The organism is Klebsiella sp. GN_Kp190 (assembly GCF_040061795.1).
GTDB lineage: Bacteria > Pseudomonadota > Gammaproteobacteria > Enterobacterales > Enterobacteriaceae > Klebsiella > Klebsiella michiganensis.
Map to the genome: position 1 here is coordinate 57672 of NZ_JBEAFN010000007.1, position 55837 is coordinate 113508.

Here is a 55837-nt window from a genome sequence, read left to right on the forward strand (position 1 = left end):
GACACCCACGCCCCTTGAATGATGACGAGCTGATATGTCGCTATCCCGACTTCTAATCAAAGACTTCCGCAATATTGAAAATGCGGATCTCGCCCTATCCCCCGGCTTTAACTTCCTGGTTGGCGCCAATGGCAGCGGCAAAACCAGCGTACTTGAAGCTATCTACACGCTTGGCCACGGTCGGGCGTTTCGTAGTTTGCAGATTGGCCGCGTGATTCGTCACGAGCAGGAGTCCTTTGTCCTGCACGGTCGCCTGCAGGGCGAAGAGCGAGAAGTATCTATCGGCCTGACAAAAGATAAGCAGGGCGACAGCAAGGTGCGTATCGATGGTACCGACGGGCATAAAGTGGCGGAGCTGGCGCACCTGATGCCGATGCAGCTGATTACGCCCGAGGGGTTTACTTTACTCAACGGCGGCCCCAAATACAGAAGAGCGTTCCTTGACTGGGGATGCTTCCACAACGAAGCCGGATTCTTTACCGCCTGGAGCAACCTGAAGCGCCTGGTGAAGCAGCGCAACGCCGCGCTGCGTCAGGTCAGCCGCTATGCGCAGCTGCGGCCCTGGGATCTGGAGCTGATACCGCTGGCGGAGCAAATCAGCCGCTGGCGGGCCGAATACAGTGCCGCTATCGTCGAAGACATGGCGGATACCTGTCGGCAGTTTTTACCGGAGTTTGCTCTCACCTTCTCTTTCCAGCGCGGCTGGGAGAAAGAAACGGATTATGCCGAGGTGCTGGAGCGAAATTTCGAACGCGACCGCATGCTAACCTATACCGCCCACGGCCCGCACAAAGCGGATTTCCGCATTCGTGCCGACGGCGCGCCGGTAGAGGATACATTGTCACGCGGGCAGCTTAAGCTGCTGATGTGCGCCCTACGACTGGCGCAAGGCGAGTTTCTGACCCGTGAAAGCGGGCGGCGCTGCCTGTACCTGATAGATGATTTTGCCTCGGAACTTGACGACGCGCGGCGCGGGCTGCTGGCCAGCCGCTTAAAAGCCACGCAGTCGCAGGTTTTCGTCAGCGCCATTAGCGCTGAACACGTTATGGACATGTCGGACGAAAATTCGAAGATGTTTACCGTGGAAAAGGGTAAAATAGCGGATTAACCTAAGATAAAATGAGCGAGAAACGTTGATGTCGAATTCTTATGACTCCTCCAGTATCAAAGTCCTGAAAGGGCTGGATGCGGTGCGTAAGCGCCCGGGTATGTATATCGGCGACACGGATGACGGCACCGGTCTGCACCACATGGTATTCGAGGTTGTGGATAACGCTATCGACGAAGCGCTCGCAGGTTACTGTAAAGACATCGTTGTTACTATCCACAGCGACAACTCCGTCTCCGTACAGGATGACGGCCGCGGTATTCCGACCGGTATTCACCCGGAAGAGGGCGTGTCGGCGGCGGAAGTGATCATGACCGTTCTGCACGCGGGCGGTAAATTCGATGATAACTCGTATAAAGTTTCCGGTGGTCTGCATGGCGTAGGCGTTTCCGTTGTTAACGCCCTGTCGCAGAAGCTGGAGCTGGTCATTCAGCGCGATAACAAAATTCACCGTCAGATTTATGCCCACGGCGTGCCGCAGGCGCCGCTGGCGGTTACCGGCGAAACCGAAAAAACCGGCACCATGGTTCGTTTCTGGCCGAGCTACGAAACTTTTACCAACGTGGTCGAATTCGAATACGAGATTCTGGCAAAACGCCTGCGCGAGCTGTCGTTCCTGAACTCCGGAGTGTCGATTCGCCTGCGCGACAAGCGCGACGGTAAAGAAGATCATTTCCACTACGAAGGCGGTATCAAAGCGTTCGTCGAATATCTGAACAAAAACAAAACGCCGATCCACCCGAATATCTTCTATTTCTCCACCGAAAAAGACGGCATCGGCGTTGAAGTTGCGCTGCAGTGGAACGATGGTTTCCAGGAAAACATCTACTGCTTTACCAACAACATTCCGCAGCGCGACGGCGGTACCCACCTTGCAGGCTTCCGTGCGGCAATGACCCGTACCTTGAACGCCTACATGGATAAAGAAGGCTATAGCAAAAAAGCGAAAGTCAGCGCCACCGGCGACGATGCCCGTGAAGGCCTGATTGCCGTGGTCTCCGTGAAGGTGCCGGATCCGAAATTCTCCTCGCAGACCAAAGACAAGCTGGTCTCTTCCGAGGTGAAATCGGCGGTCGAACAGCAGATGAACGAACTGCTGAACGAATACCTGCTGGAAAACCCGTCTGACGCCAAAATCGTGGTCGGTAAAATCATCGACGCGGCGCGCGCGCGCGAAGCCGCACGTCGCGCGCGTGAAATGACTCGCCGTAAAGGCGCGCTGGATCTGGCTGGCCTGCCGGGCAAGCTGGCGGACTGCCAGGAACGCGACCCCGCGCACTCTGAACTGTACTTAGTGGAAGGGGACTCTGCGGGCGGCTCTGCGAAACAGGGGCGAAACCGTAAGAACCAGGCGATTCTGCCGCTGAAAGGTAAAATCCTTAACGTTGAGAAAGCGCGCTTTGACAAAATGCTCGCGTCTCAGGAAGTGGCGACGCTGATTACCGCGCTGGGCTGCGGCATTGGCCGCGATGAGTACAATCCGGACAAACTGCGCTACCACAGCATCATCATCATGACCGATGCGGACGTCGACGGCTCGCACATTCGTACGCTGCTGCTGACCTTCTTCTATCGCCAGATGCCGGAAATCGTTGAGCGCGGACACGTCTACATTGCCCAGCCGCCGCTGTACAAAGTGAAGAAAGGCAAGCAGGAACAGTACATTAAAGACGACGAAGCGATGGATCAGTACCAAATCTCCATCGCACTGGATGGCGCCACTTTGCATACCAACGCCAACGCGCCGGCCTTAGCCGGCGAGCCGCTGGAGAGACTGGTTGCCGAGTATAACGCCACGCAGAAAATGATTACGCGTATGGAACGTCGTTATCCTAAAGCCCTGCTGAAAGAGCTTATCTATCAGCCGACGCTGGCGGAGGCCGACCTGGCGAACGAGCAGACCGTAACGCGCTGGATCAACGCCCTGGTGAGCGAGCTGAACGAGAAAGAGCAGCACGGCAGCCAGTGGAAATTTGATGTCCGCGAGAACGCCGAGCTGCAGCAGTTTGAGCCGATCGTTCGCGTGCGTACCCACGGCGTGGATACCGACTACCCGCTGGATCACGAGTTTGTCACCGGGCCGGAATACCACCGTATCTGCGCGCTGGGCGAAACGCTGCGCGGTCTGATTGAAGACGATGCCTTTATTGAGCGCGGCGAACGTCGTCAGCCGGTGGCCAGCTTCGAACAGGCGCTGGACTGGCTGGTGAAAGAGTCCCGTCGCGGACTCTCTATCCAGCGCTATAAAGGTCTTGGTGAGATGAACCCGGATCAGCTGTGGGAAACTACCATGGATCCGGACAGCCGCCGCATGCTACGCGTGACCGTCAAGGACGCGATTGCCGCTGACCAGCTGTTCACGACCCTGATGGGGGACGCCGTTGAACCGCGTCGCGCCTTTATCGAAGAGAACGCCCTCAAAGCGGCAAACATCGATATTTAATCGTCGTACACCGCCATACTCAGGCCGCGCGTTTAGCGCGGCTTTTTTGTGGGCGCAGGCCTGTCCAGCGACATTATGGACGGTAAACGGCTGGCGAGCGTATCGACGGCAATTCTCACCCTCAGCGGTAGATGCGGCGTCTGTTGCCAGACCGCGTGAACGTCGAAGCGCACATCCGGCGCCTGCTTTAACAGCGGAACGAGTTTTCCCTGATGAATTTCTTTGCTGACCATCCAGCAGGGCAGCCATGCAATGCCGTGTCCGGCCAGCGCAGCATCGCAGATCGCCTGCAAATCATCCATATTGAGCGATGAACGGGGAGTGAAGGTGTGCGAGGCACCTTCGCTATCCATAAGCTGCCAGGAGAGCACTCTGCCTGCCTGCAGATAGTTAATGGCCGCATGATGGAGTAAATCATCAACGCTTTGCGGCGTGCCCTTCTTCAGCAGATAATCCGGCGCGGCGCACAGCACCATGCGGTGTTCTCCCAGCCTTCTGGCGACCAGAACGCTGCTGTCCTGAAGCGTGCCGTTACGCACCGCCATATCAAACCCTTCCTCGACGAGATCCACCACGCGATCGCTGAATGACATCTCCAGCTCAAGGCCTGGATGTTCCTGCGCCAGCGCGATCAGCAGCGGGGCGACGCACTGGCGGCCAAACAGCACCGGCATGGCCACGCGCAGGCGGCCACTGACCTGCTGTTTCCCCGTTTCCAGCAGCGATTCTGCGCCCCGAATTTCCTCCAGCGCGCGCAGGCAGTGTTCATAAAAAAGGGCGCCGTTGTCGGTCAGGCTCTGGCTGCGGGTCGTTCGTTGAAACAGACGTACCCCCAGTCGCTCCTCAAGGCGAGCGATGCTCTTTCCTACCGCCGAACGCGACAAATGCAAACGGATTGCGGCCTGAGCAAAACTCCCAGCCTCAACGGCGGCCACAAAAACCGGAATATCCTTCAGCGTATCGGTCATGGATTGTATCTTTTCTTTCATCAATAATGGGAAAACTTATCGCCACTGGCGACCCTGAGTCAACGGTAGACTGTCGCTCCTGAAGCTTATTTAATGGCAGGAGAGAAAAAATGACTGAGACAATGCAACGCTGGTCCATGGACGCCCTCGGGCGCGACAACCTCAAACTCATCCAGGCGCCTGTTCCGCAGCCAGGGCCGGGTGAAGTCTGCGTACGGGTGAACGCCGTTGCGCTCAACTATCGCGATAAAATGGTCATTGAAGGCACCATGCCGATTGCGCTTTCCTTCCCGTTTACGCCGGCGTCCGATATGGCGGGAGTGGTGGAAAGCACGGGCGAGGGCGTCACGCGTTTCACACCCGGCGCTCGCGTCATCTCGACCTTTTTCCCGGAGTGGATCGACGGTAGGCCAACAGCGGACGCCCGCACTTTGCCCTATAAAACGACCGGCGGTTACTTCCAGGGCATGCTGTCTGAGTACGTGATTGTGAATGAAAACGGGCTGGTGGCCGCCCCGGAAACCCTGGATGACGCAGAGGCCAGCACGTTACCGTGCGCCGGGCTTACCGCATGGTTCGCGCTGGTGGAGCGCGGTCATTTACGCGCCGGGCAATCGGTACTGGTGCAGGGCACGGGCGGTGTGGCGATATTCGCTTTGCAAATTGCCAAAGCGCAGGGGGCAGAGGTTTTTGTCACGTCCGGGAGCGATGAAAAACTGGCGCGGGCCAAACAACTCGGCGCCGATTATGGCATCAACCGGCTTAAAGGCGACTGGGCTGAAGGGATATACGAACTGACGAACGATCGCGGCATCGACCACATCATTGAAACCGTTGGCGGGGAGAACCTGAGGCATTCCCTGCGCGCCGTGGCGGTTCATGGGCGTATTTCGGTCATCGGCGTGCTGGCCGGCAGTGAAATCTCGCTGCCCGCGGGCGAACTGTTGCTGAAATCCCCGGTGATTCAAGGTATTGGCGTGGGGCACCGTCGCGCACTGGAAGATTTTGTCCGCGCCGTTGACGTGACCAGGCTGAAACCGGTGATTGAGCACCGTTACCGCTTTAACCAGCTTGCACAGGCGCTTGAACACCTCGATCGCGGTGCGTTTGGCAAAATCGTGCTCACCCGCGAGTAAGACCCCGTTCCCCGGATCTTGCCTAAAAGGGGGGGTTCTGCTGCGCAATGTAGCTCTATTTTTGTGGGCTTAATCGCGTTAGCATGAGTAAGGACTCATCTTACCCGGGGATTTCATGGCTATTAAACTGATTGCAATCGATATGGACGGCACGCTGCTGCTGCCTGACCATACTATCTCTCCTGCGGTGAAAACCGCGATTGCCGCAGCCCGTGAACGCGGCGTCAACGTGGTGCTGACCACCGGCCGTCCTTACGCTGGCGTGCACAGCTATCTGAAAGAACTGCATATGGAGCAGCCTGGAGATTACTGCATCACCTATAACGGTGCTTTAGTGCAGAAGGCGAGCGACGGCAGTACCGTTGCGCAAACCGCGCTGGGCTACGACGACTACCGCTATCTGGAACAGCTGGCCCGCGATGTCGGCTCCCATTTCCACGCGCTCGATCGTAACACCCTGTATACCGCGAACCGCGATGTGAGCTATTACACGGTACATGAATCCTACGTGGCGACGATCCCGCTGGTCTTCTGCGAAGCCGAAAAGATGGATCCGAATATCCAGCTGCTGAAAGTGATGATGATCGATGAGCCGGCGATTCTGGACAAAGCTATCGCCCGTATTCCGGCTGAGGTGAAAGAGAAGTACACCGTGCTGAAAAGCGCGCCGTACTTCCTTGAAATTCTTGATAAACGCGTCACCAAAGGTACCGGCGTGAAATCGCTGGCCGATGCGCTGGGCATCCAGCCGGAAGAGGTGATGGCGATTGGCGATCAGGAAAACGACATCGCGATGATTGAATACGCTGGCGTCGGCGTGGCGATGGATAACGCGATTCCGGCCGTCAAAGAAGCGGCAAACTTTATCACCAAATCCAACCTGGAAGACGGTGTGGCATATGCTATTGAAAAATATGTCTTAAACTAAAAATCTCTTTCTGAAAAACCCGCGTTAATCGCGGGTTTTTTTATGCCTTGAGTTTACCCCGCCGCAAAATCACCAAACCGAATTGTCGTTTTTGTGATCTAAATTGTAGTACAACATGTTTGTGTTGTACTACATTGTGTCCATGGCGATGACGAGTGACATCACGTTAGTACTACAAAGTTGCGGTTAAAACCGCCTGTCGCGGTAAAGTAGAGAGACATCCAGAGCACAAGGACTTTCCATGACTCTCAATAAAACCGATCGCATCGTCATCACGCTGGGCAAGCAGATTGTCAGCGGCAAATACGTTCCCGGCTCTGCGCTGCCCGCTGAAGCCGACCTGTGTGAGGAGTTTGCCACCTCGCGCAATATCATTCGCGAAGTGTTCCGTTCGTTGATGGCTAAGCGGCTGATTGAAATGAAGCGCTATCGCGGCGCGTTCGTTACCCCGCGCAACCAGTGGAATTATCTCGACACCGACGTTTTACAGTGGGTGCTGGAGAGTGATTACGACCCGCGGCTGATTAGCGCGATGAGCGAGGTACGTAACCTGGTTGAACCCGCGATCGCCCGCTGGGCGGCAGAGCGCGCGACGTCGAGCGACCTGGCGCAAATAGAAGACGCGCTCAACGACATGATCGCCAATAACCAGGACAGGGAAGCGTTTAACGAAGCGGATATTCGCTATCACGAGGCGGTGCTGCAGTCGGTGCATAACCCGGTTCTGCAGCAGCTCAACGTGGCGATCAGCTCGCTACAGCGGGCGGTATTTGAAAGAACGTGGATGGGCGATGAGGCCAACATGCCGAAAACGCTCCAGGAACATAAGGCGCTGTTTGACGCCATCCGGCATCAGGACAGCGAAGCGGCGGAGCAGGCGGCGCTCACCATGATCGCCAGCTCGACACGAAGGTTAAAGGAAATCGCATGACATCTCGCTACATCGCAATTGACTGGGGATCGACCAACCTGCGCGCCTGGCTCTATCAGGGCGAACGGTGCCTGGAGAGCAGGCAATCGGAAGCAGGCGTCACGCGTCTGAACGGACACTCCCCCGCCGCGGTGTTTAGCGAAATAACCCGGGGCTGGCGCGACGGCGTGACCCCGGCGGTGATGGCAGGAATGGTCGGCAGTAACGTCGGCTGGCAGGCGGTACCCTACTTGCCGGTTCCCGTTCATTTCTCCGCCATTGGTGAACAATTAACTGCCGTTAGCGACAACGTCTGGATTATTCCCGGACTCAGCGTCTCTCGCGACGATAACCATAATGTGATGCGCGGCGAAGAGACTCAGCTCCTCGGCGCGCGGGCGATAGCCCCTTCTTCCGTCTACGTGATGCCCGGCACCCACTGCAAATGGGTGCAGGCAGACCGCCAACAAATTAACGACTTTCGCACGGTGATGACCGGCGAACTTCACCACCTGCTGCTGCGCCACTCGCTGGTCGGCGCCGGGTTACCGGAGCAGGTCTCCGCTCCTGACGCGTTTAATGCCGGGCTTGAGCGCGGCCTGCATTCGCCAGACATCCTGCCGCAGCTTTTTGAAGTTCGCGCTTCACACGTGCTGGGTTCGCTGCCGCGCGCGCATGTCGGCGAGTTTCTGTCGGGACTGCTGATTGGTGCGGAAGTCGCCACCCTGAGCCAACGCTTTCGCGACCAGCAGGTCACCATTGTCGCCGGCGAGGCGCTGGCGAACCGCTATCAGCAGGCCCTGAGCGCCATTGGCCGTCAGACCACCGTGGTGTCGGGCGACAACGCATTTCAGACAGGAATAAGGAGCATCATCCATGCAGTGGCAAACTAACTTACCGCTTATCGCTATCCTGCGCGGGATTACGCCGGAAGAGGCGCTGGCGCACGTGGGGGCGGCGATCGACGCCGGCTTCGACGCCGTTGAAATTCCGCTCAACTCACCGCAGTGGGAAAAGAGTATTCCTGCCGTTGTTGAGGCTTATGGTGATAAGGCGCAGATTGGCGCGGGCACCGTGCTTAATGCAGAGCGGGTGGACCAGCTTGCCCGAATGGGCTGCAGGCTTATCGTCACGCCCAATATTCAGCCCGAGGTCATTCGCCGAGCGGTGAGCTACGGCATGACGGTTTGTCCCGGATGCGCGACGGCGACGGAAGCGTTCGCCGCGCTGGACGCCGGGGCTCAGGCGTTGAAAGTCTTCCCATCTTCGGCTTTTGGCCCTGACTACATCAAAGCGCTAAAGGCCGTTTTGCCGCCGGAGGTGCCCGTTTTTGCGGTGGGCGGCGTGACGCCGGAAAATCTGGCGCAGTGGATAAAAGCAGGCTGTACCGGTGCCGGGCTGGGCAGCGATCTCTATCGCGCTGGCCAATCCGTAGAGCGTACCCAACGGCAGGCGGCAGCATTTGTTAAAGCGTATCGAGAGGCAGTGCAATGAAAATAACCAAACTCACCACGTATCGTTTACCCCCGCGCTGGATGTTTCTAAAAATTGAAACCGACGAAGGCGTGGTTGGCTGGGGCGAGCCCGTGATTGAAGGGCGCGCGCGCACCGTAGAGGCGGCGGTGCATGAGCTCGGCGAATATCTCATAGGCCAGGATCCGGCGCGGATTAACGACCTGTGGCAGGTGATGTACCGCGCGGGCTTTTACCGCGGCGGCCCGATTTTAATGAGCGCCATCGCCGGTATCGACCAGGCGCTGTGGGATATTAAAGGCAAAGTGCTGAACGCGCCGGTCTGGCAGCTAATGGGCGGCCTGGTGCGTGACAAAATCAAAGCCTACAGCTGGGTTGGCGGCGACCGTCCGGCAGAGGTGATTGATGGCATCAAGAAGCTGCGCGGTATTGGTTTTGATACCTTCAAATTAAACGGTTGCGAAGAGCTGGGGCTGATCGATAATTCTCGCGCGGTGGATGCGGCGGTGAATACCGTCGCGCAAATTCGCGAAGCGTTCGGCAATGAAATTGAGTTCGGTCTCGATTTTCACGGCCGCGTTAGCGCGCCAATGGCGAAGGTGCTGATTAAAGAGCTGGAGCAATATCGCCCGCTGTTTATTGAAGAGCCGGTTCTTGCCGAGCAGGCGGAATATTATCCGCGGCTGGCGGCGCAAACCTCGATTCCTATCGCGGCGGGCGAACGCATGTTCTCGCGCTTCGAGTTTAAACGCGTGCTGGAAGCCGGTGGGCTGGCCATTCTCCAACCCGATCTGTCGCACGCGGGCGGTATTACCGAGTGCTATAAAATCGCCGGAATGGCCGAAGCCTACGACGTGGCGCTGGCGCCGCACTGCCCGCTGGGGCCTGTTGCGCTTGCCGCCTGCCTGCACGTCGATTTTGTCTCCTATAACGCCGTCTTCCAGGAGCAAAGTATGGGCATTCACTATAACAAGGGCGCGGAATTACTCGACTTTGTGAAAAATAAAGACGACTTCAATATGGAAGGCGGTTTCTTTAAACCATTAATGAAGCCCGGGCTTGGCGTAGAAATCGATGAAGCGCGGGTCATTGAATTAAGTCAGAATGCGCCGGACTGGCGTAATCCGTTGTGGCGGCATGAGGATGGTAGCGTCGCCGAATGGTAAATGCGCGTCATACTTTGCGCTGCTGATGCGTTGGCTGCATTTTCTTATCCCAGTCACATACTAATGTATGCTCCTGGGAATGCGAAAATTTGCCGCCTTTCCCCAGCACAAATTATTTAGCGCATTACGGTTAAGTTATTAATAAAAAATTTAAATAAACCCTCTGTAAATTACCGGGCATGGTGAGCGGCCTCGCTATGCCCAAAATCTGGAGACAGATTGCGATGGATATTTCAGTTACAGCTGCAAAACCCGGGCGTCGTCGTTATTTGACGCTGATTATGATCTTTATTACCGTGGTGATTTGTTATGTTGATCGCGCCAACCTTGCCGTGGCATCGGCGCATATTCAGGAAGAGTTTGGTATTACCAAAGCGGAAATGGGATATGTATTTTCCGCCTTCGCGTGGCTGTATACGCTTTGCCAGATCCCCGGCGGTTGGTTCCTTGACCGCGTGGGATCGCGACTAACCTACTTTATCGCTATTTTTGGCTGGTCAGTGGCGACGCTACTGCAGGGATTTGCCACGGGACTGATGTCGTTGATTGGCCTGCGCGCGATTACCGGGATCTTTGAAGCCCCGGCGTTTCCCACTAATAATCGCATGGTGACCAGCTGGTTTCCGGAGCACGAGCGCGCATCAGCCGTCGGTTTTTACACCTCAGGCCAGTTTGTCGGGCTGGCATTCCTGACCCCGCTATTAATCTGGATTCAGGAAATGCTGAGCTGGCACTGGGTATTTATCGTTACCGGCGCTATCGGGATCGTATGGTCACTGATTTGGATTAAGGTTTATCAGCCGCCGCGTCTGACGAAAAGCATCAGCAAAGCCGAGCTGGATTATATTTGCGACGGCGGTGGTCTGGTGGACGGCGATGCGCCCGTTAAAAAAGAGGCGCGGCAGCCGCTGACCAAAGCCGACTGGAAGCTGGTATTCCATCGCAAACTGATAGGCGTTTACCTTGGGCAGTTTGCCGTGACCTCGACGCTGTGGTTCTTCCTGACCTGGTTCCCTAACTATCTGACCCAGGAAAAGGGGATTACGGCGCTGAAAGCGGGCTTTATGACCACAGTTCCGTTCCTTGCCGCCTTTGTTGGCGTGCTGCTCTCCGGCTGGCTGGCGGACAGGCTGGTGAGAAAAGGTTTCTCATTAGGCGCCGCGCGTAAAACCCCGATTATCTGCGGCCTGCTGATCTCGACCTGCATCATGGGCGCAAACTATACCAACGATCCGGTGTGGATTATGGTCCTGATGGCGCTGGCCTTCTTCGGTAACGGCTTCGCCTCCATTACCTGGTCGCTGGTCTCTTCGCTTGCGCCGATGCGGCTTATCGGGTTGACCGGTGGAATGTTTAATTTCGTCGGCGGGCTGGGCGGTATCACCGTTCCGCTGGTGGTGGGCTATCTGGCCCAGGACTATGGTTTTGCTCCTGCGCTGGTTTATATTTCCGTTATTGCGCTGGTGGGCGCGCTCTCTTACATCCTGCTGGTGGGGGATGTCAAACGAGTAGGCTAATTCTTTCCGATACGATACCCTGATGCGAAAGTCTCGCATCAGGGTATGTTTATGAAACAAGTCACCTTTGCTCCCCGTCATCATCAACTTACCAACACGCGCGCCTGGACGGCGGACAGCCGGTGGCTGGTCTTTGACGTTCGTCCCTCTGGCGCCTCTTTTACCGGCGAAACCATCGAGCGGGCGAATGTCGAGACGGGAGAGGTTGAGATCCTCTACCGTGCCGGACAGGGCGCGTACGTTGGCGTGGTGACCGTTCATCCATCGATAGATAAATATGTCTTTATCCACGGCCCGGAAAACCCTGACGAGCGCTGGCATTACGATTTCCACCATCGTCGCGGCGTGGTCTCCTGGCAGGGCGAAACGCACAACCTCGATGCGATGGATATTTCCGCTCCCTATACTCCCGGCGCGCTGCGCGGCGGCAGCCATGTGCATGTCTTCAGCCCGAGCGGCGAATTTGTCAGCTTTACCTATAACGACCACGTGCTGCATGAACGCGATCCGGCGCTGGATTTGCGCAACGTTGGCGTGGCGGTTCCCTATGGCCCGGTAGTACCGCGTGGGGATCATCCACGAGAATACGGCGGCAGCCACTGGTGCGTGCTGGTCAGCCGCACAACGCCGACCCCCGCGCCGGGCAGCGACGAGATTAATCGCGCCTATGAAGAGGGCTGGGTGGGCAACCGGGCGCTGGCGTTTATTGGCGATACGCTGGCGGTAAATGGCGACAAAGTGCCGGAGCTATTTATTGTCGAGCTGCCGGAGAGCGAACAGGGCTGGAAGCAGTCTGGCGATGCGCCATTGGCAGGAACGGAAACCACGATGCCGGCTCCCCCTGCCGGCGTTATTCAGCGTCGCTTAACGTTTACCCACCAACGCCGTTACCCGGGACTGGTGAATACGCCGCGTCATTGGGTGCGCGCTAATCCGTCGGCAACGGACATCGCTTTTCTGATGCGCGACGAGGCCGGCGTGGTGCAAATGTGGCTTATCTCGGCGCAGGGAGACAAGCTGCGGCAGCTGACCCACAACCGATCCGATATCCAGTCGGCGTTTAACTGGCATCCATCAGGAAAATGGCTGGGCTTTGTGCTGGAAAACCGCATCGCGCTTTGTGATGCGCGGAGCGGGGAAATCGACTTTTTGACCGATGAGCATGCCAATCCGCCTTCGGCCGACGCGGTCGTCTTTTCGCCAGACGGCACACGGCTTGCCTGGATGGAGGAGGTGGACGGTTACCGCCAGCTGTGGGTAACCACAACGGCGCGCTAAATCAGGGGTTCGGCATTGGCGCTGGCGGGATCACTGCGTTGGTCGCCAGCGTCTCTTTCTCGCTCTTTTCCACGCGCGATTTAACCGAGCTATCGGTGCGGAACATATCCCACGGTAGCAGCAGCGTGTCCATAACGGCCGTGAGCGGCATATCCAGCGCCACCAGGGATTTCGTACCCCAGTTGGCATCGCTATCTCCCAGCATTTGCGCGCTGGCGCGCGTTCCCGGATAGGTTCCTTCCTTACCGCCGGTATGTGACATCACGCTGGAGCAACCGCCTAAACTTATCATCCCGCTAAACAGGACCAGCTTTAACAGACCGTTTTTCATCATTTTTCCGTCATCGTTACGGGCGTTGATAGAACCTTCTATGTACAAAATCATGCAGGGCGCAGCCAACAGAGCCGCGACCTGAAGAATGGCGTACATATCGGTTATATCGGGCCATTCCATGGATGCATAGTGCCATTGCGCCGCACTGTGGCAGGCGTCGCACTTTGCCTTTTGTGCTGTCCCTCCAGTCTAAGCAATAGACCGCAAACTGCAAAAAAAATTGCCCATTTCCCCTTGAAAAGGTCATGGATATACCCATTTTAGGAATGTGTCTCCCGGAGAATACGCCGAATGGGTATTCCGGGTAATAACGGCCTGTCCATGATGGAAGGTCAGATAATTCTCGCTGATTTCAGGAGCTATGTATTATGCGTAATTTCGATCTCTCCCCGCTGTATCGTTCTGCTATTGGTTTCGACCGCCTTTTCAATCTGTTAGAAAATAATCAAAGCCAGAGTAATGGCGGCTATCCTCCGTACAACGTTGAGTTAGTAGACGAGAACAACTACCGCATCGCGATTGCCGTTGCCGGTTTTGCCGAGAGCGAACTGGAAATTACCGCGCAGGATAATCTGCTTATCGTAAAAGGCGCCCATGCCGCCGAGCAGAAAGAGCGCACTTACCTGTATCAGGGCATCGCTGAACGCAATTTTGAGCGTAAATTCCAGCTTGCGGAAAATATTCATATTCGCGGCGCCAACCTGGTAAACGGTCTGCTGTATATCGACCTTGAGCGAGTTATTCCTGAAGCGAATAAGCCGCGCCGTATCGAGATCAACTAATTTGTTGGGCCGCGAAGGCGGCCCGGTATTCATTCAAAAAACTGCCCGCCGTCAGGGGGCAAAGGCGAATCCACAGGATTTGCAGATATCCACTCGCTTCTTAGAAGGAGAAAGACTATGCGTAACTACGATTTATCCCCGCTGCTGCGTCAATGGATCGGTTTTGACAAACTGGCCAACGCGCTACAAACCGCCGGTGAAAGCCAGACCTTCCCGCCCTATAACATCGAAAAAAGCGACGACAACCACTATCGCATTACCCTTGCGCTGGCCGGTTTCCGTCAGGAAGATTTGGATATCCAGCTTGAAGGCACGCGCCTGACGGTAAAAGGCGCGCCGCAGCAGCCGGAAAAAGAGACCAAATGGCTGCATCAGGGGCTGGTTAACCAGGCGTTTAGCCTGAGCTTCACGCTCGCCGAAAATATGGAAGTCTCCGGGGCAACCTTTACCAAGGGCCTGCTGCATATCGATTTGACCCGCAACGAGCCGGAACAGATCGCACCGCAGCGCATCGCCATCAGCGAGCGCCCCGCGTTAGATAGCTAATTAAGCTAACCACCTATAAAGCCCCGATGTTCGGGGCTTTTTTGTGCGTGATACGCATTACTTTGTCCTTTCTTGCTGTGTTCAACAAAATGGTCGTTGGCTGATCCCGTGATTATTGTGCGCCAGGCGGCATACAGCCTGGTGAGTACCGGTCATAATCCTCATTGTGAGTAATGTTATACACAGGGAAGAGACGATGAGTGATATAGCATTGACCGTTAGCGTATTGGCGCTGGTGGCGGTCGTCGGATTGTGGATCGGCAATGTAAAAGTGCGCGGTGTCGGCTTCGGTATCGGAGGCGTGCTGTTTGGCGGTATTATCGTCGGCCACTTTGTGGACCAGGCGGGCATTACGCTCAGCAGCCCTATGCTGCACTTTATTCAGGAATTTGGCCTGATTCTCTTCGTGTATACCATCGGTATCCAGGTGGGGCCGGGCTTCTTCGCCTCGCTGCGCGTCTCCGGCCTGCGGCTGAACCTCTTCGCTATTCTGATCGTCATTCTCGGCGGCCTGGTCACCGCGGTCCTGCATAAACTGTTCGATATCCCTCTTCCCGTGGTGCTCGGCATCTTCTCCGGCGCGGTAACCAACACGCCTGCGCTGGGGGCCGGGCAGCAGATCCTGCGCGACCTTGGCGTACCGCTTGATACCGTCGATCAGATGGGGATGAGCTACGCCATGGCCTATCCGTTTGGCATCTGCGGCATTTTGCTGACCATGTGGCTGGTGCGACTGTTTTTCCGCATCAACGTCGAGAAAGAAGCCCAGCAGTTTGACGAGATCAGCGGCAACGGCCACGCGCATCTTCAGACCATCAACGTGCGGGTCGAAAACCCCAACCTGAACAATATGGCGATTCAGGATGTGCCGATGCTTAACAGCGACAAGCTGATCTGCTCGCGCCTCAAGCGTGAGGAGATGCTAATGGTGCCCGCGCCGAATACCCTGATTCAGCTTGGGGACCTGCTGCACCTGGTCGGGCGACCGGAGGATTTACACAATGCCCAGCTGGTGATTGGTAAGGAGGTTTCCACTTCGCTCTCCACGCGCGGTACCGATCTGAAAGTCGAGCGCGTGGTGGTCACTAACGAAAAAGTATTGGGTAAACGCATACGCGATCTGCACTTTAAACAGCGCTATGACGTGGTGATCTCGCGACTCAATCGCGCCGGGGTTGAGCTGGTCGCCAGCAGCCATGCCAGCCTGCAGTTCGGCGATATTCTTAACCTCGTCGGCCGTCCGGAGGCGATTGACGCGGTGGCCGCCGAGCTGGGCAACGCCCAGCAAAAACTGCAGCAGGTGCAGATGCTGCCGGTATTTATCGGTATCGGCCTGGGCGTGCTGCTGGGCTCCATTCCGCTGTTTATTCCGGGGTTCCCGGCGGCGCTGAAGCTGGGCCTGGCAGGGGGGCCGCTGATTATGGCGCTGATCCTCGGGCGTATCGGCAGCATCGGTAAGCTCTACTGGTTTATGCCGCCCAGCGCTAACCTTGCGCTGCGCGAGCTGGGCATTGTGCTGTTTCTCGCGGTGGTTGGCCTGAAATCCGGCGGCGATTTTGTGGCGACGCTGATTGACGGTGATGGCATGAGCTGGATTGTCTACGGCATCTTTATCACCGCTATCCCACTGCTGGCTGTCGGTATTCTGGCGCGGATGCTGGCGAAGATGAACTACCTGACCCTGTGCGGGATGCTGGCCGGTTCAATGACCGACCCGCCCGCGCTGGCCTTTGCCAACAACCTGCATGCCACCAGCGGCGCGGCGGCGCTCTCTTACGCGACCGTTTATCCGCTGGTCATGTTCTTACGTATTATCACGCCGCAGCTACTGGCGGTGCTGTTCTGGGGGATAGGTTAACGGATTCTCCGCCTGGACGCGCCGCAGGTGGTAGTCCACCTGATACTCGCTGGCGTTACGGAACATCACTGAATAGTTAAGAAACTCGCCGCTGTCGCTGTAGGAAAGGGAGGTTATACGCAGCAGCGGCGTCTGCTCCGGCACGTTCATCGACTGCGCCAGCTGCCTGTCCGCCAGCACCGGCGACAGCGTTTCATAGTTGCCGCTAATGGTTATGCCACACTCCTTCTCGATGTAATCGAACTTCGACCCTTCCAGATGCACCAGCGACAGATTGCGAAACAGCTTCACCGGCATATAGCTGTCCTCCAGCATTAGCGGCTTGCCATCGACATAGCGCACCCGGCGCGAGAAGTAGATCCGTTCATCAATTTGTATCCGCAGCAGGCTGGCGATAGCCGGGGGGGCGGGCATCACCTCAAAAACCAATACCCGGCTGACCACCTCTTTACCCTGCTTGCGCAGCACCTCGGCCAGCCCGGTCAGATTGCTGGTTTCATGATGCAGGTCTTTGCGGGCGACGTAGGTGCCGGAGCCGTGCCGACGCACCACCAGTCCCCAGGTGACCAGCAGATCGATGGCTTTGCGGATAGTCATGCGCGCGACGCCGAACTCTTCCGCCAGCTTTTTTTCCCCGGGAAGCGGGCTGCCGACTTCGAAATCGGAGGAGTTGAGGCGCAAACGTAATCTGTCGGCGATGGATTTGTAGATCACCAGTAGACCTCTATTCACTCAGTTGAAAACGATGATGCACGGATTATTAGCTTTAAAAATAGAGTTAATACATATGGATAAATACGCTTCGTTACAGAGGCGTAATCAGCGCAATTCAGAATGTCTAATTTTTACTTAAAAAGTAGACAACATTGGCGCAATTAAAACCATGAAAGCGATCACGAATCGTAACGGCGCCGCATGTTGTTGACCGGGCAAATTTCTATTCTCGTTTCAGGCCAGTACAAATAATTACCCTGAATCATTCACCGCGGTACGTGAAGCATGCCGGGTATGGATAAGGCCACTCACCCTATGAGTTGTTATATGAGGATTTTCAAATGCTCAGTCAAATACAACGCTTTGGCGGCGCCATGTTTACCCCGGTTTTACTCTTTCCTTTCGCCGGGATCGTGGTGGGTATCGCCATTATGCTGCGCAACCCGATGTTCGTCGGGGAAGCGCTCACAGCACCCGATAGTTTATTTGCTCAGATCGTTCACATTGTTGAAGAGGGCGGCTGGACCGTCTTTCGTAATATGCCGCTGATTTTCGCCGTCGGTCTGCCGATCGGCCTGGCGAGACAGGCCCAGGGCCGGGCCTGCCTGGCGGTACTGGTCAGCTTCCTCACCTGGAACTACTTCATCAACGCCATGGGGATGACCTGGGGCCACTTCTTCGGCGTCGATTTTTCCGTTGAACCAACGGCAGGCAGCGGCCTGACGATGATGGCCGGGATTAAAACGCTCGATACCAGCATTATCGGCGCGATCGTTATCTCCGGGCTGGTGACCGCCCTGCATAACCGCTACTTCGATAAACCGCTGCCGGTGTTTCTGGGGATTTTCCAGGGCTCCTCGTTTGTGGTGATTGTCGCCTTCCTGGCGATGATCCCCTGCGCCTGGCTGACCTTGCTGGGCTGGCCAAAAGTGCAGATGGGCATTGAATCGCTGCAGGCCTTCTTACGCTCGGCCGGGGCGCTGGGGGTCTGGGTCTATATTTTCCTCGAGCGCATTCTGATCCCGACCGGTTTACATCACTTTGTCTACGGACCGTTTATTTTCGGCCCGGCGGTAGTGGAAAGCGGTATTCAGGTTTACTGGGCGCAGCATTTACATGAGTTCAGCCAGAGTACCGAGGCGCTGAAAACTCTCTTCCCGGAAGGCGGATTCGCGCTGCACGGTAACTCGAAGGTCTTTGGTTCCGTGGGTATCGCGCTGGCGCTCTACTACACCGCCGCGCCGGAAAATCGCGTGAAAGTCGCCGGTCTGCTGATTCCCGCCACCCTGACCGCCGTACTGGTGGGAATAACCGAGCCGTTAGAGTTCACCTTCCTGTTTATCTCGCCGCTGCTGTTTGCCGTCCATGCGGTGCTGGCGGCCACTATGGCGACGGTGATGTATATCTGCGGCGTGGTAGGCAACTTTGGCGGCGGCCTGCTCGACCAGTTCCTGCCGCAAAACTGGATCCCCATGTTCCACAACCATGCCTCAATGATGTTTATCCAGATAGGCGTTGGCGTGTGCTTCACCGCACTCTACTTCGTCATCTTCCGCACGTTGATTCTGCGCCTGAACCTGAAAACGCCGGGCCGCGAAGAGAGTGAAATTAAGCTCTATAGCAAAGCGGATTACCAGGCCGCGCGCGGCAAAACCAGCGCCGCGGGGGCCGCGGATACCAAACTGGGCCAGGCCGCCGGCTTCCTGCAGGCGCTGGGCGGAGCGGGCAATATCGAAAGCATTAATAACTGCGCCACCCGACTGCGCATCGCGCTGGTCGATATGGCGAAGACGCAAAGCGACGACGTCTTTAAAGCGCTGGGCGCCCACGGCGTAGTCCGCCGCGGCAACGGAATTCAGGTCATCGTCGGCCTGCACGTTCCTCAGGTCCGCGACCAGCTGGAAACCCTCATCAAAGATTCTCTACAGACCGAACAAACCACCATGACGGAGGCAGTATCATGAAAAAATTCTCAGTTGTTATCGCAGGCGGCGGCAGTACCTTCACCCCGGGCATCGTGCTGATGCTGTTAGCGAACCAGGATCGCTTCCCGCTGCGGTCGCTGAAATTTTACGACAACGACGGCGCGCGTCAGGAGACCATCGCCGAGGCGTGCAAAGTGATCCTCAAAGAGCAGGCGCCGGAGATTGAATTCAGCTATACCACCGATCCGCAGGCGGCCTTTACCGACGTTGATTTCGTGATGGCGCATATCCGCGTGGGTAAATACCCGATGCGTGAAAAAGATGAAAAAATTCCGCTGCGCCACGGCGTGCTGGGGCAGGAAACCTGCGGCCCTGGCGGTATCGCCTACGGTATGCGCTCCATCGGCGGCGTCCTGGAGCTGGTGGACTATATGGAAAAATATTCGCCGAACGCCTGGATGCTGAACTACTCCAACCCGGCGGCCATTGTGGCGGAAGCGACCCGTCGCCTGCGTCCGAACGCCAGAATTCTCAACATTTGCGATATGCCGATCGGTATCGAAGGGCGGATGGCGCAAATCGTCGGCCTCAAGGACCGCAAGCAGATGCGCGTGCGCTACTATGGGCTGAACCACTTCGGCTGGTGGACCTCGATTGAAGATCTGCAGGGTAACGATCTGATGCCGAAACTGCGCGAACATGTGGCGAAATTCGGCTATGTTCCGCCATCAAACGATCCCCATACCGAGGCGAGCTGGAACGACACCTTCGCCAAGGCGAAGGACGTGCAGGCGCTGGATCCGGATACGATGCCGAATACTTACCTTAAGTATTATCTGTTCCCGGACTACGTCGTGGCGCACTCCAATCCGGAACGCACCCGCGCCAACGAGGTGATGGATCACCGTGAGAAAAACGTCTTTAGCGCCTGCCGGGCCATTATTGCCGCGGGCCACTCGTCCGCAGGCGATCTGGAAATTGACGAACACGCGTCCTACATCGTCGATCTGGCGGCGGCGATTGCCTTTAATACTCAGGAACGCATGCTGCTGATTGTGCCGAACAACGGGGCGATTCATAACTTTGACGCCGATGCGATGGTGGAAATTCCGTGCCTGGTTGGCCACAACGGACCGGAGCCGTTGACGGTAGGCGATATTCCCCACTTCCAGAAAGGGATGATGAGCCAGCAGGTTGCGGTGGAAAAACTGGTGGTGGATGCCTGGGAACAGCGCTCTTATCACAAGCTGTGGCAGGCCATTGCGCTGTCGAAAACCGTGCCGAGCGCATCCGTTGCGAAAGCGATTCTTGATGACCTGATTGCGGCCAATAAAGCGTACTGGCCGGAACTGCATTAATCCTGCTGACCGGCAGCCACAGGGTGCCGGTTATTCATTTATCGGCCTGATAGCTCGACTTTATACGGTTATCAGGCCTGAGCTTCCTCTGAAACGGGGCGATTATTAATGCCCTCCGCTTTGGCAGTCAGGTAGAATCGGCGGTATTTTACGCAACCGGGAATCCATCAAGGAGTCATGATGAAAATATCCCGCCTTGGTGAAGCGCCGGATTACCGCTTCTCGCTGGCGAATGAACGTACCTTTCTGGCGTGGATCCGCACTTCGCTTGGCTTTTTAGCCGGTGGCGTCGGCCTGGACCAGCTGGCGCCGGATTTCGCTACGCCGCTGATTCGCGAAATTCTGGCGCTGCTGCTGTGCCTGTTTGCCGGCGGTCTGGCGATTTACGGCTATATACGCTGGCTGAGCAACGAAAAGGCGATGCGGCTGAAACAGGATCTTCCCTACACCCGCACGCTGCTGCTGATCAGTATTCTGCTGACCCTCGTCATCGTGGTGGTGATGGCGCTGGTGCTCTATGCCGGATAATCGCCGGGCGCGTCGCGAGAGCGATCCGGGCCTGCAGCCGGAGCGTACGTCGCTGGCCTGGTTTCGCACCCTTTTAGGCTATGGCGCGCTGCTGGCGCTGGCGATTAAGCACCACTGGCATCAGGCGGGGATCGCATTCTGGATTTCGCTGTGCATATTGCCGTTCGCCGCCCTCATCCTCTGGCGCTATACCCGCAGCCGCAATCTGATGAACGTTGAGCAAAGCGATTTTGCTCAGCCGCAGGCGGTTCGTGACAAATTTTTGATCGCATTCGCAGTACTTTCCCTGTCATTGTTGTTTGCTGTAACCCATATACGACAGGTGATTTTGTTTATTAAGGATATGACATGACAGGATGTCAGGCCGATTACGGTGACGATCGGCACTGCGGTAACTGCAAATCGCTGGCGAGCGATCTTCCGGTACAGGAAGTCATTATCGATCGTCAGGCGTGCCAACGCCCCGAGCGTGTCTACCATCAGCTGAGCGCTCAGGGAGCCGTGGCCATCAAGTTTATTCCCCATCTGCAACCTTCCGACGCCCGGCTGTGGGGGGATTTCCTCTGCGCGGTGTTTGCGATTTGGGTTAAAGAAGATGCTAACCGCATCGTCGTGCCGCTGTTTGAGGCCACGCTGCGCGCCTGGCGCGGCGAGTCGGTGCAGTATGCCAACAATCCGCCGGGGCCAGCCTGCGCGGGCTGCGCCTGGCTAAGATTATGCGGTGGGGGCTGCCCGCAGCTGCGTCTGGAGGATGGCTCCAATGCGCTATGCGAGGGTTACCGGCAGTTTTATAGCTGGAGCGCCCCCTATATGCGCGTTCTGCGCGATCTACTCAATCAGCACCGTTCGCCGGTTGAGCTTATGCATCTGCTGCGCTAAAAAATGGCGACGAAAGAAGCTTCGTCGCCATCGCGTTGACCTGACGGGAGGTTTACCGTCCTTTTGCCAGATACTGCGCCATCTCCTCTTCCGGCACCATGCCGCCGCCGGTTGCCCACACAAGGTGGGTCGCATTGCGCATCTGCCCGGCGGTGAAACCGTGCATCTGCTGATACGCCTGGCTGGCGCAGACCCGCTGCGGCCCGGCCATGCCGGCCAGCGCGGACGGCTCCAGGCGAATACCTTCTTCCTCGGCTAACCAACCCAGCATGTCGTACATTGTCTGGTCATCGAGAGAGTAGAACCCATCCAGCAGGCGCTCCATTGCCCTGCCAACGAAACCGGAAGCGCGGCCTACCGCCAGACCGTCCGCGGCGGTCAGATTATCAATTCCCAGATCCTGAACCGAAATCTGGTCATGCAGGCCGGTATAAACCCCCAGCAGCATGCAAGGGGAGTGGGTCGGTTCGGCGAAGAAGCAGTGGACGTTATCGCCAAACGCCAGCTTCAGGCCAAACGCCACGCCGCCGGGGCCGCCGCCAACGCCGCACGGCAGATAAACAAACAGCGGATGACTGGCGTCCACCACGCGCCCTTCGCGGGCAAACTGCGCTTTTAGCCGTTCGCCGGCCACGGAGTAGCCGAGGAACAGGGTGCGCGAGTTCTCATCATCGATAAAGAAGCAGTTCAGGTCGGACTCGGCGGCTTTACGCCCCTGCTCAACCGCCACGCCGTAATCCTCTTCATACTCCACCACCGTCACGCCGTGGCTGCGCAGTTTGGCCTTTTTCCACGCTCTGGCGTCGGCGGACATATGGACCGTCACCTTGAAACCGATGCGCGCGCTCATTATGCCAATCGACATCCCCAGGTTGCCGGTGGAGCCAACGGCGATGCTGTACTGGCTGAAGAACGTCCTGAACTCGGGGGTCAGCAGCTTGCGGTAGTCGTCGGCTGTGTTTAACAATCCCGCGTCGATCGCCAGTTTTTCCGCGTGGGTCAGGACTTCATAAATGCCGCCGCGGGCCTTAATCGAGCCGGAAATCGGCAGGTGGCTGTCTTTCTTCAGCAGCAGATCGCCAGCAATGGGCTGACGAAAGGTTTTTTCCAGCCGGGCCTTCATTGCCGGGATGGCCACCAGCTCGGATTCGATAATACCGCCGGTGGCGGCGGTTTCCGGAAAGGCTTCCGCCAGATAGGGCGCAAAGCGATCGAGGCGGGCGTGGGCGTCCTGAACGTCTTCTGTCGTCAGGCCAACATAGGGTAACCCTTCCGCCAGCGACGTCGTTGACGGGTTAAACCAGGTGGTTTCTTTCAGGGCTATCAGCTCCTCCAGCAGAGGAAACTGGGCGAGTAAAGTGGTCATGTCAGCGTTTTTCATATTACGTCTCTTTGCGCTCAGATGATGAAAGAAAGCAGGAATGTACCGGCCAGTGCAAGCAGCGAAGCGATAAAGGTCGCCGTGGTATAGTATTTGAACGTTTCGTTAAGGCTTGCGCCGCAGTACTGCTTAACCAGCCAGAACAGGGAATCCGTCACGATAGTGCAGCCAATCGCGCCGGAGCCGATGGCGATAGCGATGATTTCCGGGCTCACGCCGGGATAGAGCGGCAGCATCGGCGCGACGATGGCGGTTGCGCCCATCATGGCGACGGTGGCGGAACCGACGGCGGCATGCAGAATCAGCGCCACCAGCCAGGCCAGCAGAATCGGGTGCATATCGAGGTTCGACAGAATCACCGCCAACGTATCGGCCAGGCCGCTGGTCTTCAGAATGGCGTTAAAGGCCCCGCCTGCGCCGATAATCAGCAGGATATTGGCGATAGAACCGAAACAGTTTTCCGTATGCGTCAGCAGGGTGCTCATGCCCATATTCTGGCGGATGCCCAGCACGTAGTAGGCCACAAAGACGGCGATAAACATGGCGGTGATCGGGTTGCCGATAAACTCCAGCAGCATATACAGCGTGCCGCCTTTGGTCATATTCAGTTCGGCGATGGTTTTTACCAGCATCAGGCCGATCGGCAGCAGCACCGTAAACAGCGTGGCGCCCAGCGACGGCAGGGTCTCTTCTTTGCGTACTTCGAGGTTGGCAAACTCAGCCGGCACCGCTTTAAACGGCAGGCGGTTGCCGAGCAGCCGCAGGAACAGCGGGCCGCCGACCAGCGAAGCCAGCAGGCCCACCAGCAGACCGTAAACGATCACCGTTCCGATATCCGCGCCCAGCTTGTTGGCGACGAACAGCGCAGCCGGATGCGGCGGCACCACGCAGTGCACCGCCATCAGCGCCGTACACAGCGGGATGGCCAGCTTCAGCAGCGACGTGTTGGTCTTTTTGGCAATGGAAAATGCCAGCGGAATCAGCAGCACCACGCCCACTTCAACGAACAGGGTGATCCCGCAAATCAGGCCCACCAGCACCATAATGACGTCGGCGGACAGCCAGCGGCAGCGCTGGAGCGTCAGGCCGATACGTTCCGCTGCGCCGGAGACCTCCATCATTTTGCCGAGAATCGTCCCCAGCCCAATCACCGCCGCAAGGAAGCCCAGCGTGCCGCCAATCCCGCTCTCAATGGCGTTAACCATATCCAGCGGGCTCATGCCCATCATGGCGCCGACGAAAAAGCTTGCCAGCAGTAGCGCCAGAAACGGGTGAAACTTCAGTTTGACGATAGTTAATACAATCAACACGATGCTGATCAGCAGCGTGCTCACAACCCAGATCTGAGATTCCATACCCCACCTCGCCTGTGAATAATCTATGGGTATTGAACAGAAAAACGGCACGCGCTGACAAACGATATAAATGGCTCTTCAGGTGAATCAGATTGAATCAAAAAGGTGATTTTGCTCTAAAATTGTCTGTTATGTGTGCTATGCATCACTTTTATTCATCTTTAACGCGCAGCTGGCGCGAAAAATTTCTTACACTCGGCGGGGAATAGTGAAGGAGTAAGAGATGGAGACGCTAAAAGAGTTAGGCACTCGCCTGCTTAACGGCTGGCAGCTATCGAAGCTGTATACCTTTGAAGTCGCCGCCCGGCATGAGTCGTTTGCGCTGGCGGCGGAGGAGCTGTCGCTGACGCCCAGCGCGGTGAGCCACCGTATCAATCAGCTGGAAGAAGAGCTGGGGATCCAGCTGTTTGTGCGCTCGCACCGCAAAGTAGAGCTGACGCATGAAGGTAAGCGGGTGTTCTGGGCGCTGAAGTCCTCGCTGGATAGCCTGAACCAGGAAATTCTGGATATTAAAAACCAGGAGCTGTCGGGGACGTTAACGGTCTATTCGCGCCCGTCCATCGCCCAGTGCTGGCTGGTTCCCGCGCTCGGTGATTTTACCCGCCGCTATCCGTCGATCTCGCTTACCGTGCTGACCGGCAACGATAACGTCAATATGCAGCGCGCGGGCATCGATCTGGCAATCTACTTCGATGATGCGCCTTCCTCGCAGCTGAGCCACCATTTTCTGATGGATGAGGCCATCGTACCGGTCTGCACGGCGGATTACGCGCGCCAGCATCAGCTACAGCAGAACCCCGGCAATCTTCGTCACTGTACGCTGCTGCACGATCGTCAGGCGTGGAGCAACGATTCCGGCACCGATGAGTGGTTCAGCTGGGCGCAGACATTTTGCGTAGATTTGCCGCAATCGTCGGGTATTGGCTTCGATCGTTCGGATTTAGCGGTGATTGCCGCGATGAATCACGTTGGCGTGGCGATGGGGCGTAAGCGGCTGGTGCAAAAGCGCCTGGAGAGCGGCGAGCTGATCGCACCGTTCGGCGAGATGACCCTGAAGTGCCATCAGCACTACTACGTGACGACCCTGCCGGGCCGTCAGTGGCCGAAAATTGACGCCTTTATCCACTGGCTGCAGAGTCAGGCGCAATTATGATGACCGGCTTAGTTTCATCCCGGTGGCGCTGCGCTGACCGGGCTACGGGTTTACCTCCGTTTGCGGGCCGGTAGCCCGGACAGGCGCGTCAGGCGCCGCCTCCGGGAAATATGCCGGGGCTGATAATTCGCCACCGCTTCCCGGCTTGCGCTGCGCTTAGCCGGGCTACGGGTTCATCGGCGTCCGTCATTTTGTAGCCCGGGTAAGACGCCCCGCGTCGCGACCCGGGGAACCCGCAATGAAGCCTTAAACCGGCTGCTGGTGTTGATGAAAGCGCGACGCCAGCGGCAGCCAGCACAGCAGAATCAGCAATCCCATCAGCATCATCAGCAGGCCGAGGCTGCCCTGACCGGTTTGCGGCATCATCGCCGACAGCCACGCCAGCACGCCGGAACCGATATTCTGCAGCCCGCCCACCAGCGCCCCGGCGGTGCCGGCGAGGAACGGGAAGGGCTCCATCGCGCCGCTGGTCGCCAGCGGAAACAGCATCCCCGCGCCAAAAAAGAATAGCGCGGCGGGAACCAGCAGGGTCCAGACGGTCATCACGCCCAGCAGGCCAGGGATCCACATCAGCACCCCCGCCAGCAGGCAGCAAATCACCGACTGCCACATCAGCGTCGGGAAGCGTTTGTTCGGCCGGCCGGCAAACCAGGCGCCAAAGAACGCCGCCGGGATCGGCAGAATAAACAGAATGCTGACCGACATACTGCTCAGACCCAGTACCGCGCCCATCAGCACGCCGGAACAGGCTTCGAACACGGCAATGCCCGCCAGGCCGCCGATCAGCATCAGCAGATAGCAGTTGAATGCGCCGGTACCGAACAGCGTTTTATAGTTGGTGATGAGCCGGGTACGCGGCGCGCCGGTGGGTCGGGTTTCCGGCATCCAGCGCGCCATGCTGAAGGTGACGCCGGCGCAAAGTACCAGCAGAAATACGAAGCAGGCCCGCCAGTTCCATAAGGTATCGAGAATGCCGCCAATCAGCGGCGCGAGCAGCGGGCTAACCAGAATCCCCATATTCAGCAGGCTATTGGCGTGCCTGAGCTGCGCCCCTTCATACAGATCGCGCGGCAGGGTTCGCGCCATCACGCCGCCGACGCCGGTACCCATCCCCTGCATTGCGCTGGCGGCAATCAGCACCGGCAGGCTATGGGTGGTAATGGCAACCAGCGTCGCCAGCATAAAAATGGACATTCCCACCAGTATCACCGGGCGGCGGCCAACGCGATCGGAGAGCGGGCCGTAGAAAAGCTGCGAGACGCCGTAGGTCAGCAGATAAGCGGCCATCACGCTCTGCACCGCGCCTTCGCGAACGTTGAGCGCTATCGCCATATCGGCAATCGCCGGAATATAAATGGTCTGCGCCATCTGGCCTACGGCCACCAGCAGCACCAGCATCAACAACAAATTGAAGTTCTTATGCCGTTTCATGTCGATGAATACTTTGTATAAAGTTGGAGATGAAGAATATGTGACTGGCACACCCGCTAAATGATGGAGGAATCTACCACATAAAAATGACAGAACAACCCTGTAAGGGGGGATTGTCGGGGATGCTCAGGCAGGTTTTGTAAACGAAAGTCGGCAACTAATGTTGCCATGTGTGGATTACGACAGCCGCAGCAGAATCGCCCCGGCGGCAATGCCGCAGGCGGCGGCGATGCGCAATGGAACTACCTTCTCTTTCAACAGGATAAACGCGATAACCGCGCCAAAAAGAATCGAGGTTTCGCGCAGGGCGGCCACCACCGCCAGCGGCGCCTGGGTCATTGCCCACAGCGCCAGGCCATAGGAGCCCATGGTACCGACGCCGCCGACCATGCCTTTCTTCCAGTGCTGGCGTAAATAGCGGCTGGCCTGCGGGCGCCGGGCAATCATCGCCCAGCCCAGCAGACAGAAGCCGTTCATAAAAAAGGTCCACAGGGTATAGCCCAGCGCGGTTTCTGAAAGCCGCACCCCGGTTCCGTCAACCAGCGTGTAGCCCGCAATGAAGCAGGCGTTGATCAGCGCCAGTACGATACCCCGGCTCGAACTGGCGCGCCCGTTAAAGGCTATCGCCAGAATCGCCAGGCAGATGACGCCGATGCCCAGCCACGCCAGCGGGGAGAGAGTGTCGCCAAGAAAGGCGACGCTGATTATCGCCACCAGTAGCGGGGCGGTCCCGCGCATCAGCGGATAGGTCTGGCTCATATCCGAGACCTGATAGGTTTTTGCCACCAGCACCGTATACACCACCTGTAGCGCGCAGGAGACGGCGAGAAACGGCACGCTGGCGAGCGAGGGTTGGGGGGCAAAAGGGAGCAGAACCAGGGCGATGAGCGAGGCAGAGCCGCTAACGCCTACCGCTGCGTACATTTTATCGCCGCTGGCTTTAACGATAGCGTTCCAGCTGGCGTGAAGCAGGGCGGCGAACAGCAAAATACAGAATACGGTAATGGTCATTGCGGCCTGGCGCTGGGGAATAAATCGTCAACGGACTGTAACATGCGCACTCTTCAGCAGCCAGCGGCGGCTAGAGCGAACAGAACAGACGATGGGTGACCCGGGGTTCATCATATATCGGGCGAAATCCCAGATTTTCATAAAATGACCAGGCCGTTGACGGCGCATGGGTGTTGAGAAAATCAAAGCTGCTGCCGGAGTGGGTGATAACCGAGACCAGCAGCTGATGCCCGATCCCCTGCCGACGATGGCGCTCGGCGATATACAAATGGCGGATGCGACCGGCCCGCGGCTGCTGGCTAAAAGGATCGATGTTAAGCCCGCACACGCCGACCAGCTGCCCGTGCGCAAAAGCCCCCAGCAGCTTTTCTCCCGGCGCGTTAAAACGGTTTTCCCCGTTCTGCCAGTTCTCCGCCAGGCGACGCAGCATGTTCAGGTTTTGCGCCAGGCTTTCGGCGCGGAGTGCCGAAAAACCGGGTTCGTCCGGGGTGATAGCGGCGATCAACAACGGTGCCATAATTTTTCTCCGTCAGGTTAGCCTGTAGAGGGGCGGTTTCCCGCCCCTCTCAGGTGCGACTTGAACCTGAATCAGCGGAACTGCTTCAGGACTGCATCAAGTAGTTGCAAAACGGCAACCATGAGTTTCAGGATCAGAACAACGATATCCACTCCGCCCATACGCGTCTCCTCTGGTTCAGGAGCACAACCGGCTGGCGTACCTTTCCGCCGCCTGTTGCCAGCCAGGGTATACCCGTCATATTCAGGCGCCACCTGCCGGTGGCGGACTCAATAATTCGGGGTATTTGTTGACGTAACACAGTGTGCTCTTCTGGGGTTAAGGCGCTGACGGCACCACCCGTTTCAGCCAGGACTTTTTTGCGCCGGTAAAAGTGCGGCCCCAGATTCCCCCTGCGTACCCCCTCAGTATAGAATGAATACTGTATATATGAACAGTATTTTTTGGACAAATTTGTATACGCGATCCATACTCTAAATCAGCAAAAACCATCGTGAAAATTGCGCCTTCTTCCCCGATCGCGTATACTTTTTTCGTTGACGTAATACAGTGTGCTTGCGGCTACCAACCGTAAAAACACCGAACAGAAAACCTCGCCGCGGCGGGGTTTTTTGTTTTTATCCCGCCGCAAATTAATGTGATCTTCCGCGCAGTTTCTCCTGGTTGAAAATAAATCCATTGTGAAATGACAAAAGCTGTGTTTGTATAAATTCATTCCCTTTTTTGAGACAACAGGTCCCTCATGAACGCTACCACGCTGACTTCGACCCTACTACTAACCGCGCCTGCCGCGGTGGTCGTCGTGTCTGTGGTGGTCGTCGTCGGCAACGCGCCGTAGGGTCCGGAACAACACGAATTCCAAACCCCGCCGGCGCAAACCGAGCGGGGTTTTTCGTTTCATGCCCCCCGGTAAGTCGGCCCAGAATAAAAGGACTGGAGCATGGCAAGTTCGGGCACAACATCACAAAAAATGCGCTTCACTGGCGCACAGTTAGTCGTTCATTTACTGGAGCGTCAGGGGATCACCACGCTCAGCGGCATTCCGGGCGGCTCCATCCTTCCCATTTACGATGCGTTAAGCCAAAGCACGCAGATCCGCCATATTCTGGCGCGTCACGAGCAGGGCGCGGGGTTTATTGCCCAGGGCATGGCGCGCACCGAGGGCAAACCGGCGGTGTGTATGGCCTGTAGCGGCCCGGGAGCCACTAACCTGATCACCGCTATCGCCGACGCCCGTCTGGATTCGATTCCGCTGGTGTGCATTACCGGCCAGGTTCCGGCCTCAATGATCGGCACCGACGCTTTCCAGGAAGTCGACACCTACGGTATCTCTATCCCCATCACGAAACATAACTATCTGGTACGCAACATTGCTGAGCTGCCGCAGGTGATAAGCGACGCGTTTCGCATCGCGCAGTCCGGGCGACCAGGGCCGGTGTGGATAGATATTCCTAAGGATGTTCAGGCCGCGACCATTGAGCTTGACGCCCTGCCGGAACCCGGCGCCCGTACGGCGCCTCCGACGTTCGATAGCGCCAGCGTGCGTGAAGCGGCGGCGATGATTAACGCCGCGCAGCGTCCGGTGCTCTATCTGGGCGGTGGGGTGATCAACGCGCCTGAGCCCATTCGGCAACTGGCGGAAAAAGCCAACCTGCCAACCACCCAGACCCTGATGGCGCTGGGGATGCTGCCGAAAGCGCATCCGCTGTCGCTGGGCATGCTGGGGATGCACGGCGCGCGCAGCACCAATTTTATTTTGCAAGAGGCTGATTTATTGGTTGTTTTAGGCGCCCGTTTTGATGACCGGGCGATTGGTAAAACCGAGCAGTTCTGCCCGAACGCGAAAATTATCCACGTTGATATCGACCGCTCTGAGCTGGGTAAAATCAAACAGCCTCACGTGGCGATTCAGGGCGATGTTGGCGAAGTGCTGGCGCAGCTGATCCCGCAGGTCGAGGCGCAGCCGCGCAGCGAATGGCTGCAGCTGGTGGCCGATCTGCAGCGGGAGTTCCCCTGCACCATTCCGCAGGAGCAAGACCCGCTTACCCACTATGGCCTGATTAACGCCGTTGCCGCCTGCGTTGACGATGAGGCAATCGTGACTACCGACGTCGGCCAGCACCAGATGTGGGTCGCACAGGCGTATCCGCTCAACCGTCCGCGCCAGTGGCTGACCTCCGGCGGCCTCGGCACCATGGGCTTTGGTCTGCCTGCCGCGGTAGGCGCGGCGCTGGCTAACCCGCAGCGCAAGGTCATCTGCTTCTCCGGCGACGGCAGCCTGATGATGAACATTCAGGAAATGGCTACCGCGGCGGAAAATCAGCTGGACGTAAAAATCATCCTGATGAATAACGAAGCGCTGGGGCTGGTTCACCAGCAGCAGAGCCTGTTCTATAAGCAGGGCGTGTTCGCCGCGACCTATCCTGGCATGGTCAACTTTATGCAGATCGCCGCCGGTTTTGGTCTGCAAACCTGTGATTTAAATAACGAAGCCGATCCGCAGGCGGCGCTGCAGGCGATTATCGACCGCCCGGGTCCGGCGCTGATCCACGTGCGTATCGATGCCGAAGAAAAAGTGTATCCGATGGTACCGCCGGGTGCGGCCAATACTGAAATGGTGGGGGAATAAGCCATGCAACAAGCGACTCATGAAAACGTTATTCTACAGCTCACCGTGCGCAACCACCCTGGCGTGATGACCCACGTTTGCGGCCTGTTTGCCCGCCGCGCATTTAACGTGGAAGGCATTCTTTGTCTGCCGATCCCGGACAGCAACCAGAGCCGCATCTGGCTACTGGTCAACGACGATCAGCGCCTCGGGCAGATGATTAGCCAGATCGAAAAGCTGGAAGACGTTGAGAAGGTGGTGCGCAATCAGTCCGATCCCTCCATGTTCAGCAAAATCGCGGTGTTCTTCGAATAATCGCTCGCGGCTTGATCCGCGGCGCGCGATAAACAAAATCACTCAAGCCGCATCAGGGCGGCAACTCTGAGAATCCCCCGGGAGCTGACTGAAGTCAGTGACTGGGGGGAACAGAGGCAGCTTGAAGGATGACGTTTATACCGTTAAGGTAAGCGCGTTTTTTATCCTCCCCAGGAATCGCCATGACCACAATCGCCCTTATTGACGATCATCTTATCGTCCGCTCCGGCTTTGCCCAGCTGCTGGGGCTGGAAGCCGATTTTCAGGTCGTCGCCGAATTCGGTTCCGGGCGCGAAGCGCTGGCGGGGCTGCCCGGCCGCGGCGTGCAGGTCTGTATCTGCGATATCTCGATGCCGGATATCTCCGGGCTTGAGCTGTTAAGCCAGCTACCGAAAGGGATGGCGATCGTGATGCTGTCGGTGCACGACAGCCCGGCGCTGGTGGAGCAGGCGCTGAACGCCGGCGCGCGCGGCTTTCTCTCCAAGCGCTGCAGCCCGGATGAGCTGATCGCCGCCGTCCGCACCGTGGCGGCCGGCGGCTGCTACCTGACGCCGGATATCGCCATGAAGCTGGCGGCCGGGCGACGAGACCCGCTCACCAAACGCGAACGCGAGGTGGCGGAAAAGCTGGCGCAGGGGATGGCGGTAAAAGAGATTGCCGCCGAGCTGGGCCTGTCGCCAAAAACCGTGCACGTTCATCGCGCCAATCTGCTGGAAAAGCTGGGCGTCAGCAACGACGTCGAGCTGGCGCGCCGCATGTTCGATAGCTGGCAATGAACGCCTTTCTCTCCCGGCTGCTCTCGGTTATCGGCTGTTGCTTTATCTTTTCCGCCGCGTGGTTTTGCCTGTGGAGCATCAGCCTGCACCTGGTGGAGCGTGCCGATCTTGCGGTGCTGCTTTTCCCCTTTGGCCTGCGTCTTGGCCTGATGCTGCAGTGTCCGCGCGGCTACTGGCCGGTTCTGCTGGGCGCTGAGTGGCTGCTGATCTTCTGGCTGGCGCAGGAAGTGGCGCTGGCGCACCCGATAATATTGATGACCGGAAGCCTGTTGACCCTGCTGCCGGTGGCGCTGATTTCGCGCTATCGTCAGCAGCGCGACTGGCTCACCCTGCTGCGCCAGGGAGGGGCGCTGATCGCCGCTGCGCTGCTTCAGTCGCTGCCGTGGCTGCCGGAAGGCAAGGAGGGGCTGAACGCGCTGCTGCTGACCCTGACCGGCGGCCTGACGCTGGCGCCTACCTGCCTGGTTATCTGGCACTACCTTACCAGTACCGTCTGGCGGCCGCTGGGGCCATCGCTGGTCTCGCAGCCGGTAAACTGGCGCGGGCGGCATCTTATCTGGTACCTGCTGCTGTTCAGCGTCAGCCTCTGGCTCCAGCTGGGGCTGCCCGCCGAGCTCTCGCGATTTACGCCCTTCTGCCTGGCGCTGCCTATTATCGCCCTGGCCTGGCACTACGGCTGGCAGGGCGCGCTGATCGCGACCCTGATGAACGCCATCGCGCTGATTGCCAGCCAGAGCTGGCACGATCATCCGGTGGATTTGCTGCTTTCGCTGCTGGCGCAAAGCCTGACGGGCCTGCTGCTGGGCGCCGGCATTCAGCGGCTGCGCGAGCTGAACCAGTCGCTGCAAAACGAGCTGGTGCGTAACCAGCGGCTGGCGGAACGCCTGCTGGAAACCGAAGAGAGCGTGCGCCGCGAGGTGGCCCGCGAGCTGCACGATGATATCGGCCAGACCATCACCGCCATCCGTACTCAGGCGGGGATCGTCCAGCGTCTGGCGCCCAACAGCGCCAGCGTCAGGCAGAGCGGCCAGCTGATTGAGCAGCTTTCGCTCGGCGTCTATGATTCGGTACGCCGCCTGCTGGGCCGTCTGCGCCCGCGCCAGCTGGACGACCTGACGCTTGAACAGGCGGTGCGTTCGCTGATGCGCGAAATGGAGCTGGAGGACCGCGGTATGGTCAGCCATCTGGCGTGGCGTATTGATGAGTCGCTGCTGAGCGAAAACCAGCGCGTCACCCTGTTCCGCGTCTGCCAGGAAGGGCTGAATAATATCGTCAAACACGCCAGCGCCAGCACCGTCACGCTGCAGGGCTGGCAGCAGGAGCAGCGGCTGATGCTGGTGCTGGAGGACGACGGCTGCGGCCTGCCGCCGGGCTCCGGTCAGCAGGGCTTCGGCCTGACCGGCATGCGCGAGCGCGTCAGCGCGCTGGGCGGCACCTTAACCATCTCCTGCACCCACGGCACCCGCGTTTGCGTCAGCCTGCCGCTGCGCTACGCCTGAGGAGCGACGATGTTTGCCTTTTTGAAATCCCCGCCCGCGGCTCCGCCGATTACCGACAAACCGGCGCTGGACGCGCGCTACCGCTACTGGCGTCGGCATATTCTGCTGACCATCTGGCTGGGCTATGCGCTGTTTTATTTTACGCGTAAAAGCTTTAACGCCGCCGTGCCGGAAATCCTCGCCAGCAACGTGCTGACGCGCAGCGATATCGGCCTGCTGGCAACGCTGTTCTACATCACCTACGGGCTGTCGAAATTTTTCTCCGGTATCGTCAGCGACCGCTCTAACGCCCGCTATTTTATGGGCATTGGTCTGGTCGCTACCGGCGTGGTGAATATTCTGTTTGGCTTTTCCACTTCGCTGTGGGCCTTCGCGCTGCTGTGGGCGCTGAACGCCTTCTTCCAGGGCTGGGGCTCGCCGGTGTGCGCCCGTCTGCTGACGACCTGGTATTCGCGCACCGAACGCGGCGGCTGGTGGGCGCTGTGGAATACGGCGCATAACGTCGGCGGGGCGCTGATCCCGATGGTGGTTGGCGCGGCGGCGCTGCACTACGGCTGGCGAACGGGGATGATGATTGCCGGCATGCTGGCGATCCTCGCCGGGCTGTTTCTCTGCTGGCGGCTGCGCGACCGGCCGCAGGCGGTAGGGCTGCCCGCCGTAGGCGACTGGCGGCACGATGAACTGGAGATTGCCCAGCAGCAGGAAGGGGCTGGCCTGACCCGTAAAGAGATCCTCACCAAATACGTGCTGCTGAATCCCTATATCTGGCTGCTCTCGCTGTGCTACGTGCTGGTGTACGTGGTGCGCGCGGCGATTAACGACTGGGGCAACCTGTATATGTCGGAAACGCTCGGCGTCGATCTGGTCACGGCGAATTCGGCGGTCACCATGTTCGAGGTGGGCGGCTTTATCGGCGCGCTGGTGGCGGGCTGGGGCTCGGATAAACTGTTTAACGGCAACCGCGGGCCGATGAACCTGATTTTCGCCGCCGGTATTTTGCTGTCGGTGGGCGGCCTCTGGCTGATGCCGTTCGCCAGCTACGTGATGCAGGCGGCCTGCTTCTTCACGACCGGCTTTTTCGTTTTTGGCCCACAGATGCTGATCGGCATGGCGGCGGCGGAGTGCTCGCACAAAGAGGCGGCGGGGGCGGCAACCGGCTTTGTTGGCCTGTTTGCCTATCTTGGCGCATCGCTCTCCGGCTGGCCGCTGGCGCAGGTGATGGAAATCTGGCACTGGAGCGGTTTTTTCGTGGTTATCGCCATTGCCGCCGGTATTTCCGCCCTGCTGCTGCTGCCGTTTTTAAACGCCCAGGCGCCGCGAGAAGCGTGACCCACTTCACCTTTCTTCGCCGAAGGGCGTAAAACTAAGAAATTTTCCCGGTTTCGCCTGGACGCTGTCTCAGGCGAGTCTCCCGGCTGATTTTTACAATGCCTGCCATTCGCAGGTACTAAATCAGCTCAGGAGTCACCCAATCATGCTGGCCTTCTTAAACCAGGTGCGTAAGCCAACCCTGGACCTGCCGCTCGAAGCGCGGCGCAAAATGTGGTTCAAACCGTTCATGCAGTCGTATCTGGTGGTTTTCATCGGCTATCTGACCATGTACCTGATCCGCAAAAACTTTAACATCGCGCAGAACGACATGATCTCCACCTACGGGTTGAGCATGACGCAGCTGGGGATGATCGGTCTCGGATTCTCAATCACCTACGGCGTGGGTAAAACGCTGGTTTCTTACTACGCAGACGGTAAGAACACCAAGCAGTTTCTACCGTTTATGCTGATCCTTTCGGCCATCTGTATGCTTGGCTTCAGCGCCAGCATGGGTGCAGGGTCGACCAGCCTGTTCCTGATGATCGCCTTCTACGCTCTGAGCGGCTTTTTCCAGAGCACCGGCGGCTCATGCAGCTATTCGACTATTACCAAGTGGACGCCTCGCCGTAAGCGCGGCACCTTCCTCGGCTTCTGGAATATTTCTCACAACCTCGGCGGCGCCGGCGCGGCGGGCGTAGCGCTGTTTGGCGCCAACTACCTGTTCGACGGCCACGTGATCGGGATGTTTATCTTCCCGTCGATTATCGCGCTGATCGTCGGTTTTATCGGCCTGCGCTTCGGCAGCGACTCCCCGGAATCCTACGGCCTCGGTAACGCCGAAGAGCTGTTTGGCGAAGAGATCAGCGAAGAGGATAAAGAGACGGAAGAAAACGCCATGACCAAATGGCAGATCTTCGTCGAGTACGTACTGAAGAACAAAGTCATCTGGCTGCTGTGCTTCTCCAACATCTTCCTGTACGTGGTGCGCATCGGTATCGACCAGTGGTCCACCGTTTACGCTTTCCAGGAGCTGAAGCTCTCCAAAGAGGTGGCGATTCAGGGCTTTACCCTGTTTGAAGTGGGCGCGCTGGTCGGCACGCTGCTGTGGGGCTGGCTGTCGGATCTGGCAAACGGTCGTCGCGCTCTGGTGGCCTGCATTGCGCTGGCGCTGATTATCGCCACGCTGGGGGTTTATCAGCACGCCAGTAACCAGTACGTTTATCTCGCCTCGCTGTTTGCGCTGGGCTTCCTGGTGTTTGGCCCGCAGCTGCTGATCGGCGTTGCCGCGGTAGGTTTCGTGCCGAAAAAGGCGATTGGCGCTGCCGACGGGATCAAGGGCACCTTCGCCTATCTGATCGGCGACAGCTTCGCCAAGCTGGGCCTCGGGATGATTGCCGACGGTACGCCGATTTTCGGCCTCACCGGCTGGGCGGGCACCTTTGCGGCGCTGGATGCGGCGGCGATTGGCTGCATCTGCCTGATGGCCATCGTCGCGGTATTTGAAGAACGTAAAATCCGCCGTCAGAAAAAGACGCAAACGTTGCAGACTGCCTGAGTCATTGGGTGTGAGTCACGTTGCCCGGCCTTTGCGCCGGGCTTTTTTATGCCTCTTGCCGGGCGGTTTGATGATAGCGAGACGGTGTCGCGATAAGTCACATTCTGGTACCTCCGGCAGTCGACAGCGGGCAATTTCCCATTATGATAGTGGGGCTGCGATTGAATGAGAGGATGCATGATCTGGTTAGGACTGGCCACGCTGATAGTGGTATTTGTTGTGGGATTTCGGGTGCTTACCTCTGATTCACGCCGTGCGATTCGCCGTCTGAGCGAACGGTTAGGCATTACGCCGGTACCGCTGGAATCGATGATCGATCAGCTGGGAAAAACCGCCGGCAACGAGTATCTGCGCTACCTGGAGCGGCCGAATGAAGCGCATTTGCAAAATGCCGCGCAGGTGCTGCTGATCTGGCAGGTCGCTATCGTCGACGGCAGCGAGCAGAACCTGCACTACTGGTATCGGTTGATGAAAAAGTCCCGCCTCGCGGCGCCGATTACCGAAGCGCAAATCCGCCTGGCACAAGGTTTTCTTCGCGAGCTGGAGCCGGAAGTGAGCGACCTACACACTTTGCAGGAGCGCTATAACGCGCTGTTTTTACCGGAGGATGGCGTCCACTGGCTGCACTGATATCACTTTCCGGTGCACTGTTGGCTTCGTTAAACGTCACGCCGACGAGGCCACCGGTGCATAAGTCATCGCAACAAAGCCATCATGCCAGTACCTCTAACCCATGTTTTTGCACGATGGTGAGTAATTTCAGTGCCAGCCCACCGGGGCGTTTTGCCCCGCTTTCCCATTTTTGGACCGTGGAAACGCTGGTGTTCAGATAGCGGGCAAAAACCGGCTGACTGACGTTGAGTTGGTCACGTAGAGCCTTAATTTCACCAGGTTGGAAATCGCTTACGCGGCTGATGCATGTTTCATCAAAGCTGCGCATTGTCTCCTGCGCGATCGCATCAACACTGTATAAACCTGCTGCAGCGCTATGGATAGCTTCAAAGGCGGGGCTTTTGAATTTAGTTTTTGCAGTCATGACAAATCTCCACCAATTCTTTTCTCTTAACCAATGCCGCCATTTTCTCCTCGCTGAGAAGGGAATAATGCCTGGCTAACTCACGGAACGCCGCGAGTTCTCGGTTATCGATATTGGCGATATCCTGTTTGGCGTATAAAAATGTGTAAAACCAATGCTCAGCGCCCTTTGCCAGAATAATTGCGCGATCGCGATTTTTATTGAGGCGTTTTTTGTAAACGCCGCCACCAAGGTTATCTGCTTTTCCCTGGAGAATGGCTTCAATCGCTTTGCAGAGTTCGCCATCATCAATCGCATGGGCCCGGGCTTCCCTGGTAAACCATTTCGTTTTAAAAACACGCATTGGCTGACATCCTGTAACCATAAATATAGCACCAAGTGCTATGTTATTTCTTCCTCTTACTGTTCTGAAATATCTAAAAACGTGATTTTCCGGTTATGCGAACAGCTACGCAGGTGCTTTGCAAGGCCTGAAAAGTTGTCAAAACGTTAAATTCGTCACATTTAAAATGTTACACTGCGCGGCTTCCCCGTGTTCAACCATGCAGGTAACTTATGACTCCTTCGAATGCCTCTACGCCACAGGCTCATCAGGCGGCGCGACCCAACTGGTCGGCGGTTTTTGCGGTGGCCTTCTGCGTGGCCTGCCTGATTACCGTTGAGTTCCTGCCGGTAAGCCTGCTGACGCCGATGGCGCAGGATTTAGGCATCTCCGAAGGGGTTGCCGGACAGTCGGTCACCACCACGGCGTTCGTGGCGATGTTTGCCAGCCTGTTTATCACCTCGATTATCCGCAGTACCGATCGCCGCTACGTGGTGATTCTGTTTTCGGTTCTGCTGACCCTTTCCTGCCTGCTGGTCTCTTTTGCTAACAGCTTTGCGTTATTGCTGCTCGGCCGCGCCTGCCTCGGGCTGGCGCTGGGCGGCTTTTGGGCGATGTCGGCGTCGCTCACCATGCGGCTGGTGCCGATGCGCGTGGTGCCCAAAGCCCTGTCGGTCATTTTTGGCGCGGTATCGATAGCGCTGGTGATCGCCGCGCCGCTGGGCAGCTTTCTCGGTGGGATTATCGGCTGGCGTAACGTCTTTAACGGCGCCGCGGTGATGGGGGGGGTCTGTACGATTTGGGTGCTGAAGGCGCTGCCGTCTCTGCCGGGCGAGTCGACCTCGGCGCAGCAAAATATGTTCGGCCTGCTAAAGCGCCCCGGCGTGATGGCCGGGATGTGCGCCATTTTTATGGCCTTCGCCGGCCAGTTCGCCTTCTTTACCTATATTCGCCCGGTGTATATGACGCTGGCGGGCTTTGACGTTGACGGCCTGACGCTGGTGCTGTTGAGCTTCGGCATCGCCAGCTTCGTCGGCACCTCGCTCTCTTCGATGCTGCTCAAAAGATCAGTGAAAGCGGCGCTGGCGGTTGCCCCGGTGGTGCTGGCCATCAGCGCGGCGGTGCTGGTACTGTGGGGGGAGAGTAAAATCGTGGCGTCGACGGTTGCCGTTATCTGGGGCTTTGCCTTCGCGTTGATACCGGTTGGCTGGTCAACGTGGATCACCCGCTCCCTGTCCGATCAGGCGGAGAAAGCCGGGTCGATTCAGGTGGCGGTGATCCAGCTGGCCAACACCTGCGGCGCCGCGGTTGGCGGCGTGGCGCTGGATCACCTTGGTCTGCTCTCGCCGCTGGTCCTCTCCGGTACGTTGATGCTGCTGACCGGCCTGCTGGTGGCGACGAAAGTACGAGTGTAATGGGGCCGCAGTCAGGCGAATCGTCAATAAAACTACGGGCGTTCGCCCTGCGCCAGACGACGGTTGATGTCGGCAATCACGCCCGGCAAATCCGCCAGCGTATCTACCACATAGTGCGCCCCGGCGGCGTACAGCTTCCCGGCGGCGTGCTCGCGGCGGGCGGCGATCTCTTCGGCGCTCATCTGCTGATATTCCTCCCAGCTGGCGCCGAATTCGTTACCGGAAACCGCCAGACCCACGCTCCACATTCCGGCGTTTAATCCTTCGGTAATGCCGGGAGCGGAATCATCAACCTTGACGCAGTGGGCTACCGAGTCGATGCCGAGGACAATGACGTTCTGTAACGCCATCCACGGGCCTGGCCGTCCCCCGACGGCGAGGTCGTCCGTCGCCACCCAGTGGTCAGGCGCATAGCCCTGAGCGGCGGCGGCCGGCGCCAGCTTTTCCATCACCGGACGCGGATAGCCGGAACAGGAGCCAATTTTTATGCCTTCGGCGCGCAGCGCGGCAATGGTGTCGACAACCCCGGCGATCGGCGCAGAAAAATCGACAACTTTGGCAATCTGCAGCGGCATAAAAGCAGCATAGATCGCGTCGATATCGGCAGCGTTCATCGCCCGGCCAAACTTCGCCTGCCAGCGGGCGTCCACGGCGGGCAGTTTCCCCAGCGCTTCAATATGCTGCCATTTGCCGAGACCCATCGGCACCCTGGCTTCTTCGAGCGTAATCTCCACGGCAAAAGCCTGACGGAAGGCCTCAACGAAAATCTGCGTCGGCGCGAAGGAGCCAAAGTCGACGGTGGTGCCTGCCCAATCAAGAATAACGGCGTTAATACGGTTCATGACGGTTCCTTAGCATTGCCAGTACATGGCGTTTTTGATGGCCGCCAGCAGGGCGGTGATGTCGGCGTCGTACACTTCGCCGATGTTGCCGATACGGAAGCAGTCGCTTTGCGACACCTTGCCCGGATAGATCACGAAACCCTGCTCTTTAAGCCGCTGGTAGAAATCCTTAAAGCGATACTGCGGCGCATCCGGGGAGTAAAACGCGGTGATGATCGGCGAGTGCAGGCTATCGTCGAGCAGCGGCTGAAAGCCTAGCGTACGCATTCCCGCCACCAGACGCCGCTGGTTCGTGCTGTAACGCTGATGACGTGCGCGCACGCCGCCTTCCTCCGCCAGCTCCTTCAGCGCCTGGGCAAAGGCCAGCACGGTATGGGTCGGTGAGGTGAAGCGCCACTTGCCGTGGTTATCCTCCATGCAGCGCCACTGGGCGTACAGATCCAGCGACAGCGAGCGCGAGCGGCCCTGGCAGTTTGCCAGTTCCGCCTCCCGGGCAATGACGAAGGCAAAGCCCGGCACACCCTGAATGCATTTGTTGGCGGAGCTGATCAGATAATCGATATTCAGGGCGGCGACGTCCATGGGAATGCCGCCGAAGCTGCTCATGGCATCGACGATGTAGCGTTTGTCGTAACGTTTCGCCAGCGCGGCGACCTCTTCGATCGGGTTGAGCATGCCGGTCGTGGTTTCGCTATGCACCATGGCGATATGGGTGATCGCCGGGTCGGTTTGCAGGATCCGTTCGATCGCCGCCGCGTCCGGCCGCGCCACTTCGCCGCAGTCGTAGGGATGGTGCGCAATGCACATCAGTTTCGCCATCTCGATCATGCGCGCGCCGTAGGCGCCGTTGCTGATAATCAGCACTTTCCCCTGCGCGCCGATCGCGCTACCGAGCACCGCTTCAACCGCGTAGCTGCCGCTGCCTTGCAGCAGCACTGAGGTGTAGCCGTTAGCGGGCGTCGCCAGTTCCACCAGCCGTTGGCGAATGACCTGAACGACGCCGAGATTGTAGTCGTCGTCCCAGGTACAGCTATCGAACAGCATCGCCTCTTTTACCGTACGGGAAGTGGTTAGCGGTCCGGGCGTCAGCAGCAGATAATTACGCGAAGTCATTGTTTTCACCATTTGGTCTATACCAGATGCTTTTTATAATGACGATCGTGCCCCGAAAAGGTCAAAGGGAAAGTAGCGCTGCAACAAAAAATTCATCTGGTTATGTATAATGAGCGCATCAAATTTGGCCGCGAGCGAACATGAAATCACCCTCTGGCGAGACGCCACAGTATCTGCTGATCAAGGCGCAGCTTCAGGCGCGTATTCAAAACGGCGCGTTGAAGAGCGGCGATAAGCTGCCGTCCGAGCGCGAGCTGTGCGCGCTGTTCAACACCACGCGTATTACGGTGCGTGAGAGCCTGGCGCAGCTTGAGTCCAGCGGCGTGATTTATCGCGCCGACCGCCGCGGCTGGTTTGTTACGCCGGAGCGCTTGTGGTTGGATCCGACGCAGAATACCAACTTCCACAAGCTGTGCCTGGAACAGGGACGAGAGCCGAAAACGGTACTGCTCGATGGGCGTCTGGCCGCCGTTCCGCTGGACGTTATGGCGCCGCTGGCGCTGCAGCCGTTCGACCAGATCTACCTGCTCACCCGACTGCGCCATGCTGACGGGCGGGCAATCTGCTACTGTGAAAATCACTGCCTGCCGGCCAGGGTTCCGGAGCTGCTGCGCCATGATTTAAACGGCAGCCTGACCGAAATTTATCAGACCCACTATGACCTGATATATACCAGTATGCATCTGTCGTTCTGGCCCACCTCAATGCCGCCCCAGGCCGCGGAAGCCCTGGGGGTGATGGAAGGGCGGCCGGCGCTGCTCTTGCGCCGCCTCAACTACGATCAGCACGGGCGAATTCTCGATTACGATATCGAGTACTGGCGCCACGACAGCCTGCGTATTGAAGTCGATACCCATTGATTTTATTGGTCCTGCCCGAGCGTTTTCCCGGGTTGCGGCTGGCGCCTTACCCGGGCTACGGGTTCACCGCCGTCTGCGGACGGGTAGCCCGGACAGGCGCGTCAAGCGCCGCCTCCGGGATAAGCCCAGGTATTGAATGCGTGTGCGCCGGGCGTCCCGGTGGCGCTGCGCTGACCGGGCTACGGGTTCACCGCTGGCTGCGGACGAGTAGCCCGGAAAGGCGCGTTAAGCGCCGCCTCCGGGAGGGAGTCTTCTGCTCCGGCGTCATCCTTTCGCCACACTTCATTCATCGTTTTGTCATAAACCCCGGGTAGCGTGAAAAACAATCTGGTCTACACCAGAATGGCTAACTACCCGATGAGGCATATACGATGAAACTCTCCCGACTTGCCCTGCTGTCCCTGTTCGCGCTGACCAGCTCTCCGGTCTGGGCAGATGGCATCGTCACGGTTTACTCCGCTGACGGCCTGCACGATGGTGATAACAGCTGGTACCAGCACCAGTTCGCCGCTTTCACCAAAGCAACGGGCATCAAGGTGCAGTACGTGGAAGGCGGTTCCGGGGCGATTGTTGAACGCCTGGCAAAAGAGCGCACCAACCCTCAGGCCGATGTGCTGGTGACGGTGCCGCCGTTTATCCAGCGTGCCGCGAAAGAACAGCTGTTGGCCGAATTTCAGCCGCAGGACAGCGCCCGGATCCCGGGCGTACACGACCGCTACTCGCCGCTGGTGAATAACTATCTGACCTTTATCTATAACAGTAAGCTGCTGAAAACCGCGCCGGCCAGCTGGCAGGATTTGCTCGATAGCCGCTTCAGGAACAAACTGCAGTACTCGACGCCGGGGCAGGCGGGTGACGGTACGGCGGTCATGCTACAGGCGTTTCACAGCATGGGGAGCAAAGAGGCGGGGTTCGATTATCTCGGTAAGCTCCAGGCCAATAACGTTGGTCCGTCTGCTTCCACCGGTAAGTTGACCGCGCTGGTCAATAAAGGCGAGCTGTACATCGCTAACGGCGATCTGCAAATGAACCTGTCGCAGATGGCGCGTAACCCGAATGTGCAAATCTTCTGGCCAGCGGACGCGCAAGGCGAACGCAGCGCGCTGGCGCTGCCCTATACCATCGGCCTGGTGCAGAACGGTCCGAACGGCGAAAACGGTAAAAAGCTGATTAACTTCCTGCTCGATAAATCCGCTCAGTCCAGCGTCAGCGCGCTCTCCTGGGGTCTGCCGGTGCGCAGCGACGTGACGCCGGAAGACGCTAACTTTAAAGCGGCGAAAGCGGCGCTTAACGGCGTGAAAAGCTGGGAACCCAACTGGGACGACGTTGCGGTTTCGCTGTCGGCGGATATTGCCCGCTGGCATAAAGTGACGGACAGCGAGTAAGCGTGATGTTAATGAAAACGACCGTTGCCCCCACCCCGTCGCTGGCGGGGACGTCCGGAATTACTCTCGACGCGCTGCGCGTTTCTTATCACGGCAACGTGGTGCTGAAGCCGCTGACATTAACCATTGAACCCGGTGAGGTGCTGGCGCTGATCGGCCCTTCGGGATCCGGGAAAACCACGGTGCTGCGGGCGATAGCCGGTTTTGTGCAGCCTGCCGGTGGTCGAATTTTGCTTGGCGACACGGATATTACCCACCTGCCGCCGTATCAACGCGGCCTTGGTATGGTGGTTCAAAACTACGCCCTGTTTCCGCACATGAAGGTAGAAGATAACGTCGCCTTCGGCCTGCGGGCGCAGAAGCAGCCCAAAGCGCAGATCGCTGAACGGGTTCAGGAAGCCCTGAAAATCGTCGGCATGGCGGATTACGCCAGCCGCTATCCGCACCAGCTTTCCGGCGGCCAGCAGCAGCGCGTCGCGATTGCCCGCGCCATCGCCGTGCGTCCGCGGGTATTGCTGCTTGATGAGCCGCTCTCGGCGCTGGATGCGCAAATCCGTCACAACATGGTGGAGGAAATTGCCCGTCTGCACCGCGAACTGCCGGAGCTGACCATTCTCTACGTCACCCACGATCAGACCGAAGCCCTGACCCTTGCGGACAAGATTGGCATCATGAAAGACGGCTCGCTCATTGCCCACGGCGAAACCCATCAGCTTTACCACTATCCGCCTAATCGTTTTAGCGCTGAGTTTCTCGGACGTGCCAATATCCTGCAGGCGACGGCGCTGACAGATACCGCGGGACCTGGCCTGGTCAGCGTCAGCTGCGGCGGCGGATTGATCGCCGCGTTCAGCCGCGGCGGCCAGCATGGCAACAATAAGCTGCTGTGTATTCGCCCGCAGCATATGAGTCTCGCGCCGCGATCGGCCACCAGCAACCGGCTGAACGCCATCCTGACCTCCGTGCACTGGCAGGGCGATTTGACCCATCTGCTATGCGACGTGGCGGGGGAGGCGGTGCGTATCGTGATGACCCACGTGAATCCGCTGCCGCGTGCGGGCGACAGGCTGGCGCTCTATTTTGAACCCAACGATGCGGTCCTGATTGAGGTGTCATAATGTCGCAGATCTTAACGCTCCCGCGTCGCTCTGTTCATCTGCGGCCCTTACTGTGGCTGCTGCCGCCGCTGCTGGTGCTGGCGACCCTGTTTTTCTACCCGCTGCTGCTCATCGGCGAACAGGCGCTGCGCGATACCGAGGGCCACCTGGGCCTCGAAACCTTCTGGCAGGTGGTGGAGTCCCGGCGCTTTCTCAGCGCATTGCTCAATACCTTGCAAATCGCGGTTATCGCGACATCAGGCTGCCTGCTGCTCGGCAGCGTACTGGGGCTGATTCTGGTGTTTATCCCGTTTCCCGGTAGCCAGCTGATTAGCCGGATAATTGATACCTTTATTGCGCTGCCGACCTTTCTCATCACCCTGGCTTTCACCTTTATTTACGGCTCCGCCGGTCTGCTGAACGGGACGCTGATGTCGCTGTTTGCTTTTGAACTGCCGCCGGTGGATTTTCTCTATTCGATTCAGGGGGTCATACTGGCGGAAATGACCGTCTTCACCCCTCTGGTGATGCGCCCGCTGATGGCCGGGCTGCGGCAGATTGATAAAAGCCAGCTTGAAGCGGCGAGCATCCTCGGCGCGCATCCGCTGCGGGTCATCGGCCAGGTGATTTTTCCGGCGGTGCTGCCGGCGCTAATGGCGGGCGGCAGCCTGTGTCTGCTGTTGACCACCAACGAGTTCGGCATCGTGCTGTTTATCGGTGCCAAAGGGGTAAATACTCTACCGATGATGGTCTACAGCAAGGCTATTCTCGAGTCGGACTACAGCGTCGCCTGCATGATTGCGCTGATTAATATTCTGCTGTCGCTGGGGCTGTTTATGCTCTATCGGCTGGCCGCCGCGCGTACCGGCGTGAGGAGCTAACGATGTTGATTTGGTCGCGTAAAGGCCGTACGGCGGCGGGAGCGCTGGCGGTGACGCTGTTTGCCGGGTTTTTCTTCCTGCCGCTGGCGGTGATTTTGATGTCCAGCCTGAGCCAGCAGTGGAACGGCCTGCTGCCGTCCGGCTTTACCCTCGGACACTTTGTTAACGCGTTTCGCGGCGCCGCGTGGGATGCGCTCTTTTCCAGTCTGATGGTCGGGTTTTGCGCCAGCCTGTTCGCTCTGCTGTGCGGCATGTGGGCTGCGCTGTCCCTGCGGCAGTACGGTGCGAAGCTGCAAAAATACCTTGGGCTGATGTTCTATCTGCCAAGCGCCATCCCATCCGTTTCTGTGGGTCTTGGCATTCTGGTGGCCTTCAGCCAGGGACCGCTGCAGATGAACGGCACCTTTTGGATCGTTCTGGCGGCGCACTTCGTGCTGATTTCCGCGTTTACCTTCAGCAACGTTTCCACCGGTCTGGCGCGGATTTCCGCCGATATTGAAAACGTCGCCTCCAGCCTCGGGGCATCGCCGTGGTATCGTCTGCGCCACGTCACGCTGCCGCTGATGACGCCATGGATGATTTCGGCACTGGCGTTAAGCCTGTCGCTATCGATGGGGGAGCTGGGCGCGACGGTGATGATCTACCCGCCGGGCTGGACAACGCTGCCGGTGACGATTTTTAGCCTGACCGATCGCGGCAATATTGCCGATGGTTCGGCGCTGACCATCGTGCTGGTGGGCGTCACGCTGCTGCTGATGATTAAGCTTGAACGCATCGCCCGCCGGATGAGCCAGAGGTAATCTCCGGCTCCTTTTGCAAACCGCCTAAGCCAGTGGTAGCCGGGGTAAGGCGTTACGCCGCAACCCGGGGAATGCGCCGGGATGAATATATCGATGCGGCTTCTTCCCGGCTCGCGCTGCGCTTAGCCGGGCTACAGGTTACGATCTGATAGCCCGGATCGGGCTCTGACGCCGCGACCCGGGATGGTTTCACTCTCTTAGAACCACGCCTCAAACATGCCGCCGACGTTCAGCGAATCCAGCTGCTCGTCTTTGGTGCCGTTAACCTTCGCGGTGCGCTTGTTATCCACCTGGCCGCCGGTCACGTAGAAGCGCAGCATCGGGCGGAACTCCGGCCCCATACCGATGGCGATATTCTGCGACAGCGTCAGCTTCCAGCCGTGGTTATCGCCACCCTGGTCGTAATCGACGCGCTGGTAGCCCGCTTCCAGCCAGGTGGAGTGCACATCGTTCCAGAAGTACATCGGACGGACAATGGCGCCGTAGTTTTTACGGTTATCGGTGTTGTCCTTGCCGTTGTCATAGTCGTGGAAGGCCAGCAGATATTCGAGCTGCGCCTGCTGGGTGAATTTATGCAGCCCTTCAAAGCTGGCGTAAATCGCGGTCAGGTCATCGGTTTTGTTGTAGACGCTGTTATCCGAGTTATCGGAGTAGCGCAGGATCACTTTATTGACGCCGCTGTCGTTGGTGTGGCTGAGCACCAGCCCGCCCTGCCAGGCGTCGAGACGTTCGTCGCTGTCCACCGCTTTCGAATCGAAACCGTAGTTGGCGTAAACCTCAACGTCGATCGGCCCGGCCTTGATGTTGTGGGTTTTGGTGGTCAGGGCGTAGTGGCCGTTATCGCCGGTACCGGAGCCGCCGGTACAGGTGATGCGCGACGGGTTGGCCTCGTCGGCCATCACTTCCGGGCTACAGGACTCCACCTGCGACACTCCCGCCACGTCAAACTGCACGCCGCCGATATCAAAGTTCTTCACCCCGGCGCCCTGGCCGTCGTGGTTCATCCAGAAGTAGTCGTTGATCCCCTGTTGCGGGCGCTGATGGAAGTCGCGGCCGGCCCAGATATAGGCGTTGGGGTTAGACTCCAGCACGTTGGTGACGCCGACGTAGGCTTTTTTCAGGTTAACTTCATCGCTCCAGTGGTCAAACATGACGTTGATATCCCAGATAGCGCCTTTACTGCTCTTGAAGGCTTTGGTTATCTGGAATTCGCCGCCGTTGCCTTCGTTGCCTAAACGGCCGATCGCCGAAGCGCCGTTATAGGAGCCATCCACGCCGACAAACTTCTGATCGCCGGTCTGGAACTGCGCGCCGTAGCGGGCGTAGCCGCTGAACTTCAGGCCGAAGGGGATCGCCATATCCGGCGTGGCCGCGGTGGTCTGCGGGTTGGTGATAACATCCACTTTTTTATCAGCCGCGGCGTCGATTTTCGCCTGGCGTTCGGCCAGGGCTTTATCGACGGCTTTCGCCACAATGGCGTCGATCTGTTCTTGAGTAAATTCTTGTGCGAATACGGAAATTGGGCACAGCGCGGCGACGACCGCCATGGTTAATGGCAGCATTTTTACAGTTTTCATCATTATCTCGCTTTTAATAATTTATATATATCCTAAATAGTTCGAGTTGCAGGAAGGCGGCAAGGGAGTGAATCCCGATGAGCTTACTTTGGTAAGTGATTCGGGTAAGCGAGCGCAGCCAACGTACATGCAGCTTGAAATATGACGGATATATTTAGATAATAGCTATCCCGCCAGGATAAGCTGGTATATTTAGTTCGGGTACAGTTGCTAAATATTGATATAAATTAACGCTGGTATAAATGAATTAACTCTTCCGAAAATTCACGGGCGAGCAGTGAATTCATTAAGTGATCCTGAGCATGGACCATAATTAACGTCATCTGCTGGCGCGCTTCGCCAGCGTCCTGCTCGATAAGCCGGGTCTGCATCTGGTGCGCCCGGCGGGCGTAGCCATCGGCTTCATTCAGAAGCAAGCGCGCTTCATCTATATTACCGTTGCGGGCGCAATGGAGCGCTTCAAAACATAATGAGCGTGACTGGCCCGCATTAACGATAATTTCCATTACCGCATCTTCTAATTCAATCATGATAGATCCTGAGGTCATTAACTTTATTCTTTAAATAATGCAGTGAAAGTCCCTTTTCCACATTATTTATGCCGTCATTTTAAATATAATATTAAATATAGAGATTAATTATTGGCTGACCGTTTCGGCAACCGGCACTGCGGCTTTTGCTTTTTCAACTTCAGTTTTCATTAACGAGCGTTCATAGGCGCGCAGGAAGGGTAGGTAGATTACCGCCGACATCACCATGCAAATTAAACACATCACCACCGGGCTTAGCGTCCAGTTTGCAGCCCATGATGCGCCGATAGGCGCCGGCGTCGTCCACGGCGTCAGCGAAACGACCTGGCTGAGCCAGCCGAGGCGCGTCGCCCCGTAAGCCAGAACGGCGTTAATCATCGGCACAAAGACGAACGGGATAAACATCATCGGGTTCATGATAATCGGCGCGCCGAACAGAATCGGTTCATTGATATTAAAGAAGCTCGGTACGATACCCATTTTGCCAATGGTGCGCAGGTGGGTGACGCGGCTACGCAGCAGCAGGAACGCCAGCGGAAGCGTGGAGCCGACGCCGCCAATCAGCAGGTAGTGGTCCCAGAAACCCTGCAGATAGACATGCGGCAGAGCCGCACCGGCCGCCAGCGCTGCCTGGTTCGCCGACAGGTTGGCCATCCAGAAGGGGTTCATAATGCCGGTCACGATCAGCGAGCCGTGGATCCCGGCGAACCAGAAGATCTGGCACATCAGGACGGAAAGCAGAATCGCCGGCAGGGAGTCAGAGGCGGAAACCAGAGGCTCCAGCAGATGCATAATCGCCTGCGGCAGGATCATACCGGTCTGCGCTTCGATAAACAGATTCAGCGGATGCAGGGTCGCGATCACCACCAGCACCGGGATAAGGATTTCAAACGAACGCGCAACGCCGGTCGGCACTTCTTTCGGCAGGCGAATCGTAATGTTGTTCTGCTTTAGCCAGGCGTAAACGCGAGTGGAATAGATGGCGGTGATCAAGGCGGTAAAAATACCCTGACCAGAGAGGTACTGGGTGGAGATTTTGCCATCGGCGTACGGCGCGGCAACCAGTAAGAAAGCCATAAACGCCAGCAGACCGGACATCACCGGGTCGAGCTGGAACTGGCGTCCCAGGCTGGCGCCGATCCCCACCGAAATAAAGAACGTCATCACGCCCATGCTGAGGTTAAACGGCAGCATCAGCTGTTCGCGATACTGCTGGGAGAAATCCAGCCAGCCGCGGGCGAAACCGTTAGTGGTATCCGGGGAAAAAGGCGGAAAGATAAATACCAGCATGAATGAGCCGATGATCATAAACGGCAATGCGGCAGTGAAACCATCGCGAATCGCGATAACGTATTTCTGCTGCCCAAGACGTCCTGCCAGCGGGGTAATTGATTGCTCGATCGCGGCAATCATGGACTGATACAGAGAACTCATTTGCACACCTCTTAATGCGCTTCAATCAGCGACAGGGCATAATCCAGGACGTTGTCTCCCCGCTGCATTCCGTAATCCATGGCGTTAATCGGCTGGACCGGAATATTCAGGGGAGCGGCTTTCTCAGCTAAGTTTTTCAGCATGTATTTCACCTGTGGTCCAAGAAGCACCACCTGGTATTGCGGAAACTGCATGTCAAATTCGGAAACTCCGTAGGCGTCAATCTGCACCGGCAGGTTACGTTCCTTCGCGGCATCAACCATCTTTCTGACCAACAGGCTGGTGGACATTCCGGCAGAGCAGCACAGCATAATCTTGTACATCGACGATCGTCCTCAAAATGTAAAAAGTTATTGCGTGGATGATTTGATATCAGACGGAAACCGGTTTCCATTTATAAAAAACAGAACTGTGATAACCGTCAAGATCTGTCAGTCAAAGGACGTGTTAATTAGATTTGGCTCACAAATTTTCCTGGTTTTTGCTACGATTTTCCATGAAACGGAAAATCGGTTTCCAAATAAAAAGGGAAACGGATATACTGCCGCTGGTTATTATTGAAGCGATTCAGGTTTAAGGATTTACAGGGATCGGACTGGCCCTGTCAGGGGAAAATAATGTCTACAATCAACGATGTATCACGGTTAGCTGGGGTGTCTAAAGCCACAGTCTCTCGGGTGTTGAGTGGTTCGCGCGGCGTAAAGGAAGCCAGCCGACAGGCGGTATTGCAGGCGGCGGAAGCGCTTAACTACCGGCCGAATATGATCGCGCAATCTTTGCTGAGTCAGACCACCGGCTGCATCGGCGTCATTTGCGCCCAGGACAACATTAATCAAACCACCAGCTATCTCTACGCGCTGGAAAAACAGCTCAGCCAGCACCAGATGCACCTGCTGCTGCGTTTTGCCAACAGCCGCGGCAGAGTGCTCCATTCGCTGGAAGAGTTGACCTGCGGCCTCTGCGATAATGTGTTAATCATCGGCGCGCGGTTTCCGCTCAATATCGACCGGCGCGACGTAGTGCTGATTGACTGCCTGGAAAGCGACGCAACGAATAGCATTCAGTTTGACCACGCCTTTGCGGCGGAAACGGCCTGCAACTATCTGATAAGCCAGGGGCGGCGGCAGATCGCGCTGATTCATCCTCAGGCTAACGGCTTTGCTGACCAGGTTCTGCTGGGCTACAAGCACGCGCTGGAAAAGAATTTTCTGCCGTTCAATCGCAACCTGGTTTTTCTTGACAGCCATTCGCCGTCCGTGGCGGTTCAGGAGCTGGTGAACAACGCAACCACCCTGAATTTTAATGCGTTATTGGTTGCCAACGAGCAGCAGGCGCAGCTGGTGGTGCCGCAGCTCCAGGCGTTTAATCGCGCGGTACCGGAAAAAGTCATGGTGTTCAGCCTGGCGGGCTCGTTACAGCTGCCCGGTATTCCGACGATTCCGGCGATTGAATATTCCATGGACGCGATGGCCAGCCAGATAGTCAACTGGCTGACCGAGAAGACGCAAATGCTCGCTAGCAGCCCGCTGCGCGGAGATTTGATCATTCCGAACCGCTAATGGCGACGCCTCCGCGCCCGGTGCTAGGGCGTTGGGCACTGAATGCCGCTAATGGCCTTCTGATAAGCGGCGCTGTTGTTTTTATCCAGCGCCCGCGTCGCGCTTTGTACGGCGGTCTTATTTTCCGCTGATTCCAGCACGCGGTTAGCAAACTGCGTATCATCCAGCGCGCTGCTGGCAGGGCAATTTCTCCTCACATCTTTCACTATCTGCTGCTTTTGCTGTTCAAACTTCAGCCCGGAGAGCGGTGCAGCTGTCGCCACGCTGGAGAACATCAGACTGGCTGCCAGCGAAAGCGCAAAACTCATTCTCTTCATTACGGATATCCTTATTTTTATTAAAGGGTTCCTCTAACTATAGACGCATTCCTGAACCAACATTTTGCGCGCTGGTTTCCATAAGAATGAGTCTGTTTCAGCCGCTGAAATTTATCTTTCGTAGCGGCAAGCAAAGCCGTTGATGCGCAGGTGTTTGCGCTTTTTGGGACGGATATATTCCAGCCATTACGTTTCAGGGATGGCGGACCATGACGCAAAAAGGAACCCCCTCGACGCCACACGATGCGGTTTTTAAACAGTTTTTATCGCATCCCGAGTGCGCCAGGGATTTTATCGAGATTCATCTGCCCGCTTCGCTGCGCCAGCTGTGTAATCTGCAAACGCTCAAGCTGGAGTCCGGCAGCTTTATTGAGGCCGATTTGCGCGCCAGCTACTCCGACGTACTGTGGTCGCTGAAAACCCGCGACGGCGACGGCTATATCTATGTGGTGATTGAACATCAGAGCACGCCGGATGCGCATATGGCCTTCAGGCTGATGCGCTACGCGCTGGCGGCGATGCAGCGTCATCTGGACGCCGGGCATAAAACGTTGCCGCTGGTGGTGCCGATGCTGTTTTATCACGGCGCGAAAAGCCCCTATCCCTTCTCGCTTTGCTGGCTGGATGAGTTTACTGATACGCAGACAGCGCGACGACTTTATGCCGCCGCTTTCCCGCTGGTGGATATTACGGTGGTGCCGGATGACGACATTATGCAGCACCGGCGCGTGGCGCTGCTGGAGCTGATTCAAAAGCATATTCGCCAGCGCGATTTACTTGGCCTGGTGGAGCGATTAGCCGAGCTGTTGGTTAAAGGTTGCGCTAATGACAGCCAGCTGAAAGCGCTGTTTAATTACATGCTGCAGTGCGGCGATGCGCCTCATTTTGGTGAATTTCTTCACGAGGTCGAGCGGCGCGTTCCTCAACATAAGGAGGTACTCATGACGATTGCGGAAAGGCTACGGCAGGAAGGGAGACAAGAAGGCAAGTTGGAGGGCAAGTTAGAAGGTAAACAAGAGGGTAGACTAGAAGAAGCGTTGCGTATTGCCCGTTCACTTCTGGAGCAGGGGTTTGAGCGCGAGCTGGTGCAGGTGGCTTGCGAGCTGACGGATGACGACCTGAAGAGGCTGCAAACGCCGGTCGCAGCCTCTCCTGGCCGATAATCGTCAGGCCGTTTTAACCCGCCGCCGCGAATCCATGGCGATCAGCACCACCGACGAGAGAATCAGCAGCGTGCCTAGCCAGTCCGGGAGAGTAAAAGTGATGCCGAGCAGCAGCAGGGAGAGCAGGGCGCTACTCAGCGGCTCCGCGCAGCTGAGGATCCCCGCCTTCGCGCCGCCAATCTTCTGCGCGCCGTTCAGATAGAGGCTGAAGGTCAGCGAGGTGCCGATTACCACCAGGTAGAAAAAGGCCAGCAGCAGGCCGCCGGTCACCACAAAATGGTTGCCCTGTCCGGCGTAGAACGGCAGCAGCATCGCGCCGCCGAGCAGCATGCTCCAGCCGACAATCGGCAGCGTGCCGTAGCGGGCAATCAGCGTCGAAGGATAAGTCGTATAAAAAGCGGCGGCAAACGCCGAAGCAATCCCCCAGAACAGCGCCGTGGGGGAAATCGACAGCGTCGTCGGGTTGCCGTGGGTCACCAGCAGGAAAGTGCCCGCCAGCGAGGTGGCGATGGCCGCGAGCACCAGCGGGCTGGGGCGCGTTTTGCGGGCGATGGCAAACCAGGCGACGATAATCGTCGGCGACAGAAACTGCAGCACCGTCGCGGTGGCGGCGTTGGATTGCTCGATAGTCATCAGAAAGGTGTACTGCACGGTAAGCGCGCCGAACAGCGAAAAAATCAGCAGACTGACGGCGTCTTTGCGGTTTTGCAGGACGCGGAAAATCTTATCGCCGTGGAAGAACGAGAGCATCAGAAGGATCAGGCCGGCGAACAGCAGGCGCGTCATGGTCAGAAACGGCGATGACATCTGGCTTTGCTGCATAATATATTGCGCACAGACGCCCGAGCTGCCCCACAGTACGGCGGCGATCAGTACGTTCAGCATCCCTTTTTTGCTGGAGCCCATCTTTCCCTCAGGTGAAAATAGCGCGAAAGCAGTATCATAGCATGAGCACGCGCGGGAAGCGGGGCAGGAAAGGGTAGTCGGAGTATTTGCGTGCCCCTTGCGGCGGAAGATCGTTGGGTTTGGCGATCTGACGCGTAAGCTTGTAGCGAGTTAGATCCCGTCGAAAAGAAAATCCATTGAAGCTTTAACGACTTCGCGCTGGTGATTCAGATTACAAACTTCTTCACCCAGAACACGATGTGGGATGCTGGCGAGTTCGTGAGTCATCACGACGTATTCTTCCCCTTCTACGGTGACAAGCGGTGTTAAACGATCGGCGCGTGGACCTTTATAGTTTTTCAGTGGAAACAGTGGAATCACGACCCGAGTATTGCGCTTGCCGATAATGTCACTCTGTACATCAAGGAGGTAAGGATACGCAGCAATTCGACCTGTATTCTTATAAACGTAATACTGCATATTTAGAACGTCCTGTATTCATCAGAGAGAAGTCCATTTTCCTCAGTTAAATTATTGAGGTAGTCGATTGCCTGGGCATTTTCTTTTTGCCAGCGGGCTATTTCGAGGCTGTGGATTTCGCTTTTTAGAGCGTTAGTCAACGTTAGAGACAGATTGATGCCGACCTCACGAGCCTGTTTAACCAGGCCTGGGTCCAGTGTCACGCTGACGTTCTGCTTATTGCGTTTTGCGGCTGGCATAGGGAATCTCCTGTGTAATCTACACGTGTAGATTACACAGAAATAAATAAACCCGCCATTCGGCGGGTTAAAAAAGATTCAATTTTTATGCGCCGTGCGCGCCTCTTAGCTCAAATCAACGTTTTTACTGCCGAACAGCCAGGTCAGGGCGAAGCCGCACAGGTAAGAGACCGCCAGCCCGGCGGCATACACCGCCATTCCGGCGTAGATGCCGCTGCCGGAGGTCATCAGCGGCAGCGCCACCAGCCCGGACGGGCCAAATACCGTATTCAGGCCGACCGGTAGCCCCAGCCAGGCGATGAGCCCGAGGAAAAAACCGCCGCAGGCGCCGCCGAGGCAGGCGGTGATAAAGGGCTTCATGCGCGGTAGCGTCACGCCGTAAATCAGCGGTTCGCCGATGCCGAGAAAGCCGGGAATAATCGCCCCTTTAATCTGCGTGCGCAGCAGAGAACCGTGCTTCGCCCGCCAGAACAGCGCCAGCGCCGCACCAACCTGTCCGGCACCGGCCATGGCCAGAATCGGAAACAGCGAGTTAAACCCCTGGGCATCCACCAGCGCGAAATAGACCGGCACGAAGCCCTGATGGACGCCGAACATCACCGCCAGCAGGAACAGGCCGGCCAGTACCGCAGAGCCGAACGGGTTACCGTTAAGGTGCAGAAACAGCCATGACATCCCGGTGAACAGCCAGCCGCCGATAGGCATAATGACGGTAAAGGTGATCGCGCCCATGATCAGCAGCGTCACCGCCGAGGTGAGGATCATATCGAGGTTGGCAGGCATGATGCGGCGTACCTGTCGTTCCACCCACGCGCCGATAATCGCGGCGATAAGCACGCCGATAATATTGCCGCGCGGGTCAATACCGTGGCCGAAGAAGGTGGAAATCCCGGAATAGAAGCCGCTGGTGGCTTCCGGGTTATAGCCGAGAACAAACAGCGCAGCGATGATGGCCCCGTTGACCCCGGAGCCGCCGAAGGCTTTCTGGGCATTATAGCCGATCAGGATGCTCAGGAAGGTAAACATCCCTTTGCTGAACACCTTCATGTAGCCGATCAGCGCCATCAATGTCGCGTTCGGATGCGCGTTTTCGAGGACAAATATCTGCTCCGCCAGGGTCGCGAACCCCAACAGCAGGC

General features: G+C 57.5%; 57 protein-coding genes and 1 other annotated feature (1 of these 58 running past the window's edge). Of the genes, 35 read left to right on the plus strand and 22 right to left on the minus strand.

The window, feature by feature from the left end; genetic code table 11:
- Positions 1 to 34: 34 nt before the first annotated feature.
- Positions 35 to 1108, plus strand: coding sequence for a DNA replication/repair protein RecF (gene recF, locus ABLU67_RS05175; protein WP_004126948.1), 1074 nt, complete (start codon positions 35 to 37; stop codon positions 1106 to 1108).
- Positions 1109 to 1136: 28 nt separating this feature from the next.
- Positions 1137 to 3551, plus strand: a complete 2415-nt coding sequence (gene gyrB, locus ABLU67_RS05180; RefSeq protein ID WP_004126944.1) for a DNA topoisomerase (ATP-hydrolyzing) subunit B — start codon at positions 1137 to 1139, stop codon at positions 3549 to 3551.
- Between the two features lie 32 nt (positions 3552 to 3583).
- On the opposite strand, the gene ABLU67_RS05185 is transcribed toward gyrB, so the two are convergent.
- Entirely contained in the window at positions 3584 to 4519 is a 936-nt protein-coding gene (locus ABLU67_RS05185) for a LysR family transcriptional regulator (protein WP_025107559.1), read from the minus strand.
- A 110-nt stretch (positions 4520 to 4629) separates the two neighbouring features.
- Here ABLU67_RS05185 and ABLU67_RS05190 point away from each other — a divergent pair, with 110 nt between their 5' ends.
- From ABLU67_RS05190 to ABLU67_RS05225, 8 genes are all read left to right on the plus strand, one after another.
- Complete coding sequence (locus tag ABLU67_RS05190; RefSeq protein WP_046877119.1) at positions 4630 to 5655, plus strand: NAD(P)-dependent alcohol dehydrogenase; 1026 nt, start codon at positions 4630 to 4632, stop codon at positions 5653 to 5655.
- Positions 5656 to 5770: 115 nt separating this feature from the next.
- Positions 5771 to 6583, plus strand: a complete 813-nt coding sequence (yidA, locus tag ABLU67_RS05195; RefSeq protein WP_004855697.1) for a sugar-phosphatase — start codon at positions 5771 to 5773, stop codon at positions 6581 to 6583.
- Positions 6584 to 6824: 241 nt separating this feature from the next.
- Positions 6825 to 7514 carry a D-galactonate utilization transcriptional regulator DgoR gene (gene dgoR / locus ABLU67_RS05200; RefSeq protein ID WP_348852185.1) on the plus strand — a complete coding sequence of 230 codons (690 nt, stop codon included), beginning with the start codon at positions 6825 to 6827 and terminating at the stop codon, positions 7512 to 7514.
- Positions 7511 to 8386 (plus strand): 2-dehydro-3-deoxygalactonokinase, encoded by an 876-nt coding sequence (locus tag ABLU67_RS05205; RefSeq protein ID WP_224237365.1) that lies wholly within the window; start codon positions 7511 to 7513, stop codon positions 8384 to 8386. Before dgoR ends, ABLU67_RS05205 begins: the two co-directional genes overlap by 4 nt.
- Positions 8370 to 8987 carry a 2-dehydro-3-deoxy-6-phosphogalactonate aldolase gene (locus ABLU67_RS05210; protein ID WP_348852186.1) on the plus strand — a complete coding sequence of 206 codons (618 nt, stop codon included), beginning with the start codon at positions 8370 to 8372 and terminating at the stop codon, positions 8985 to 8987. The genes ABLU67_RS05205 and ABLU67_RS05210 overlap by 17 nt, the downstream gene beginning before the upstream one ends.
- Complete coding sequence (gene dgoD, locus ABLU67_RS05215) at positions 8984 to 10132, plus strand: galactonate dehydratase (protein ID WP_025107562.1); 1149 nt, start codon at positions 8984 to 8986, stop codon at positions 10130 to 10132. The genes ABLU67_RS05210 and dgoD overlap by 4 nt, the downstream gene beginning before the upstream one ends.
- Positions 10133 to 10311: 179 nt before the next feature.
- Positions 10312 to 11649, plus strand: a complete 1338-nt coding sequence (locus ABLU67_RS05220) for an MFS transporter (protein WP_224237366.1) — start codon at positions 10312 to 10314, stop codon at positions 11647 to 11649.
- Positions 11650 to 11700: 51 nt separating this feature from the next.
- Positions 11701 to 12927 carry a DUF3748 domain-containing protein gene (locus tag ABLU67_RS05225; RefSeq protein WP_348852187.1) on the plus strand — a complete coding sequence of 409 codons (1227 nt, stop codon included), beginning with the start codon at positions 11701 to 11703 and terminating at the stop codon, positions 12925 to 12927.
- 1 nt (position 12928) lies between these two features.
- On the opposite strand, the gene ABLU67_RS05230 is transcribed toward ABLU67_RS05225, so the two are convergent.
- On the minus strand, positions 12929 to 13258 hold the full coding sequence (locus ABLU67_RS05230; RefSeq protein ID WP_162097183.1) for a YceK/YidQ family lipoprotein: 330 nt from the start codon (positions 13256 to 13258) through the stop codon (positions 12929 to 12931).
- Between the two features lie 303 nt (positions 13259 to 13561).
- Positions 13562 to 13636: a sequence feature (ROSE (Repression Of Heat Shock gene Expression) occurs in the 5'-region of heat shock genes and acts as an RNA thermometer to modulate expression.), on the plus strand.
- Between ABLU67_RS05230 and ibpA the strand changes: the two genes are divergently transcribed.
- The 3 genes from ibpA to ABLU67_RS05245 all read left to right on the plus strand — a co-directional run bounded on the left by ibpA (position 13630) and on the right by ABLU67_RS05245 (position 16447).
- Positions 13630 to 14043: a small heat shock chaperone IbpA gene (gene ibpA, locus ABLU67_RS05235; protein WP_004126917.1), complete on the plus strand. Its 414-nt coding sequence runs from the start codon at positions 13630 to 13632 to the stop codon at positions 14041 to 14043. It overlaps the preceding feature by 7 nt.
- 117 nt (positions 14044 to 14160) lie before the next feature.
- Entirely contained in the window at positions 14161 to 14589 is a 429-nt protein-coding gene (gene ibpB, locus ABLU67_RS05240; RefSeq protein ID WP_134898861.1) for a small heat shock chaperone IbpB, read from the plus strand.
- A 196-nt stretch (positions 14590 to 14785) separates the two neighbouring features.
- Positions 14786 to 16447, plus strand: coding sequence for a putative transporter (locus tag ABLU67_RS05245; protein WP_004855675.1), 1662 nt, complete (start codon positions 14786 to 14788; stop codon positions 16445 to 16447).
- Here the strand turns inward: ABLU67_RS05245 and ABLU67_RS05250 are convergent.
- Positions 16415 to 17161 carry a GntR family transcriptional regulator gene (locus tag ABLU67_RS05250; protein WP_014227323.1) on the minus strand — a complete coding sequence of 249 codons (747 nt, stop codon included), beginning with the start codon at positions 17159 to 17161 and terminating at the stop codon, positions 16415 to 16417. The genes ABLU67_RS05245 and ABLU67_RS05250 overlap by 33 nt on opposite strands.
- A 341-nt stretch (positions 17162 to 17502) precedes the next feature.
- Here ABLU67_RS05250 and ABLU67_RS05255 point away from each other — a divergent pair, with 341 nt between their 5' ends.
- The 5 genes from ABLU67_RS05255 (at position 17503) to ABLU67_RS05275 (ending at position 21851) form a co-directional block, all read left to right on the plus strand.
- Positions 17503 to 19125, plus strand: a complete 1623-nt coding sequence (locus ABLU67_RS05255) for an alpha-glucoside-specific PTS transporter subunit IIBC (protein WP_048262957.1) — start codon at positions 17503 to 17505, stop codon at positions 19123 to 19125.
- On the plus strand, positions 19122 to 20444 hold the full coding sequence (locus tag ABLU67_RS05260) for a 6-phospho-alpha-glucosidase (RefSeq protein WP_004855669.1): 1323 nt from the start codon (positions 19122 to 19124) through the stop codon (positions 20442 to 20444). Before ABLU67_RS05255 ends, ABLU67_RS05260 begins: the two co-directional genes overlap by 4 nt.
- Before the next feature lie 180 nt (positions 20445 to 20624).
- Positions 20625 to 20972, plus strand: a complete 348-nt coding sequence (locus tag ABLU67_RS05265) for a DUF202 domain-containing protein (RefSeq protein WP_004855665.1) — start codon at positions 20625 to 20627, stop codon at positions 20970 to 20972.
- A complete protein-coding gene (locus ABLU67_RS05270) occupies positions 20962 to 21324 on the plus strand; it encodes a DUF202 domain-containing protein (protein ID WP_014227322.1) in 363 nt (120 codons plus the stop codon). The genes ABLU67_RS05265 and ABLU67_RS05270 overlap by 11 nt, the downstream gene beginning before the upstream one ends.
- Positions 21321 to 21851: a radical SAM protein gene (locus tag ABLU67_RS05275; RefSeq protein ID WP_004855659.1), complete on the plus strand. Its 531-nt coding sequence runs from the start codon at positions 21321 to 21323 to the stop codon at positions 21849 to 21851. The genes ABLU67_RS05270 and ABLU67_RS05275 overlap by 4 nt, the downstream gene beginning before the upstream one ends.
- A 52-nt stretch (positions 21852 to 21903) precedes the next feature.
- On the opposite strand, the gene dsdA is transcribed toward ABLU67_RS05275, so the two are convergent.
- Together dsdA and dsdX are read right to left on the minus strand one after the other, a co-directional pair.
- Entirely contained in the window at positions 21904 to 23232 is a 1329-nt protein-coding gene (gene dsdA / locus ABLU67_RS05280; protein WP_348852188.1) for a D-serine ammonia-lyase, read from the minus strand.
- A 17-nt stretch (positions 23233 to 23249) separates the two neighbouring features.
- A complete protein-coding gene (gene dsdX / locus ABLU67_RS05285; RefSeq protein WP_004116631.1) occupies positions 23250 to 24587 on the minus strand; it encodes a D-serine transporter DsdX in 1338 nt (445 codons plus the stop codon).
- 223 nt (positions 24588 to 24810) lie between these two features.
- Here dsdX and dsdC point away from each other — a divergent pair, with 223 nt between their 5' ends.
- Positions 24811 to 25740, plus strand: a complete 930-nt coding sequence (gene dsdC / locus ABLU67_RS05290) for a DNA-binding transcriptional regulator DsdC (RefSeq protein WP_009654317.1) — start codon at positions 24811 to 24813, stop codon at positions 25738 to 25740.
- Positions 25741 to 25986: 246 nt separating this feature from the next.
- On the opposite strand, the gene emrD is transcribed toward dsdC, so the two are convergent.
- From emrD to tisB, 4 genes are all read right to left on the minus strand, one after another.
- The gene (gene emrD / locus ABLU67_RS05295) at positions 25987 to 27171 is read right to left on the minus strand and encodes a multidrug efflux MFS transporter EmrD (RefSeq protein WP_103815133.1); all 1185 of its coding nucleotides are present in this window, start codon (positions 27169 to 27171) and stop codon (positions 25987 to 25989) included.
- 177 nt (positions 27172 to 27348) lie between these two features.
- Positions 27349 to 28182: a DMT family transporter gene (locus ABLU67_RS05300; RefSeq protein WP_348852189.1), complete on the minus strand. Its 834-nt coding sequence runs from the start codon at positions 28180 to 28182 to the stop codon at positions 27349 to 27351.
- Positions 28183 to 28252: 70 nt separating this feature from the next.
- Complete coding sequence (locus ABLU67_RS05305) at positions 28253 to 28699, minus strand: GNAT family N-acetyltransferase (RefSeq protein ID WP_004855646.1); 447 nt, start codon at positions 28697 to 28699, stop codon at positions 28253 to 28255.
- A 71-nt stretch (positions 28700 to 28770) separates the two neighbouring features.
- Complete coding sequence (gene tisB / locus ABLU67_RS05310; RefSeq protein ID WP_004107126.1) at positions 28771 to 28860, minus strand: type I toxin-antitoxin system toxin TisB; 90 nt, start codon at positions 28858 to 28860, stop codon at positions 28771 to 28773.
- 581 nt (positions 28861 to 29441) lie between these two features.
- Between tisB and ivbL the strand changes: the two genes are divergently transcribed.
- The 8 genes from ivbL (at position 29442) to ABLU67_RS05350 (ending at position 37393) form a co-directional block, all read left to right on the plus strand.
- Complete coding sequence (ivbL, locus tag ABLU67_RS05315) at positions 29442 to 29537, plus strand: ilvB operon leader peptide IvbL (RefSeq protein WP_004107123.1); 96 nt, start codon at positions 29442 to 29444, stop codon at positions 29535 to 29537.
- 102 nt (positions 29538 to 29639) lie between these two features.
- The gene (ilvB, locus tag ABLU67_RS05320; RefSeq protein WP_348852190.1) at positions 29640 to 31328 is read left to right on the plus strand and encodes an acetolactate synthase large subunit; all 1689 of its coding nucleotides are present in this window, start codon (positions 29640 to 29642) and stop codon (positions 31326 to 31328) included.
- 3 nt (positions 31329 to 31331) lie between these two features.
- Positions 31332 to 31622: an acetolactate synthase small subunit gene (gene ilvN / locus ABLU67_RS05325; RefSeq protein WP_004855635.1), complete on the plus strand. Its 291-nt coding sequence runs from the start codon at positions 31332 to 31334 to the stop codon at positions 31620 to 31622.
- 182 nt (positions 31623 to 31804) lie between these two features.
- Complete coding sequence (gene uhpA, locus ABLU67_RS05330) at positions 31805 to 32398, plus strand: transcriptional regulator UhpA (RefSeq protein ID WP_004107112.1); 594 nt, start codon at positions 31805 to 31807, stop codon at positions 32396 to 32398.
- A 17-nt stretch (positions 32399 to 32415) separates the two neighbouring features.
- A complete protein-coding gene (uhpB, locus tag ABLU67_RS05335) occupies positions 32416 to 33897 on the plus strand; it encodes a signal transduction histidine-protein kinase/phosphatase UhpB (RefSeq protein ID WP_301719264.1) in 1482 nt (493 codons plus the stop codon).
- A gap of 9 nt (positions 33898 to 33906) precedes the next feature.
- Positions 33907 to 35226, plus strand: coding sequence for an MFS transporter (locus ABLU67_RS05340; RefSeq protein WP_014227316.1), 1320 nt, complete (start codon positions 33907 to 33909; stop codon positions 35224 to 35226).
- A 145-nt stretch (positions 35227 to 35371) separates the two neighbouring features.
- Complete coding sequence (uhpT, locus tag ABLU67_RS05345) at positions 35372 to 36763, plus strand: hexose-6-phosphate:phosphate antiporter (protein WP_004107098.1); 1392 nt, start codon at positions 35372 to 35374, stop codon at positions 36761 to 36763.
- Positions 36764 to 36940: 177 nt separating this feature from the next.
- Entirely contained in the window at positions 36941 to 37393 is a 453-nt protein-coding gene (locus tag ABLU67_RS05350; protein WP_301719168.1) for a DUF1198 domain-containing protein, read from the plus strand.
- Between the two features lie 82 nt (positions 37394 to 37475).
- On the opposite strand, the gene ABLU67_RS05355 is transcribed toward ABLU67_RS05350, so the two are convergent.
- Both ABLU67_RS05355 and ABLU67_RS05360 read right to left on the minus strand, forming a co-directional pair.
- Positions 37476 to 37799, minus strand: coding sequence for a DNA-binding transcriptional regulator (locus ABLU67_RS05355; protein ID WP_004126838.1), 324 nt, complete (start codon positions 37797 to 37799; stop codon positions 37476 to 37478).
- A complete protein-coding gene (locus ABLU67_RS05360; RefSeq protein WP_004855621.1) occupies positions 37783 to 38142 on the minus strand; it encodes a type II toxin-antitoxin system RelE/ParE family toxin in 360 nt (119 codons plus the stop codon). The genes ABLU67_RS05355 and ABLU67_RS05360 overlap by 17 nt, the downstream gene beginning before the upstream one ends.
- Before the next feature lie 212 nt (positions 38143 to 38354).
- Here ABLU67_RS05360 and nepI point away from each other — a divergent pair, with 212 nt between their 5' ends.
- Positions 38355 to 39536, plus strand: a complete 1182-nt coding sequence (gene nepI, locus ABLU67_RS05365) for a purine ribonucleoside efflux pump NepI (protein WP_014839841.1) — start codon at positions 38355 to 38357, stop codon at positions 39534 to 39536.
- 32 nt (positions 39537 to 39568) lie between these two features.
- On the opposite strand, the gene phnX is transcribed toward nepI, so the two are convergent.
- A complete protein-coding gene (gene phnX / locus ABLU67_RS05370; RefSeq protein WP_004855618.1) occupies positions 39569 to 40378 on the minus strand; it encodes a phosphonoacetaldehyde hydrolase in 810 nt (269 codons plus the stop codon).
- A 9-nt stretch (positions 40379 to 40387) separates the two neighbouring features.
- Complete coding sequence (phnW, locus tag ABLU67_RS05375; protein WP_048262986.1) at positions 40388 to 41491, minus strand: 2-aminoethylphosphonate--pyruvate transaminase; 1104 nt, start codon at positions 41489 to 41491, stop codon at positions 40388 to 40390.
- A 140-nt stretch (positions 41492 to 41631) separates the two neighbouring features.
- On the opposite strand from phnW, the gene phnR reads away from it, so the two are divergent.
- The 5 genes from phnR to phnV all read left to right on the plus strand — a co-directional run bounded on the left by phnR (position 41632) and on the right by phnV (position 46514).
- Positions 41632 to 42351 (plus strand): phosphonate utilization transcriptional regulator PhnR, encoded by a 720-nt coding sequence (phnR, locus tag ABLU67_RS05380; RefSeq protein WP_009653851.1) that lies wholly within the window; start codon positions 41632 to 41634, stop codon positions 42349 to 42351.
- 371 nt (positions 42352 to 42722) lie between these two features.
- A complete protein-coding gene (gene phnS, locus ABLU67_RS05385) occupies positions 42723 to 43736 on the plus strand; it encodes a 2-aminoethylphosphonate ABC transporter substrate-binding protein (protein ID WP_014227308.1) in 1014 nt (337 codons plus the stop codon).
- 5 nt (positions 43737 to 43741) lie between these two features.
- A complete protein-coding gene (phnT, locus tag ABLU67_RS05390; RefSeq protein ID WP_014227307.1) occupies positions 43742 to 44854 on the plus strand; it encodes a 2-aminoethylphosphonate ABC transport system ATP-binding subunit PhnT in 1113 nt (370 codons plus the stop codon).
- A complete protein-coding gene (phnU, locus tag ABLU67_RS05395) occupies positions 44854 to 45714 on the plus strand; it encodes a 2-aminoethylphosphonate ABC transporter permease subunit (RefSeq protein ID WP_148849644.1) in 861 nt (286 codons plus the stop codon). Before phnT ends, phnU begins: the two co-directional genes overlap by 1 nt.
- A gap of 2 nt (positions 45715 to 45716) precedes the next feature.
- Positions 45717 to 46514 carry a 2-aminoethylphosphonate ABC transport system, membrane component PhnV gene (gene phnV / locus ABLU67_RS05400; RefSeq protein WP_025107577.1) on the plus strand — a complete coding sequence of 266 codons (798 nt, stop codon included), beginning with the start codon at positions 45717 to 45719 and terminating at the stop codon, positions 46512 to 46514.
- A 197-nt stretch (positions 46515 to 46711) separates the two neighbouring features.
- On the opposite strand, the gene ABLU67_RS05405 is transcribed toward phnV, so the two are convergent.
- The 4 genes from ABLU67_RS05405 to ABLU67_RS05420 all read right to left on the minus strand — a co-directional run bounded on the left by ABLU67_RS05405 (position 46712) and on the right by ABLU67_RS05420 (position 50378).
- Positions 46712 to 48091 (minus strand): carbohydrate porin, encoded by a 1380-nt coding sequence (locus ABLU67_RS05405; RefSeq protein ID WP_048262984.1) that lies wholly within the window; start codon positions 48089 to 48091, stop codon positions 46712 to 46714.
- Positions 48092 to 48318: 227 nt separating this feature from the next.
- Positions 48319 to 48621 carry a PTS lactose/cellobiose transporter subunit IIA gene (locus ABLU67_RS05410; RefSeq protein WP_032751827.1) on the minus strand — a complete coding sequence of 101 codons (303 nt, stop codon included), beginning with the start codon at positions 48619 to 48621 and terminating at the stop codon, positions 48319 to 48321.
- Between the two features lie 108 nt (positions 48622 to 48729).
- Positions 48730 to 50055: a PTS transporter subunit EIIC gene (locus tag ABLU67_RS05415; protein WP_014227305.1), complete on the minus strand. Its 1326-nt coding sequence runs from the start codon at positions 50053 to 50055 to the stop codon at positions 48730 to 48732.
- Positions 50056 to 50066: 11 nt separating this feature from the next.
- Positions 50067 to 50378, minus strand: a complete 312-nt coding sequence (locus ABLU67_RS05420; RefSeq protein ID WP_014227304.1) for a PTS sugar transporter subunit IIB — start codon at positions 50376 to 50378, stop codon at positions 50067 to 50069.
- A gap of 294 nt (positions 50379 to 50672) precedes the next feature.
- Between ABLU67_RS05420 and ABLU67_RS05425 the strand changes: the two genes are divergently transcribed.
- The gene (locus tag ABLU67_RS05425; RefSeq protein ID WP_122116988.1) at positions 50673 to 51614 is read left to right on the plus strand and encodes a LacI family DNA-binding transcriptional regulator; all 942 of its coding nucleotides are present in this window, start codon (positions 50673 to 50675) and stop codon (positions 51612 to 51614) included.
- Between the two features lie 23 nt (positions 51615 to 51637).
- Here the strand turns inward: ABLU67_RS05425 and ABLU67_RS05430 are convergent, their stop codons facing one another.
- Entirely contained in the window at positions 51638 to 51931 is a 294-nt protein-coding gene (locus ABLU67_RS05430; protein WP_047722799.1) for a YicS family protein, read from the minus strand.
- A gap of 209 nt (positions 51932 to 52140) precedes the next feature.
- Here ABLU67_RS05430 and ABLU67_RS05435 point away from each other — a divergent pair, with 209 nt between their 5' ends.
- Positions 52141 to 53094, plus strand: a complete 954-nt coding sequence (locus ABLU67_RS05435) for an Rpn family recombination-promoting nuclease/putative transposase (protein ID WP_032751828.1) — start codon at positions 52141 to 52143, stop codon at positions 53092 to 53094.
- A gap of 3 nt (positions 53095 to 53097) precedes the next feature.
- Here ABLU67_RS05435 and ABLU67_RS05440 read toward each other — a convergent pair whose 3' ends face one another.
- The 4 genes from ABLU67_RS05440 to murP form a co-directional block, all read right to left on the minus strand.
- Entirely contained in the window at positions 53098 to 54000 is a 903-nt protein-coding gene (locus ABLU67_RS05440; protein ID WP_009654083.1) for a DMT family transporter, read from the minus strand.
- A 150-nt stretch (positions 54001 to 54150) separates the two neighbouring features.
- The gene (locus ABLU67_RS05445; protein ID WP_014227299.1) at positions 54151 to 54459 is read right to left on the minus strand and encodes a CcdB family protein; all 309 of its coding nucleotides are present in this window, start codon (positions 54457 to 54459) and stop codon (positions 54151 to 54153) included.
- Positions 54460 to 54461: 2 nt separating this feature from the next.
- Positions 54462 to 54698, minus strand: coding sequence for a type II toxin-antitoxin system CcdA family antitoxin (locus ABLU67_RS05450; RefSeq protein ID WP_014227298.1), 237 nt, complete (start codon positions 54696 to 54698; stop codon positions 54462 to 54464).
- Positions 54699 to 54803: 105 nt separating this feature from the next.
- Positions 54804 to 55837 carry the 3' portion of a PTS N-acetylmuramic acid transporter subunit IIBC gene (gene murP, locus ABLU67_RS05455; protein WP_032718833.1) on the minus strand. Its footprint extends 400 nt past the window's final position, so 1034 of the gene's 1434 nt are visible here — the last part of the coding sequence; its start codon lies off the right edge, out of view — the gene reads right to left on this strand; it ends in the stop codon at positions 54804 to 54806.

Bases quoted from the DNA above. Each gene is read 5' to 3' on its own strand.
- recF (WP_004126948.1), top strand. From the start codon at position 35: ATGTCGCTATCCCGACTTCTAATCAAAGACTTCCGCAATATTGAAAAT.
- gyrB (WP_004126944.1), top strand. From the start codon at position 1,137: ATGTCGAATTCTTATGACTCCTCCAGTATCAAAGTCCTGAAAGGGCTG.
- ABLU67_RS05185 (WP_025107559.1), bottom strand. From the start codon at position 4,519: ATGACCGATACGCTGAAGGATATTCCGGTTTTTGTGGCCGCCGTTGAG.
- ABLU67_RS05190 (WP_046877119.1), top strand. From the start codon at position 4,630: ATGACTGAGACAATGCAACGCTGGTCCATGGACGCCCTCGGGCGCGAC.
- yidA (WP_004855697.1), top strand. From the start codon at position 5,771: ATGGCTATTAAACTGATTGCAATCGATATGGACGGCACGCTGCTGCTG.
- dgoR (WP_348852185.1), top strand. From the start codon at position 6,825: ATGACTCTCAATAAAACCGATCGCATCGTCATCACGCTGGGCAAGCAG.
- ABLU67_RS05205 (WP_224237365.1), top strand. From the start codon at position 7,511: ATGACATCTCGCTACATCGCAATTGACTGGGGATCGACCAACCTGCGC.
- ABLU67_RS05210 (WP_348852186.1), top strand. From the start codon at position 8,370: ATGCAGTGGCAAACTAACTTACCGCTTATCGCTATCCTGCGCGGGATT.
- dgoD (WP_025107562.1), top strand. From the start codon at position 8,984: ATGAAAATAACCAAACTCACCACGTATCGTTTACCCCCGCGCTGGATG.
- ABLU67_RS05220 (WP_224237366.1), top strand. From the start codon at position 10,312: ATGGTGAGCGGCCTCGCTATGCCCAAAATCTGGAGACAGATTGCGATG.
- ABLU67_RS05225 (WP_348852187.1), top strand. From the start codon at position 11,701: ATGAAACAAGTCACCTTTGCTCCCCGTCATCATCAACTTACCAACACG.
- ABLU67_RS05230 (WP_162097183.1), bottom strand. From the start codon at position 13,258: ATGAAAAACGGTCTGTTAAAGCTGGTCCTGTTTAGCGGGATGATAAGT.
- ibpA (WP_004126917.1), top strand. From the start codon at position 13,630: ATGCGTAATTTCGATCTCTCCCCGCTGTATCGTTCTGCTATTGGTTTC.
- ibpB (WP_134898861.1), top strand. From the start codon at position 14,161: ATGCGTAACTACGATTTATCCCCGCTGCTGCGTCAATGGATCGGTTTT.
- ABLU67_RS05245 (WP_004855675.1), top strand. From the start codon at position 14,786: ATGAGTGATATAGCATTGACCGTTAGCGTATTGGCGCTGGTGGCGGTC.
- ABLU67_RS05255 (WP_048262957.1), top strand. From the start codon at position 17,503: ATGCTCAGTCAAATACAACGCTTTGGCGGCGCCATGTTTACCCCGGTT.
- ABLU67_RS05260 (WP_004855669.1), top strand. From the start codon at position 19,122: ATGAAAAAATTCTCAGTTGTTATCGCAGGCGGCGGCAGTACCTTCACC.
- ABLU67_RS05265 (WP_004855665.1), top strand. From the start codon at position 20,625: ATGAAAATATCCCGCCTTGGTGAAGCGCCGGATTACCGCTTCTCGCTG.
- ABLU67_RS05270 (WP_014227322.1), top strand. From the start codon at position 20,962: ATGCCGGATAATCGCCGGGCGCGTCGCGAGAGCGATCCGGGCCTGCAG.
- ABLU67_RS05275 (WP_004855659.1), top strand. From the start codon at position 21,321: ATGACAGGATGTCAGGCCGATTACGGTGACGATCGGCACTGCGGTAAC.
- dsdA (WP_348852188.1), bottom strand. From the start codon at position 23,232: ATGAAAAACGCTGACATGACCACTTTACTCGCCCAGTTTCCTCTGCTG.
- dsdX (WP_004116631.1), bottom strand. From the start codon at position 24,587: ATGGAATCTCAGATCTGGGTTGTGAGCACGCTGCTGATCAGCATCGTG.
- dsdC (WP_009654317.1), top strand. From the start codon at position 24,811: ATGGAGACGCTAAAAGAGTTAGGCACTCGCCTGCTTAACGGCTGGCAG.
- emrD (WP_103815133.1), bottom strand. From the start codon at position 27,171: ATGAAACGGCATAAGAACTTCAATTTGTTGTTGATGCTGGTGCTGCTG.
- ABLU67_RS05300 (WP_348852189.1), bottom strand. From the start codon at position 28,182: ATGACCATTACCGTATTCTGTATTTTGCTGTTCGCCGCCCTGCTTCAC.
- ABLU67_RS05305 (WP_004855646.1), bottom strand. From the start codon at position 28,699: ATGGCACCGTTGTTGATCGCCGCTATCACCCCGGACGAACCCGGTTTT.
- tisB (WP_004107126.1), bottom strand. From the start codon at position 28,860: ATGGGCGGAGTGGATATCGTTGTTCTGATCCTGAAACTCATGGTTGCC.
- ivbL (WP_004107123.1), top strand. From the start codon at position 29,442: ATGAACGCTACCACGCTGACTTCGACCCTACTACTAACCGCGCCTGCC.
- ilvB (WP_348852190.1), top strand. From the start codon at position 29,640: ATGGCAAGTTCGGGCACAACATCACAAAAAATGCGCTTCACTGGCGCA.
- ilvN (WP_004855635.1), top strand. From the start codon at position 31,332: ATGCAACAAGCGACTCATGAAAACGTTATTCTACAGCTCACCGTGCGC.
- uhpA (WP_004107112.1), top strand. From the start codon at position 31,805: ATGACCACAATCGCCCTTATTGACGATCATCTTATCGTCCGCTCCGGC.
- ABLU67_RS05340 (WP_014227316.1), top strand. From the start codon at position 33,907: ATGTTTGCCTTTTTGAAATCCCCGCCCGCGGCTCCGCCGATTACCGAC.
- uhpT (WP_004107098.1), top strand. From the start codon at position 35,372: ATGCTGGCCTTCTTAAACCAGGTGCGTAAGCCAACCCTGGACCTGCCG.
- ABLU67_RS05350 (WP_301719168.1), top strand. From the start codon at position 36,941: ATGATCTGGTTAGGACTGGCCACGCTGATAGTGGTATTTGTTGTGGGA.
- ABLU67_RS05355 (WP_004126838.1), bottom strand. From the start codon at position 37,799: ATGACTGCAAAAACTAAATTCAAAAGCCCCGCCTTTGAAGCTATCCAT.
- ABLU67_RS05360 (WP_004855621.1), bottom strand. From the start codon at position 38,142: ATGCGTGTTTTTAAAACGAAATGGTTTACCAGGGAAGCCCGGGCCCAT.
- nepI (WP_014839841.1), top strand. From the start codon at position 38,355: ATGACTCCTTCGAATGCCTCTACGCCACAGGCTCATCAGGCGGCGCGA.
- phnX (WP_004855618.1), bottom strand. From the start codon at position 40,378: ATGAACCGTATTAACGCCGTTATTCTTGATTGGGCAGGCACCACCGTC.
- phnW (WP_048262986.1), bottom strand. From the start codon at position 41,491: ATGACTTCGCGTAATTATCTGCTGCTGACGCCCGGACCGCTAACCACT.
- phnR (WP_009653851.1), top strand. From the start codon at position 41,632: ATGAAATCACCCTCTGGCGAGACGCCACAGTATCTGCTGATCAAGGCG.
- phnS (WP_014227308.1), top strand. From the start codon at position 42,723: ATGAAACTCTCCCGACTTGCCCTGCTGTCCCTGTTCGCGCTGACCAGC.
- phnT (WP_014227307.1), top strand. From the start codon at position 43,742: ATGTTAATGAAAACGACCGTTGCCCCCACCCCGTCGCTGGCGGGGACG.
- phnU (WP_148849644.1), top strand. From the start codon at position 44,854: ATGTCGCAGATCTTAACGCTCCCGCGTCGCTCTGTTCATCTGCGGCCC.
- phnV (WP_025107577.1), top strand. From the start codon at position 45,717: ATGTTGATTTGGTCGCGTAAAGGCCGTACGGCGGCGGGAGCGCTGGCG.
- ABLU67_RS05405 (WP_048262984.1), bottom strand. From the start codon at position 48,091: ATGAAAACTGTAAAAATGCTGCCATTAACCATGGCGGTCGTCGCCGCG.
- ABLU67_RS05410 (WP_032751827.1), bottom strand. From the start codon at position 48,621: ATGATTGAATTAGAAGATGCGGTAATGGAAATTATCGTTAATGCGGGC.
- ABLU67_RS05415 (WP_014227305.1), bottom strand. From the start codon at position 50,055: ATGAGTTCTCTGTATCAGTCCATGATTGCCGCGATCGAGCAATCAATT.
- ABLU67_RS05420 (WP_014227304.1), bottom strand. From the start codon at position 50,378: ATGTACAAGATTATGCTGTGCTGCTCTGCCGGAATGTCCACCAGCCTG.
- ABLU67_RS05425 (WP_122116988.1), top strand. From the start codon at position 50,673: ATGTCTACAATCAACGATGTATCACGGTTAGCTGGGGTGTCTAAAGCC.
- ABLU67_RS05430 (WP_047722799.1), bottom strand. From the start codon at position 51,931: ATGAAGAGAATGAGTTTTGCGCTTTCGCTGGCAGCCAGTCTGATGTTC.
- ABLU67_RS05435 (WP_032751828.1), top strand. From the start codon at position 52,141: ATGACGCAAAAAGGAACCCCCTCGACGCCACACGATGCGGTTTTTAAA.
- ABLU67_RS05440 (WP_009654083.1), bottom strand. From the start codon at position 54,000: ATGGGCTCCAGCAAAAAAGGGATGCTGAACGTACTGATCGCCGCCGTA.
- ABLU67_RS05445 (WP_014227299.1), bottom strand. From the start codon at position 54,459: ATGCAGTATTACGTTTATAAGAATACAGGTCGAATTGCTGCGTATCCT.
- ABLU67_RS05450 (WP_014227298.1), bottom strand. From the start codon at position 54,698: ATGCCAGCCGCAAAACGCAATAAGCAGAACGTCAGCGTGACACTGGAC.